A 57,279-nucleotide genomic window follows, 5' to 3' on the forward strand; every position below is an offset into this window, starting at 1 on the left:
CGCGCAAACGGAAAATACCACGATATATCTACGAAGTACTTCTATTTTCACATTTACGGCGGGGGCGCGGCGAAGTCTAACTGACAATCCTCCCATGAGCCGCGGGGCAGGGCGTCACCGCCATGCCCCTCCTGCCCGATCTTTCCCAGGCATGTTTGCCGCCGACGTAGCCGTCGGCGGTTAGAGCCAGCACTTCGGGGGCAACGCTGATCGACGCACTTCTTTCGGCCTCCGCGGCCGGCATCACCGAACTTCTCTCGCCCTACCCGCCGGGCTGGGGCGGGACTCTTTTGGTTGGACTGCTCCATTCGATCGAGATCGCGCTGGGCGCTACATGCCTCGGTCTCTTGATCGGCACCGGCGGTGCCTATGGCAAGCTCTATGGCGGTCCGGTGGTGCGCGATCTGCTGGCGGTCTACACCACCATCGTGCGCGCCGTGCCCGAACTGGTGCTGATCCTGCTGCTCTATTATGCCGGTACCGACCTGATCAATCAGGCGCTGACGGCCATGGGCTATCAGCGCGTCGACGTCAGCGGCCTCGCCGCCGGCATCGCCGTGCTCGGCTTTGTCCAGGGCGCCTATTCGACCGAGGTGATACGCGGCGCGATCCTGGCCATTCCGCAGGGCCAAATTGAAGCCGCTCGCGCCTATGGAATGTCTCCCGGCCTGCTTTTGCGGCGCATCACCTTGCCGGCAATGCTGCCCTTCGCCATACCGGGCCTCGCCAATCTCTGGCTGATCGCCACCAAGGACACCGCGCTGCTGGCGGTCGTCGGTTTCTACGAACTGGCGCTGGCAACGCGGCAGGCCGCGGGCGTCACAAAGGCCTATTTCACCTTCTTTTTCGCCGCGGGCGTGCTCTATCTGCTGTTGTCACTGTTCTCGAACCTCCTCATCGGCCGGGTCGAGGCCTGGTCGCGGCGTGGCATGCCTTCGCTGAAGGAGGCGCGCTGATGGCTAACGAGGCGGCCATCATCAACGTCGTCGCGCGAACGTCGCTGTGGCTGCAGCCGCACCGCATCGTGCTGATCCTGATCGCACTCGGCCTGGTTCTGTCGGCGGCCTTTTTCATGCGCTGGGACTGGCTGCCGCAATATTATGAAATGGGCTTGATTGGCATCTGGCGCTCGCTGTGGATCCTGGCTGTCACCTGTGTGCTGGGCTTCCTGCTCGCCGTGCCGCTCGGGCTGGCGCAGGCCACAGGCTCCTTCTGGTTCGCCGCGCCCGCCAAGGTGTTCTGCACGGTGATCCGGGGCACGCCGCTGCTGATCCAGCTGTGGCTGCTCTATTACGGCCTGGGTTCGCTGTTCCCGCAATATCCGTGGATCCGTGGATCCTGGATGTGGCCGTATCTGCGGCAAGCATGGCCCTATGGCGTGCTGGCGTTGACCTTGTCTTTCGCCGGTTACGAAGGTGAAGTGATGCGCGGCGCCTTTGCCGGCGTGCCGAAGGGGCAACTCGAAGCCGCCCGAGCCTTCGGCATGAGCCGCTGGAAGGCATTCCGGCGCATCTGGCTGCCACAAGCCATCTACCGTGCGCTGCCGACGCTGACCGGCGAGACCGTGCTGCAATTGAAGTCGACACCGCTGGTGGCGACGATCAGCGTCATCGACATCTTCGCCGTTTCGTCCAAGGTGCGGCAGGATACCTACCTCACCTACGAACCCTTGCTGCTGCTGGCGCTGATCTACATGACGATCACCGGTATTCTGGTCTTCGCCTTCAGCAAGATCGAAGCGCGCATCCCGAACAAGATCGGCTAGTGAGTTAGCGAATAGCGAATAGTAAGCACTCGATATTTCCGCTATTTCCGCTACTCGCTGTTCGCTATTCGCCCAGGAACTCATTGTGATGCAACTCAGTCTCGACCAGGCAAAAGGACTGTGCCGGATGGCGGCACTTGGCGCCGGCGCCAATGAGGAAGCGGCACAATCGCTCACCGCTTCGATCATCGCCGCCGAGTCGGAAGGGCTTTCCTCCGTCGGGTTTTCGCATTTCATCGATTACCTCGAGGCGCTGGAAGCCGGACGCATCGACGGCAACGCAGATCCGGTGATCACCCGGCCGGCGTTGGCGATCTACCTCTCCGATGCGCGCGGCGGGCTGGCGCATACCGGCTTCGACCGCACCATCGACGACCTCGCCAAGGCGGCAAGACTGTTCGGCGTCGCCATCTTCTCGCAGAAAAACGCCTATACGTGCGGCGCGCTCGGCTATTTCACCGGCCGGCTGGCAGCACAAGGGCTGGTGTCGTTCGCCGCCACCAATGGGCCGGCCGTGCTTGCTGGCTCGGGCTCCGTCAAGCCGGTCTACTGCACCAACCCGATGTCGTTCGCCGCGCCCGCTGCCGACGGCGCGCCGCTGGTCATCGACCAGTCGTCGAGCGCCACCGCTTTCGTCAATATCCGCAAGGCGGCCGAGGACGGCAAGACAATCCCCGAAGGCTGGGCGCTGGACGCCAGCGGCAACCCGACCACCGATCCTGCCGCCGCCATGAAGGGTGCCATGCTTGCCTTCGGCGGCCAGCGCGGCGCCAACATCGCGCTGATGGTCGAAGTGCTGGCGGCGGGCCTGTCAGGTGCCAACTGGTCGCTCGACGCGCCGTGGTTCAGCGGCGGACCGGACAGCCCCGGCACGGGGCTGTTCGTGCTTGCAGTCGAGCCCAAGCTGCTCGATCCGGATTTCGAGCAGCGGATGAAGGACCAGCTCGACCGGCTGCGGCGGCGCTTCGGCGTGCATGTGCCCGGCCGTGCCCGCGCCGAAGCCGCCGAGAAGGCGCAAGCGCGGGGCATCACCGCGTCCAAGGCCGTAGTGCAGCGCATCTCCGAATTCGCCGCCCGCTATTCTTCCTGAATAAACCGTTAGACATCAGATAGTTATCTCAGATCTGCCCGTCTGAGGCGCGGCGCGGCGCGATTTTCTTTGCGCGCCGCTGAACCTTTCCGCGCCCTGCTGCGACCCACCTTTGTCCAGGGCAAGGCGAGCTTGCCCGATCCACACCGAGGGAAGCAGCAAACCGAAAAGCGAAGCCTGTTTCACGCAAAGGATCATCCTTTGCGCCTCGGAAAACTCAACCCAAATCAAAAGGAAATTGTCATGACCAACACCAAGATCACCATGCTGACCGCCGTCCTTCTTCTTGGCTCGTTCATGGGCGCCACGCAGGCAGCCAGCCTGAAGGCCGCGCCGGTCAAGCCGTCCAGCCCTGGCGTCATCACCGCCCCGAACGGCGGCGCCACCGAGGATCATTACTGCAAGAACGGCCATGCAAAATTCGCCAACTGCAGCGCCGATTTTGTCGCGGCCTGCAAGAAGGTCGGCGGCACCATGTCGGATGTTCAGGGCTGGGGTGGGCGTACTTGCTTCACGCCCTCCTGATACCGTCTCAGGTCAGGCCGCTCCGTCGGCCCCTGACTTCGCATGGATGTCACCCGGAAAACCCCGCTTCGGCGGGGTTTTCTGCGTTTCGCCTGCGCAATGCTGAAACTTTCTTATTTAGGTCAACTTTTGTTTATTTGACTTCATCCGACCTGATCGGCCGTTTGCGCTGATTGAGCAAACAGAGGAGCCATAATGTCGGCAAGCACGGACAATCCCCGCAACAGCCTTGTCATCCCAGCCCTTGGCAGGTTTTGCGCAGCCTTGCACGATGGCGCGGAAACCGTTCTTCGAGTCGTTGCCGGTGCATTTCTCGCCATCCATGGCTCGCAGAAGATCACCAATCCTTTCGGCGCCGCCGAGATGGTCGAAGGCCTCGGCTTTTATCCGGGCGCCTTATGGTCGTTGCTTCTGGCCTGCACCGAATTCTTCGGCGGCATTTTCATCGCCATCGGGTTTTTGACGCGGCCGGCCGCCTTTGCCGGCCTGTTCGTGCTGCTGGTCACGGTCTGGTTCCACTGGGTGACCATGGACCAGGGTTTTTCGGGCGCTGAAAAGTCGCTGCTGTGGGCGGCGATCCTGCTGTTCTGCGTCATTCGCGGCGGCAACCGCCATTCGGTCGACGCCCGCATCGGCAAGGCGTTCTGACAAGGTTGGAATTGCTCTGAAAACAAGGGCGGCAGCGACGACGCGTCACCCTTTGCCTTTGGCGCGAAACCGATTATGAAACGGCTTCAGCCAAGCTTGCGAGCGCCGGAGCCAGCCATGACCGAAATCCTGCAGACCCCAAAGCTCGTCGTCGTCTTTGGCGGGTCAGGCTTTGTCGGCCGCCATGTCGTGCGCGCACTGGCCAAGCGCGGCTATCGCATCCGCGTCGCCTGCCGGCGGCCCGATCTTGCCGGCCATTTGCAGCCACTTGGCAATGTCGGCCAGATCCAACCAGTGCAGGCCAATGTGCGCGTGCGCTGGTCGGTCGACCGCGCTGTGCAGGGTGCCGACCATGTCGTCAATCTGGTCGCCGTCCTGCATGAGAGCGGCCGGCAGAAATTCTCCTCCGTGCACGAGTTCGGCGCCCGCGCCGTGGCCGAGGCAGCGCGCGCCGTCGGCGCCGGCCTTACCCATATTTCGGCACTTGGTGCCGATCTGAACTCCGGATCGAACTATGCGCGCACCAAGGCGCTCGGCGAAAAGGCGGTTCTGGAGACGATCAAGGACGCCGTGATCTTCCGGCCGTCGATCAATTTCGGGCCCGAGGACGCCTTCTTCAACCGCTTCGCCAACATGGCGCGCTATTCGCCGGTGCTGCCGCTAATCGGCGGCGGCCAGACCAAGTTCCAGCCAGTCTATGTCGGCGACGTTGCCGAAGCGGTGGCGCGCTCGGTCGACGGCAAGGTCGATGGCGGCCAGATCTACGAACTCGGCGGGCCCAAGGTGCTCACCTTCAAGGAGTGCATGGAAGAACTGCTCGACGTGATCGAGCGAAAGCGCCTGCTGGTGCCGGTGCCGTGGTGGGTGGCCAACATCCAGGCCTCGATCCTCGGCCTCTTGCCCAATCCGCTGCTGACCAAGGACCAGGTGATACAGCTGCGCGAGCACAACATCGTGTCGAATGAGGCCGCCAAGGCCAACCGGACACTCGCCGGGCTCGGCATCCAGCCGCAATCGATCGCGACGATCCTGCCCAGCTACCTCTGGCGCTTCCGCGCCGCCGGTCAGTTCCAGCAGCGCAAACCCGCAGCTTAATTTTCATTACCACAGCTTGAAGGTGTCACGCCTATCGAGGCGTGACCTGCATCGGCAAACCACCTTGTGGTTGCGTGGTCAGCTTCTGCACCGGCCAGGGTTTCGTTTCAGCGGTAGTGTCGAAGCGGAAGCGCGACAGGATGATGGCTAGCGCGATAATCGCCTCCTGCATGGCGAAGCTGGCGCCGATGCAGACGCGAGGGCCCGCGCCAAACGGCAGATACTGGAAGCGGTCGATCTTTTCGCGATTTCCCGGGTGGAAGCGCTCCGGCAGGAAGGCATCCGGCCTGTCCCACAGTTTCCGGTGGCGATGGACGACCCAAGGCATCACCAGCACGGCGGCGTGTTTCGGGATATAGAGATCCTTCCACATTTCCGGTTCGATCGGCTCACGGTTGATCGACGGCGCCGGCGGATAGAGCCGGAGTGCCTCGTCAAAGGCAGCGCGCGTCAGCGGCATGGCATCGAGCCACTTCGTCGGATCGGGCTCGCGCGCCAGCACCTGGTCGATCTCCTGCTCGACCCGGTTGCGCTCCCACGGGGATTCCGCAAGGCAATAGAGCGTCCAGCCAAGCGCGCGCGCCGTGGTTTCATGACCGGCGCCGATGAAGGTGATGATGTTGTCCTCGACCTCGGCCCGCGTCAGCCCTTCGGGGCCTTCGGCCTTGAGCAGCAGCGTCAGGAAATCCTGCGGCACGGCATCGGGATCACGCTTGAATTTCTCTTCGCGCATCTTGACCGTGTCGGTGACGATCTTGCGGAAATAGGCCATGGTCTTGCGGCCGCGGATGCGGGTCAGGCGAGGCAGCCAGTCGGGCGCGCGCAACAGGTCGAGCGGGTCGACGCGGCCCATGGTCTCGAACAGACGGTCGATCTCGTTGCCGAAACTGCCCGGCTCGCCTGATATCTCGCCGGAAAACAGCGTTTCGGCCAGGATGTCGTAAGTGAGCAGCGTCATGTCATGGGCAATGTCTGATATGCCGCCCTCTTCGTAGCGGGTGACGAACTCCCGCGTGCGCCTGAGCATCGGCTGGGCGAAGCCGAAGATGTGGCGCGGCGTGAACACCGGCGCCATCGCCTTGCGCGATCGTTTCCAGACCTCGCCCTCTGCGGTCAGCAGGCCATCGCGCAGGATCGGCCGCAGGATTTTCTGGCGCACAGTCGCCATCTTGTAATTCTTGGCGTTGTCGACCAGCACATGGCGGATCAGGCCGGGATCGTTGGCAACGATGAGATGTCCACCAACGCCACTCGCCGAAATCCAGGGCTGGTTGTAGGTATGCTCTCCCCACAGTTCGAGCGGGTTGCGGTAGACGATGCGGATCATCTCCAGCGTCGAGGGCGGCGTTGTGCGCGGCTTCGGCGCCGGGGGAACGAAGGGGGCGGGCTGGATGTCCATGGGCTGCTCCGCTGACACCTTAATGTAGTGGCTGGCGATCCGGGCGTCCATGTGACCGAACGGCAGGCACGAACCATGCGACCGGGGACGTGCGGCAGACAGCCCGTTCAGACAATTGTGACCGCCTCCTGGCGGTGTCGCCTTGTCCGCGGCCATGGCCTGCCGTAGGTCACGGTCACCAACAGATACTGCCAACGAAGGAGCCAGCCTTGAAGCACCAGTTGAACATCATCATCGGCAGCACGCGGCCAGGCCGCGCCGGACCGGTTTTCGCCGAGTGGCTGGAGAGGTTCGCGCGCGAGCATGGAAAATTCGAGCCGGTGCTGACCGACATCGCGGCGTTCAATCTGCCGGTGCTGGACGAGCCGCACCATCCAAGGCTTGGCAAATACCAGAACGACCATACCAAGGCCTGGTCCAAGGCAATCGATGCCGCCGATGCCTTCGTGTTCGTGGCGCCGGAATATAATTATTTCGTGGCGCCGGCGATCGTCAACGCGATCGACTATCTGCTGCGCGAATGGAAATACAAGCCCGCCGGCATTTTCAGCTATGGCGGCGTATCCGGCGGTTTGCGCGCGGCGCAGGCGCTCAAGCTACTGCTGACCTCGGTGGGCGTCATGCCGATCCCGGAAGGTGTCGCGCTGCCGATGTATCAGAAACTGCTCGACGAGAAAGGCGCTTTCAACGCCAGCGAGCAGGTGCAGGGTGGAGCCAAAACCATGCTCGACGAGTTGTCGCGCTGGAGCGAGGCGTTGAAGTCGATGCGGGCTGCCTGAACGCGCCGGCTTTCCACCAAAAGCCCGGCTTGCTCATGCCATAAAGAGGTGGAATGTTCGCGCAAATGAACGAGCCGGGGGGCAGTTCGACTTGCGCTTGCTATTTGCCTTGCTGCTGATGCTGATGACCACCGCCACCGCGGTGGCGGAACGGCGCGTGGCTCTGGTCATCGCCGATGACGACTACCGCCTGGTCCGACCACTCGCCAATCCGGTCCATGACGGCGAGGCGATGGGAGCGGCGTTGAAGAAGCTCGGCTTTGAGGTCGTTCTCGAAACGAATCGCGATCTGCGGCGCATGCGCCGCGCGCTCGACGATTTTCGCGAGGATGCCAAGGGCGCCGACGTTGCGCTGGTCTATTTCTCCGGCCACGGCGTCGAAATCTCCGGCGACAACCGGCTGCTGCCCATCGACGCCGACGCCTCCTCGCTCGAAGCGCTGGAGGAGACCAGCCTGCCGCTGGAAGAGGTGCGCGACACCGGAGCCGCCACTGCCAGGGTCGGCCTGATCATGCTCGACGCCTGCCGCAGCGATCCGTTTTCGGGCACGATGAGCGAAGGTCGAGGTGCGACATCGCTGGCAAAGGATGTCGCGGAGAAAGCCCGGCCGGGTCTCGGCCGGATTGGCCGCGCCGAAAACATCCTGTTCGCCTTTTCAGCCGCACCCGGTGAGACGGCTGCCGACGGCACCGGCCAGAATTCGCCGTTCACGACAGCGCTGACCAAATATCTCGGCACCGACGGGCTCGAGATCCGCTCGGTGCTGACGCTGGTGCAGCAGGAGGTCTATGACCTGTCACGTGGCAAACAGCTGCCCTATGTCGAGAGCGGCCTGCCAAAACTGTTCTTTGCCGCAGCGGCCAAGGAACAGCTGCCGGAGCGTGAACGCCTGCTGCTCGCCATGGCCGATGTGACGCCGGAGATGCGCGGCGAGGTCGAGCAGATCGCCAGCGATGCCGACATGCCACTGGCGCCGCTCTATGGCGCGCTGATCAGCTCCGACAGCAGCCATTTGTCGGCGGACAGCCTGAACGCCCGGCTGCACGAAGCGGCCGACGCCTTCGTCAAGGTCCGCAGCGAAATGAGGACGCTCGCCTCCGACGATCCGCAAGTGACGGAACTGCGCCGGCAGGCCGAGGAGCAGCTATCGCTCGGCGCCTTCGATGGCGCGCGCGCCATCCTCGCAAGGGCCGCCGACATCGACAATGTTTCGCGCAACGCCTTGAAGGCCAATTTCGTCAGCCGCACGCTGTCCGAGGCGGCGACGCGTTTTCTGTCCGGCGGTGCGGCACGCGCCGATCTCGACTACGCCACGGCCATCAAGGACTATGAATCGGTGCTGGCCCTTTACGGCGAGGCCGGACAGACCTCGCTGACGCTGGACGACGCCGACCGCCAGATCCGGACGCTGGACGACCTCGGCAAGCTCTACACCCTTATCGGCAACACCGATGCGGCAGGCCGCGCCTTTGCAGCGCTGGTATCCAATCTCGAGCTGCGTTCGGCCCAAGAAACCGATCCGAGCGTGAGGCGCGATTTCGCCGTCAGCCACATCAAGCTCGGCAACATCAGGCTGGTGCAGGGCGACCTGCCGGAGGCGCTCGAGAATTATCAGGCCGCCAGAACCATGCTCCGGGATTTGACCGCGGCCGAGCCCGATCATCTGCCATGGTTCGGTGACTTCGCCATGGCCGACGACAAGATCGGCAATGTGCTGGTGACGCAAGGCGATCTGGCTGGAGCCTCGCAGGTCTACCAGGAAAGTCTGTCGATCAAGAAGCAGCTTGCCGACAACGACCCCGAGCGCGCCGAGCTGCAGCGCGACCTGACCATCAGCTATGACGAGATCGGCGCTTTGGCGCGCACTGCCGGCCAGTTGGACAACGCCCAGGCGGCCTATGAAGAGAGCCTGAAGGTCCGATTGGCGCTGGCCGACAAGAAGCCGCAGGATGCCGAGCGGCAGCGCGATGTCTCGGTCAGCCATACGACGATCGGCGACCTCAAGCGCGAGCGGAGCGATGCGGTGGGCGCACTCGCGGCCTATCGGGCAAGCCAGGCGATCGTCGAACGATTGGTGGACCGCGACCCGGACAACAGCGAGCTGACGCGCGACCTGTCTGTCGGCAATGCCAAGATCGGCAATGCGCTGAGCGACCAGGAGAAATGGCCGGATGCGCTGTCGGCCTACAGGCAAGCTCTCGAACTGGCCCGCGTGCTGGCGGCCAACGACCCGAACAACACGGATTGGCAGCGCGACCTCTCCGTCAGCCTCGAAAAGGTCGCCGGCATTCTGGAAATACAAGGCGACCGGGCGGGCGCGCTCAAGGCCTACACCGACAGTTTCGTCATCGCCGACCGGCTGGCGAAGCTCGATCCTGCCAATGCCGACTGGCAGCGCGACCTGTCGATCACGCTGTCCGAAATCGGCACGCTCAAGGGCAAGCAGCGCGACTTCAAGGGCGCGCGGCAGGCCTTTCAGGATAGCCTCGACATCCGCCAGCAGCTTGCCCAGTCCGACCCGAACAATGCCACCTGGCAGCGCGACCTTGTGGTGGCCATGATCGATTACGCTCAGGTCGCCAAGAACCCCAAGGCCGTGCTTTCCCAAGCGCTCGACATGACGCTGGAACTTGATCGGACCGGGCGGCTGGCGCCGCGATACAAGTTCATGATCAAGTTTCTCAGGGACCGGCTGGCCAAAGCCAGATAAGGCCTGGCGAGAGCGTGTCATGGACAGCCGTCTCATTCCCCGGGGGATGCTTGCAAACCTTGGAAAAACCGCCTTTAGCGCCTATATCTAGTCCATATTAGAGGCGCGATTCGGGGCCGATTTTTCGCGCCGTGCGAGCGGCATCCAGACAACAGGTTTTCATGAGCGATCATATCGACAATACCACCGGCGCTGAAGCCGAATACGGCGCCGATTCCATCAAGGTTTTGAAGGGGTTGGATGCCGTGCGCAAACGCCCCGGCATGTATATCGGCGACACCGACGACGGTTCCGGCCTGCATCACATGGTCTATGAGGTGGTCGACAACGCCATCGACGAGGCGCTGGCCGGCCACGCCGACCTCGTCACCGTGACGCTCAACCCCGATGGTTCGGTCACCGTGATCGACAATGGCCGCGGCATTCCGACCGATATCCACACCGGAGAAGGCATTTCCGCGGCTGAAGTGATCATGACGCAGCTGCATGCCGGCGGCAAGTTCGACCAGAATTCCTACAAGGTGTCGGGCGGCCTGCATGGCGTCGGCGTCTCGGTGGTCAATGCGCTTTCGGCGTGGCTGAAGTTGAAAATCCGCCGCAATGGCCAGATCTTCGAGATGAGCTTCACACATGGCAATGCCGACGCGCCGCTGAAGGCCACCGGCAGCTATGAGCAGGACAAGCAGCCCGGTACCTATGAAGGGCGCAGCGGCAGCGAGATCAGCTTTTTCCCGTCGTCCGAGACCTTCACCATGGTCGAGTTCGATTTCGGCACGCTGGAACACCGGTTGCGCGAGCTCGCCTTCCTCAATTCCGGCGTGCGCATCGTGCTGACCGACGCCCGTCATGCCGACGTCGTGCGCCATGAGTTGCACTATGATGGCGGGCTGGAAGAATTCGTCAAATATCTCGATCGGGTCAAGAAACCGCTGATCGACAAGCCGATCGCCATCAAAGCCGAGCGCGACGGCATAACCGTCGAAGTGGCGATGTGGTGGAACGACAGCTACCACGAGAACGTGCTGGCCTTCACCAACAACATCCCGCAGCGCGATGGCGGCACCCATCTGGCCGGTTTTCGCGGCGCGCTGACGCGTCAAATCACGGGCTACGGCGAATCCTCTGGCCTGACCAAGAAGGAAAAGGTCTCGCTGATCGGTGACGATTGCCGCGAAGGCCTGACTGCGGTGCTGTCTGTCAAGGTTCCCGATCCGAAGTTCTCCTCGCAGACCAAGGACAAGCTGGTTTCGTCGGAGGTCCGCCCCGTCGTCGAAGGCTTGGTCAACGAAGCGCTCGGCACCTGGCTGGAGGAGCATCCGGCAGAGGGCAAGGTGGTCGTCGACAAGGTAATCCAGGCAGCTGCGGCGCGCGAAGCGGCGCGCAAGGCGCGCGACATCACCCGCAAGAGCTCGCTCGGCGTCACTTCCCTGCCCGGCAAGCTGGCCGACTGCCAGGAACGCGACCCGGCGAAATCCGAAATCTTCATCGTCGAGGGCGATTCCGCCGGCGGCTCGGCCAAGGGTGGGCGTTCGCGCCAAAACCAGGCGATCCTGCCCTTGCGCGGCAAGATCCTCAATGTCGAGCGGGCGCGCTTCGACCGCATGCTCGGTTCCGACATGATCGGCACGCTGATCACCGCGCTCGGCACCTCGATCGGCAAGGACGAGTTCAACGCCGACAAATTGCGCTACCACAAGATCATTCTGATGACCGACGCCGACGTCGACGGCGCCCACATCCGCACCTTGCTGCTCACCTTCTTCTTCCGGCAGATGCCGGAGTTGATCGAGCGCGGCCATCTCTACATCGCCCAGCCGCCGCTCTACAAAGTGACGCGCGGCAAGAGCTCGCAATACATCAAGGACGAGAGCGCCTTCGAGGAGTTCCTGATCGGTTCGGGGCTGGAAGAAGCGTCGCTTACGCTCGGCTCCGGCGAGGTTCGCACCGGGCAGGACCTGCGCGGGGCCATCGACGACGCGCTGGCCGTGCGCCAGCTGATCAACGGCCTGCACACCCGCTACAGCAGAGGCGTGGTCGAACAGGCCGCGATCGCCGGCGGGCTCAACCCGGACGTCTTCACCGATCTCGGCCGCGCCAACGCCATGGCCGAGCGGATCGCTAAACGCCTCGACATCATCGCCGAGGATACCGAGCGCGGCTGGACCGGCCGCATGTCGACCTCGAACGAAGGCGTCGGCGGCTATGTGTTCGAGCGCACGGTGCGCAGCGTCAAGGAATACGCGCATCTCGATCTTGCGCTGATCAATTCGGCCGATGCTCGCCAGCTCGACCGCTACGCACAGCGCCTCAGCGAGGTCTACGGGACGCCACCGGTGCTGCGCCGCAAGGATGTCTCCGAAACCATCTCGGGGCCGCTGGCGCTGCTCAACGCCGTCTTTGCGACCGGCCGCAAGGGCCTGACCATGCAGCGCTACAAGGGTCTGGGCGAAATGAACGCAGAACAGCTGTGGGAAACCACGCTCGACCCGAATGTGCGCTCGCTGCTGCAGGTCAAGGTCAATGACGCGACGGACGCGGATAGTCTGTTCTCGCGACTGATGGGCGACGAGGTCGAACCGAGGCGCGAATTCATCCAGGACAACGCGCTGTCGGTCGCCAATCTGGATATCTGAGCCCCGATCGGTTTCTACGCTTGCCGGCTCGCCGGCGCTTTCGCCTGGCTCGGCTCCAGTTTACGACCGAGGTCGACAGCGTCGCGCAGCACGGCAAGGTGCGAGCGCGGCCGAGCACCGGCGACCTCGACGCCGGTCGCTGTCAACGACCAGTACAGAGTGTGGGTGAAGATGCGGCCGCGGGAGCTGCGCAACTCGACCTGGATATTCTCCACGCCCGGGCCGAAATTCTCAGACATCGGCCCGGAGATCGGATCTCCCGTCAGCCAGCCATCGCCGCGGTCGAAGATGTTGGTCCACCGCGTCGCGGCAAACACCGCGCCATGATGCACGGCGCGCTGCGGTTTGCCTGAAGGGCTGCGTCCCTCCTGATAAAGCACAGTGCCTCCGGCCGACGCCCCTTCGGCGATTGGCGGGCATGTGGAGAACAGCCGTTCGGCAACGCCGCGCCGGAATTCGGCAAGATCATGCGTCACCAGAAATTCACTGTGGGTCAGCGGGCTGCCGAGCGTGATGAAATCGCTGATCTTCCATGGCAGCGGATGGTCGGCATCCGCGGTTCGGAGTTGCCGGTAGAGTTCCCATTGATCGCGTCGGAAGCCGGCGAGATCATCCAGCCTGTCGGGCCACGCCGAACCGTCGGCAACAAGCGTCGCCTTGTCGATGGCGCGGATCGCCTTCAGTTTCGTCTTGTCGCGGATGGCCTCCAGTTTTCGGGGCCTGAAATCGGCCCACAATATCTGCAGGAGATCATAGGCGATCATCGATCCAAGGCTGTGCGACACCAGCACGATCCGGTCGTAACTATCATCCATCATCAGACGTTTCAGCAGCCTCAGGCCCCGGTCGCGGATCAGCGCGCGCTTCTCCACCGTCGCTGCTTCGGCGCGCACATAGGCCGCGACATCGCCGAAATAGGGAAGGCCGAACCGATCCACCGCCCAGATGATCAACGAGGCCAGGATGGTGACGAGCAGGCCGGCGGCCAAGGAGATATACTGCTGCCAAACCGACGTCGCGAGCGCGAGCGCCGCGCACAGGACGACGATGACGGCAAGAAGCGTGACGAGGTAGAGCTTGCGGGCGTCGGGCGGAATGTCGGCGGGCTTGCGCCACAGCAGGTTTGTCACCCAGGCGGCAAGCCGGCCCCGCGTCGTGCCCTGCGTGATGTCGGCCCAGTAAAGCTCGTAGAAATCGGTGCGACGGCCATCGATATCGTAGGGCGTGGTGATGCGGCGAAGTTCGTATGAATTGGTCCGGCTGTCGGGTGTGATCCAGCTCTGGTTGATCTTCGCGCCGGCGGGGTCAGCCGGATCGGCGACATGGGCATAAAACGGCGCGCGGGCGGGGTCATGGCTCCAGACAGCCTGGACAAAGCCGCGCAGCGTATCCATCGGCCGCTGTTCGCCCATGCCGTGCACGATCACCACCGCCTGGCCAGGCTTGCGCGGCGCTTTTCCGGTGGGCGGCGATGCGAAGGGGTCGGGCACCAACGTCTCCGTTGACGACAATCCCGTCGACGGGACAGGAATTCATCATCGTAGCCCCGAACAGCCGACGCGCCAAGAAAAAGCCCGGCACGAGGCCGGGCGCTCCTTGGCTTATCTCAGTGCCGATCGCCGATCAGTGATCCATGGCCTTGACGATTTCCTCGGTCATCTTCTTGGCGTCGCCGAGCAGCATCATGGTGCCGTCCTTGTAGAACAGCGTGTTGTCGATGCCGGCATAGCCGGAACCGAGCGAGCGCTTGACGAACAGGCAGGTGCGCGCCTTGTCAACATCGAGGATCGGCATGCCGTAGATAGGGCTGCTCTTGTCGTCGCGCGCGGACGGGTTGGTGACGTCGTTGGCGCCGATGACATAGGCGACGTCGGCCTGCGCGAACTCTGAGTTGATGTCCTCGAGCTCGAACACTTCGTCGTAAGGCACGTTGGCTTCGGCGAGCAGCACGTTCATGTGGCCGGGCATGCGGCCCGCCACGGGATGAATGGCGTATTTCACGTCGACGCCGTTAGCTTTCAGCTTGTCGGCCATTTCGCGCAGCGCGTGCTGGGCCTGGGCGACCGCCATGCCGTAGCCGGGCACGATGATCACCTTCTGCGCGTTCATCATCAGGTAGGCGGCATCGTCGGCCGAGCCCTGCTTGACCGTGCGCTCGATGCCATCGTCCGCCGCTGCCGCGGTTTCACCGCCGAAGCCGCCGAGGATGACCGAGATGAAGCTTCGGTTCATGCCCTTGCACATGATGTAGGACAGGATCGCGCCGGACGAGCCGACCAGCGCGCCGGTGATGATCAGCGCCAGATTGCCGAGCGTGAAGCCGAGTGCGGCCGCCGCCCAACCCGAATACGAATTGAGCATCGACACGACCACCGGCATGTCGGCGCCGCCGATCGGAATGATGAGCAGGATACCGAGCACCAGCGACGCCGCGACGATCAGCCAGAACACCAGCTTCGATTCCGTAGTGACCAGAAGCACGATCAGCACGATCAGCGCGATGCCGAGGGCGGCGTTGATGAAGTGGCGGCCGCCGATCATGATCGGCTTGCCGGACATGCGGCCGTCGAGCTTGAGGAAGGCGATGACCGAGCCAGTGAAGGTGATGGCGCCGATGGCGACGCCAAGGCTCATCTCGATCAGGGCCTGGGCATGAATGTCGCCATCCGTGCCGATGCCGAAGCTTTCCGGGGCATAGATGGCGGCGGCAGCCACCATGACGGCGGCGAGGCCGACCAGCGAGTGGAAGGCGGCGACCAGCTGCGGCATCGAGGTCATGGCGATGCGGCGCGCGGTGACGGCGCCGACGCTGCCGCCAATGGCAAGACCGAGCACGATCAGGCCGAAGCGGCCCGCCGACGGGGTTGCCAGCGCCAATGTGGTGGCGATGGCGATGCCCATGCCGATCATGCCGTAGAGATTGCCCTGGCGGCTGGTGGTCGGGTGCGACAGCCCGCGCAGCGCCATGATGAACAGGACGCCGGAAACCAGATAGAGGAAGGACGCGAAGTTGGCGTTCATGGCGCTCTACTTGTCCTTCTTCTTGTACATGGCCAGCATGCGCTGGGTGACGAGGAAGCCGCCGAAGATGTTGACCGAGACCAGCATCAAGGCGACGAAGCCGAAGCCCGCGGCGATGCCGGAGGCCGCGATGCCGACGGCAAGCAATGCGCCGACGACGATGACCGAGGAGATGGCGTTGGTGACGGCCATCAGCGGCGTGTGCAAAGCGGGGGTCACCGACCAGACGACATAATAGCCGACGAAGATCGCCAGCACGAAGATGGCGAAACGGAAAACGAAGGGATCGATGGCGCCGCCGGACAAAGCGTGCGCGGCATCACCCGCCGCCTCGGCGCCGCCGGGCGCGGGCGCCATATTCTGCACCGCCAGCCGAACGGCGGCGGAGGCCTGGTCGAGCTGGTCGAGGGCTTTCTGCAGGGTCTGATCCATCACGCAATGCCTTTCGACTTCGACGAGGGCGACTTGGGTGTGGCCGGTTTCTTGGGAGCGGCCTTCTTCGGCTTGGCCGAAGCGTCGGCGACCATGGTTTTGGCCGGGATCGCAGCCGGCTCGACATGAGGCGGCTGGTCGGCCTTGACGAAAGCAGGGTGCACGATCTTGCCGCCATCGGTCAGCATCGTCGCCTTGACCAGATCGTCATCGCGATTGATGGCAAGCGTCTTCGTCGTCTTGTCGACCAGCGTCTCGAGGAAGGCGAACAGGTTCCTGGCGTAAAGCAGCGAGGCCGACGCCGCGATGCGGCCGGGTACATTGAGGTGACCGACGATCTTGACGTTGTTGGCCGTGGTGACGACCTGACCTGACACAGCGCCCTCGACGTTGCCGCCGCGCTCGACCGCCAGATCGACGAGCACCGAACCCGGCTTCATCGAGGCGACCATCGCCGCCGACACCAGCTTCGGCGCCGGCCGGCCGGGGATCAGCGCCGTGGTGATGACGATGTCCTGCTTGGCGATATGCTCGGCCGTGAGTGCCGCCTGCTTGGCCTGGTATTCCCTAGACATTTCCTTGGCGTAGCCGCCGGCCGTTTCGGCGGCCTTGAATTCCTCGTCCTCGACCGCGAGGAACTTTGCGCCGAGCGAGGCGACCTGTTCCTTGGCGGCGGGGCGAACGTCGGTGGCGGTGACGACCGCGCCAAGCCGGCGCGCGGTGGCGATCGCCTGCAGGCCGGCAACGCCGACACCCATGATGAAGACTTTCGCCGCCGGCACCGTGCCGGCCGCGGTCATCATCATCGGCAGCGCCCGGTCATATTCCGAAGCGCCGTCGATCACCGCCTGATAGCCGGCGAGATTGGCTTGGCTGGAGAGCACGTCCATCGACTGGGCGCGGGTGATGCGCGGCATGAATTCCATCGAAAAGGCAGTGACGCCGGCCTTGGCCAGGGCTGCTACAGCGGCATCATTGCCATAGGGATCCATGATGGCGATGACCGCAGTGCCCGGCTTGTAGCTTTTCAGCTCGGCATCCCCAGGCCGGCGCACTTTCAGCACCACATCGGCCTTGGCGATATCGGAAGCCTTGCCGATGGCGGCACCGGCTTTAGCGAATTCCTCGTCGGGGATGCGCGACCGCGTGCCGGCACCGGTCTCGACGACGATTTCGAAGCCCAGCGCCGCCAGCCGTTTCACGGTATCGGGCGAGGCCGCGACGCGCGGCTCATTGGCATCGAGTTCACGAGGGATGAAAACCGTCTGTCCCACCGCATGATCCTTTCGGCCGGAAGCTCGTTCCCGCAAGACGCCGGCCGGCCTCGCGGCGGCGCCGTGGACAAGGTGTCGGAAAATCTATCGGAGGATAAAGGCGCCGGCGGCCAGAATCAGAACGAACAGGATGGTCGCCGAGAAGAAGCCGCCCGCGAAGAAGCCGAAGGCCATCGCCAGAAGCAGGGCGCCGCAGAAAAGCGATCCGTATTTGGCCAGCATGAGGAAGCCCGCATAGGTGCGGTCATGCTCGGCATAGTCCATCTTCGCGCCCAGTTCGACAGGACCGGTCGGCGAGTGATCAGCCATAGGAATACCCCTTCGAAGACATCTTTCAGGCACATAGCGAAAAGCCGGGCCGAGAGCAATGGCGCTATTGCCGCATCGCAGCCGACAACTGCCTCAAAGGAAACTTGAAGCCGGCTGCCGACGTGACGCCGCGCTCGACACTGGGTCCGGCCGCCTGATGTGGAAAGATACTTCGAAAGCGTCGAGGCGGGCGCTTGCGCTGCCTCAACCGGCAAGATGCGGGAAAAGCCCAAGCAGTCCGACGACGATCAGATAGAGCGCGACGATGTAGTTCAACAGCCTTGGCATGACGAGGATCAGCACGCCGGCGATCAGCGAGATGAGCGGGGTGAGCGCAAGCGTGGAAATGGTCATGTCGGGTTCCTTCTGGCATATCTGTCGACATGGAGGCGCGGAACGTCAACGCGCCGCCATAATCAGAACGCCTATCCGGCCGGAAAGCTCCGGAGGCTCCGCAAAATACGGAAGCTCAGGCGGCGTCGCGATAATATTTCGCTGTTGGAACAATCGACAGGGGTGTCAGTCGGTTGATGGCCGGATTGGCAAACATCAGCCGCTGTTCCATCGGCGTCGACCTGAAGAATGGGAACCGTTCGAGGGTCAGTCGCATATTCTCGCCGGCGGGAATTTCGAACAGCGCGATCGGGGCAAGAACGCCCGGAAATACTTTCCCCTCAGTCCTTTGCACGGCATTGAAGTAGCGGGCATAAAAATTGGAATGCTCGATCTTGACCGGCGTAAGCACCGAGTTCTGGCCAAAGTAGCGCGAGGCCACCATGGCAAGCCTGAGTGTCAGGAAAGGCAGCACTCCGGGCGCCGGCGCACCGTCAGGATCGGCTGCGAAGCGGGTTCCGTCGATGAAGGTTTCTCCGCGGGCAAGTCGCTCGATCAGTATTTCCGGATAGGCATCGACGGAGGGCGAATCCGGGTGCTCGCTGGAAATATAATGGAAGCGGATCGTGCTGACCAATTCGCCATAGCAATAGACACCGAACCGGTAGGAATTGGGCAGATTGTCCCAGCGATCCTCGAACATCCCACTGGCGATTGGGCCGCACATGCCTGAGCGCAGATAGGATTTATAGCGAAGCCGGTAAATCGCCTCCAAATCCTCGCCCCCGGTAACGAGGCGATAATCGACATGCTCCAGCAGTTGCATAATCGATCGATTCAGCACCGAATCGCCGGCTGCGCTGACCGCGCCGGAGGCTTTCCTTGCAGCCCTTGCAGCATCCATCATCTGTCCTCGAAATTCCACCTACGGATAAGCTATTCGAGTGAAAATGAGACACAAGCTGAAATTTAGATGTTGTTGATTTACCTTGTGTTAACCTTAACAGGTGAGCGCCCACTTGAGAATGTCTTTTGGTGAGGAATGCGCTGCGAGAAGGATGTGGATCATTGCCTCCAAGACATCGCACCTCCATCAACACAGGTGCGTGAGCCAGGCCAACGCTTGGGCTGTCGATCACGGCGCTAACTGGCTGTCCGTTTGCCAGCGAGACGCAGGTCAGCGGCGAAAGGCCAAGTGACATTCGACATCGTCTCGATACCCGACGCACTGAGCGCGGCACCGAACAGGAAGCCTTGCACGAGATCGGGTTTGACCTGCATGGCCAGGATCTTGAGCTGCTCGAAGGTCTCTACGCCTTCGACGGTGACGGAAAGTCCCAGCGGCCGCGACAGGTTGACGATGCCCTTGAGCAACTCAAGCGAACGCGGGTTCTGGGTGACGTCGATCAGGAACGAGCGGTCGATTTTGATCTTGTCGAGCGGCAACTTATGCAGATAGCTCAGGCTCGAATAGCCGGTGCCGAAATCATCGAGCGCGATGCGCACGCCAATCTGCTTCAATTCCTCGATGTACTGGCGTGTCAGCGACTTGTCGTCGAGCAGCGCCGTTTCGGTGACCTCGATTTCCAGCCGGCCAGCGGCGAGGCCGGAATTCGCCAGCGCATCGCGAACCTTCTGGATGACATCGCGGCTGCGGAAATCCTTGGCGGAGAGATTGACCGAGACGCTGGTCTGGTCGGGCCATTTGGCGCATTCGGTACAGGCTGCCTGCAGCACGAAGGTGCTGATCTCGGAAATGATGCCCATTTCCTCGGCCAGCGGAATGAAGATGCTGGGCGAAATCGGCCCGAGATCGGGATGGTCCCAGCGGCACAGCGCCTCGCAACTCGCGATGCGCATCGTGTTCATTGCCACGATCGGCTGGTAGACCACTCGCAATTCCTTGCTTTCCACCGCGCTGCGCAGATCCGCCTTCATCAACTGACGGTTGCGGAACGCGGCGTCCATTGCCGCCTCGAACAGCCGCCAGCCGTTCTTGCCGAACTCCTTGGCCTTGTAGAGCGCCAGGTCCGCTTTAACGATCATGGCATCGGCATCGGTATCCTTGACATGCGACAGCACCGCGCCGCCACTGGTCTGGATGCGCAGCCCGTGACCGGCGACGTCGACTTCTCCTTGCAGGCCGGCGAAAATCTCGTCGAGCTGGCTGGTCAGATGGCTCTCATCCTCGACGCGGTCGAAGAAGATCATGAACTCGTCGCCGCCAAAACGGCTGACCGTGATGCCTTGCCCGGCAATGGCGGCAAGCCGCTCGGCAACGGCATAGATCAACCCGTCACCGATCGGATGGCCAAGCGTGTCGTTGACGCTCTTGAAATCGTCGAGGTCGAGCACCGCCAGGCCGCAGAGCCGGTCGCGATCGCCGGACGCCATGGCCTCGCCGACCAGTTCGTGGAAATAGGCACGGTTGGGCAGGCCGGTAAGATTGTCAAAGCGCGCCATGAAACGGATCTTGTCTTCCGCCTCGACGCGGGCGGTGACGTCCTCGAAGGTGATGACGCCCAGTTCCTGGCTGCCTTCGCGTGCCGAAAATTCATAGTGCTGGCCGTTGGCGAGGGAAACGAGCACCTTGCGGTCGCGGCCCTCGCGCAGGGCGCGAGTCAGCTGAGCCTCGATATAGCGGCAATCCTTTGGCGCCAGCATGCCGCCGGCGACACCTCGCATCAACAGACCATGGATCGACCGACCAAGCAGCGCATCCCCGGACTTGAGCGACATCAGATGGGCAGCTTCGGCATTGGCCACCGCCACGCGGCCGTTGGGGCCGAGCATGACGAGGCCGTGCGACATCGTGTTGAGTGCGCGATCGAATCTGAGCGCGAGCTTCCTCGCTTCCTTGTGGCCGATGACCGCCGAGAAAAGCACGTCGCGAACGTGGTCGGCGCTGTTGATCGTGACGAAAGTCAACGGAATGATCATCAACCCGAGGACAACCGAGGGGACATCCATGCGCAGCAACAGTGCAAGTGCTGCAGGACCAATGAAGGTCACGGAAAAAATCCGCACCATGAGCGGAGATCCGTAGTTCCGGCCAACAACCGTCACCAACGTTGCGATGGCCAGCGACGTCGCGGCAAGTTCGGCAAAGGGGTCGGGATAAACATAGATAGATATGAAGCACAGCGCGCCCAGCCCGAGGCCCTGCAGGCTGCCCTTGAGGATGTAGTTGCGCTCCCACCGCTGCGCCTCCTGGACGTCGGCTATCACACCGCCCGCCTTCCGGAAGCGGCGAATGCCGAAATAGCGGAAAAGGCAGATAGACAGCAGGGCAAAAGAGAAAGCCAAGAACAACGGATTGTGCGTGCGCAAATAGATCATGAATCCGAGGATCCAGTAGCACACGCCGCCAATCACCAGCATGTGAGCGTTGTCGAACAACGACCGCACAAACTGGATATAAACATCCGCTGGGATGTTTTCGGTTTTTGTTCTGCCCATATCGTCGGCCCAACGCTAGGCCTCGTCATCCCACATCCGCCTTAAGAAAGGCTTAGAACAGTGGTTTTGGCTCGGCTGCGAAGGAGCGCAAAAGCAGGACAGACCAGGAAATCAAGCTTCAGGTAAACAAGGCCTTCATTCGGCGGCCTGAAGTGCCGGCCCCGCCGGTGCGTTTGCAAGGCGCTGGAGCAACCGGGAGCGCTCGCCGGCTGCCTTTTCGGCGCTGGCCTGCCTGACATGGCCATAGCCGCGAATGAGGGCCGGCACCGAGGCAAGGGCAACCGCCGCATCGGCCTTACCCGGCGCCAGCGATTTGACGATTAGCTCCAGATCCGCCTCGTACTGTGCCAGAAGCTGTCGCTCCATGCGCCGCTCGGCGGTGTAGCCGAACAGGTCGAAGGCCGTGCCGCGCAGGCCCTTCATCGCCGCCAGCACGCGAAAACCCTTCATCATCCAGGGGCCAAAGCTCGATTTCCTCGGTTTGCCGTCGTTGCCGCGGCGGCCCATGATCGGCGGTGCGAGATGGAATTCGAGTTTGTCGTAGCTCTGGAATTGCTTGCCCAATTCGGCGGCAAACGAGCCATCGGTGTAGAGCCGCGCCACCTCGTACTCGTCCTTGATCGCCATCAGCTTGAACAGGTTCTTCGCGGCGGCTTCCGACACCGCGGTCGAACCAGGCACGGCCTTCGCTTCGGCGGCGCGCAAAACGGCCAGTCTTTCGGAGTAGCGCTTGCCATAGGCGGCGTTCTGATAGGCGGTCAGGAAGGCGGCGCGGCGGCCAATGATGTCGTCCAGCGTCTCGGCAACCGTCCCAGGCTGACCGGGCTTTCCAGCGACGGTTGGGCCCGGCTGGGCGACAAGGCCGCGCACGAAGTCCGGTTGATGGGCGGCACGACGGCCCCAGCGGAAGGCGGCAATGTTCATCGCCACGGCTTCGCCATTGAGCTCGATCGCCTTCTCGACCGCTTCGGCGGACAGCGGCAAGCCGCCGTGCTGGAAGGCAAAGCCCAGCATGAACATGTTGGCGCCGAGCGAGTTGCCGAACAGTGCCGTGGCTGTGCGGGTGGCGTCGAAGAAATGCGCCTTGTCGTCCCCGGCAGCGGTGCGGATCGCTTTCTTCAGCCGCTCTATCGGCAACGAGAAATCAGCCGAACGGGCAAATTCACCGGGCATGATCTCGGCGGTGTTTGCGAGGAAGATAGTGTGGTCCTCGCGCACCGCGGTCAGCACCTTCTTGGCGCCCGACACGACGAGATCGCAGCCAAGCACGAGATCGGCCTTACCGGCCGAGACGCGGATGGCATGGATGTCGTCCGGAGTGCGGGCAATGCGGACATGCGTGAACACCGAACCGCCCTTCTGGGCGAGGCCGGCCATGTCGATCATCCCGCAGCCCTTGTCCTCGAGATGGGCGGCCATGCCGAGCACCGCACCGACCGTGACGACGCCGGTGCCGCCGACACCGTCGATGATCGCCGCCCAGCCCTGTTCGCCAAGCGGGAATTCGGCGGGCGTCGGTACGCCGTCGAGCGGGTTGGCCTTGCCGGCAAGGCCTTCGGCCTTGCGGATCTTGGCGCCGTGCACGGTGACGAAGGACGGGCAGAAGCCGTTGACGCAGGAGAAATCCTTGTTGCAGCTCGACTGGTCGATCCTGCGCTTGCGGCCGAATTCCGTCTCGACCGGCTGGATTGAGACGCAGTTCGACTGCACGCCGCAATCGCCGCAACCTTCACAGACCAGTTCGTTGATGAAGACGCGCTTGTCGGGATCGGGAAAGGTGCCGCGCTTGCGGCGGCGGCGTTTTTCGGCGGCGCAGGTCTGGTCGTAGAGCAGCACCGAGACGCCCTTGACGTCCCGCAGTTCGCGCTGGACCAGATCGAGGTCATCGCGGTGATGGATGGTGGCGCCGGCCGGGAATTCGACCTTCCCGGCATATTTGTCGGGCTCATCGGTGACGACGGCGATGCGGGCGACGCCCTCGGCCCGCACCTGCCTGGCGATCATGTCGACGGTCAGGCCACCTTCGTGCGGCTGGCCGCCGGTCATGGCGACGGCATCGTTGTAGAGGATCTTGTAGGTGATGTTGGCGTCGGTCGACAGCGCGAAGCGGATCGCCAGCGTGCCGGAATGATTGTAGGTGCCGTCGCCGAGATTCTGGAAGATGTGCTCGCGCTTGGAGAACGGCGCCTGGCCGACCCATTGCGCGCCCTCGCCGCCCATCGCCGTGAACCCGAGCGTGTTGCGGTCCATCCACAGCGCCATGAAGTGGCAACCGATGCCGGCTGCAGCGATCGAGCCGTCCGGCACCTTGGTGGACGAATTGTGCGGGCAACCGGAACAGAAGAATGGCGTGCGCGAGCCGATGTCGGTGGCGTCGGCGAGCATTGCCTGGAACTGGCGCAGCTTGGCCACTCGGGCCGAGATTTCCTCGGACGGACCGATGGTCCTGACGATCCTCTCGCCAAGCGCGATGGCGATCTCGTTGGGGTCGAGCGCGCCCTTGGCCGGGAACAGCCAGTCGCCGCGCTCGTCCTTCTTGCCGATAATGACCGGCTGCGTGGCGGTACCGTAAAGGCTCTCGCGCAGCTGCACCTCAATCAGCGAGCGCTTCTCCTCGACGACGATGATGGTGTCGAGACCGCGGGCGAAGTCGGCGATATGATGCAGGTCGAGCGGCCAAGGGCAGCCGACCTTGAACAGCCGCACGCCGATGCGGTTGGCGGCCGCCTCGTCGATGCCGATGTCCTCAAGCGCCTGGCGAACGTCGAGATAGCTCTTGCCCAGCGTGATGATGCCAATCTTCGGGTTGCGGCCGCCCGAATAGACGATGCGGTTCAGCCCGTTGGCATGGATGAAGGCGGAAGCCGCGGCACGCTTATGCTCATGCAGCCGCTCCTCCTGGCCGAGCATGTCGATCTCGTGGCGGATGTTGAGACCACCGGGCGGCATGTCGAAATCCGGCACGACGATGTTCAGCCGCTCGAGCGAGGCATCGACCGAGGCTGTCGATTCGATGTTGTCCTTGACGCATTTGATCGCCGCCCAGGTGCCGGCAAAGCGCGACATGGCAAAGCCGTAGAGCCCGTAATCGATGATCTCCTGGACGCCGGCCGGGTTGAGGATCGGAACCATCGTGTCGACGAACAGGAATTCGGTGGCATGCGCGTTGGTCGACGATTCGGCCATATGGTCGTCGCCCATCAAGGCGAGCACCCCGCCATGTTTCGACGATCCGGCGAGATTGGCATGGCGGAACACATCGCCGGAGCGATCGACGCCCGGCCCCTTGCCGTACCAGACCGAAAAGACGCCGTCATGGGTGCCCTCGCCCAGCAGTTCCGTCTGCTGCGCGCCCCAGCAAGCGGTGGCGGCCAGCTCCTCGTTGAGGCCTGGCTGGAAGACGATGTCGGCCTGGGCGAGCTGCTTCTTGGCCTTCCACAGCTGCATGTCGAGGCCGCCGAGCGGCGAACCGCGATAGCCGGAGACAAAGCCGGCCGTATTTAGGCTGGCGCGGCGGTCACGCTCGCGCTGCATCAGAAGCATGCGGATGACCGCCTGCGCGCCGGACAGGAAGATGCGCTCCTTTGCGAGATCGAACTTGTCGTCGAGCGCGACGTCATGCAGCGTCATCAGGAATTTCCTCTGCGGAGGCCGCACGGGGGCAGGCAGCCAACGTCGGGGTCGGATGACGCATCCTTTCTTCCCTTGCAAGGCAGGTCAAACAAAATCGCAGGTGCCAGGCAACGCGCGACGAACAGTCCCTGGCCATCTTGAATCCGGCACGAAACCGATCCGCGGGCGTTTCCGGCGCACGAAAATTTCAGCAGCGATCAGGGCTGGAAGCGACGCGTCAGCTGCCCTTCGAGCAATCCGGCTTCGGCTCGCCCGGCAGCTTGCCGTCGGGATGGCCGGCGAGATCGGGATTGGCGGTATAGAGCTGGTCGATGACCAAAGGCCGGTCGGGCAGCACTGACTGGTCTTCGGTCGACATCAACGTGGTGTCGATCTTCTGCAGGACCGCGCCGTCGGTCCCCTTGATGCTGATGGCAATCGCATAGGGCTTGTTCTTGACGACGCAGGTCAGCGCCGGGCTCTCCAGGGTCACCTTGTTAAGCTTCGGCCACACTTTCTGCTCAACCACCAATGGCGCGCCGCCGGCGGGATCCTGGAAACTGGCGACCGCCATCTGACCCTCTGCCATCGGCTTCAGCGGCCGCAGCGTCACCACATAGGTCGCCCTGGCGAAGCGGTAGTTGAAGACGAATATCTTGCCGGAAATCTCGAACAGCTTGCCTTGGTCATCGCCGGTATCGCGGCAGGCGCCGAGCGCGACGGCGGCAACGAGTACCGCGCCGACAATGATCGAACGGGAAAACGCTCTAAGCATCCTTGACCTCATTGGCTGCCATGCGGCGGCGACGATAGTGACGACTTGCCTTCTGCCTGTTGCCGCACACCGCCATGTCGCACCAGAGCCGGCTGGAATTGCGGCTCCTGTCGACGAACAGCCAGGTGCAATTGGGACAGATCCTGAGCCTTGCGGCGGTATCGTCGCGCAGCAGCGAGAGCGCCGAAACCGCCAGCGCCGTCTCGAAGGCGAGCGGCGTCACCGGATCGCCGAACGGCCTTCCCGGCGCACCGATCTCGGTCGTGCTGTCGGCCAGGCCATCGGCGCAGGCTCTGAGGAATCCCGGTAGATCGGAGGCAGCAACCGAGCCCTTCGACACCGCACCGCGAAACAGCCGGTCCGTCGCCTCGCGGATCGACAGCACGACAGGTGCAATCGTCTCCGGTAACGGTGCTGCCAGCGGCCTGCCACCAAGCTCGGCTGCGCGAAAGCGGCTCGCCGCATCGGCGAAGCGGGCAATCTCGGCCGGATCATCGAAGCGGTCGAAGGACCTCTGCGGATCGCCGCGCAGCACGACGGTGTTCGCCGTGTCGAGCGCAAGCAGGCCGCCGGTGAAGCGGTGCGGAGTCCAGGATACCGTCATGCCGGAAATCTAACCGATAAATCGCATTTGACAAGTTAGATTCAGCGATGCAACTTCTCTATTAGGCGCGGTCTCCGCAGCCTTGTTTTGAGCATGTCGTTGTCCCAAAACCGCTTCGCACTTTTGGGCGACATGCCTCGAGGTTTTTGCATGCTCTACTTTTTCCAACAGGTGCTGAACGGACTGCATTCGGGCGCGCTCTATGCGCTGCTCGCCTTCGGCTATGTGCTGACCAACGGCATCCTGCACCGCACCAACCTCGCCTATGGTGCGCTGTTCGCCTTTTGCGGCCAGATGATGATCCTCACCGCGGCCTTCGGCTATCAGGTGCTGTGGCTGACACTGCTTGCGGCGGTGGCGCTCGGCGTCGTCACGGCATTCCTCTATGCCGCGCTGCTCAGCCACGTCTTGTCGCGCAGCGTCTTCGAACCGTTGGCCGACCGTACACCCAACGCGATCGTGGTGACGACGCTGGGCATATTACTGGTCCTGTCGGAAGCAAGCCGCATCGCCGCTGATACACACGACCTATGGCTGCCGCCTATGCTGGCGCAGCCCATCGTTTTCGCGCAGGGCGCGACCTTCAAGGCGACGCTGACACTCATCCAGCTCATCGATTGCGCGGTGGTGCTGGCGGCAATCGCGCTTGCCAGTTGGGCATTTGCCCGTTCGAGCTTCGGCCGGCGCTGGCGCGCCGTCTCCGACGATCCCAGGGCAGCGGCGATGTGCGGCGTCGACGTGCGCGCGGTGTTCCGGCGTGCGGTACTGTTCGGCGGTTTCTGCGCCGCTCTGGCCGGCGTCATGGCCGGCCTCTATTACGGCAATGTCAGCTTCGGCTCCGGCCTCGTCTACGGACTGAAAATCCTGTTCGTGACGGCGGTCGGCGGCTATCTCTCGCCGCCGCGGGCGGCTCTGGGCGCGGCGGCTTTCGGCATGGCCGAATCGCTGTGGGCCGGCTACTTCCCGGTCGAATGGCGCGATGCGTGGATGTATCTCTTCCTGGTCGCGATCCTAGTGCTGATCGGCGCCGGCCGCGACACCGGCAAGATCGCCTGAACCGCATCAGACTTTGGTTGCATGACGCGGGGGCAGAGAGCCAGTATCCGCCCAGCTCTTCGGTGCAATGATATTTTGCCGCCGCTATCCTTGTTGACCCGTCAGTCCACGCGCGGCATACCGTTGGACCACGCGGCGTGACGGACAAGAAGGGGAAGCCGGCACGCCTCCGGTACAAGGGAGGAATGCATGGCAGAGCTGCTCGCTCTATCCAGAACCATTGATCGCGCGAACGAATTCATCGGCAAATGGGTGTCGTGGCTGATCCTGCTGGCGATCCTGGTGAGCGCCGCCAATGCCATCATCCGCAAGGTGTTCGACATATCCTCGAACGCCTGGCTCGAACTGCAGTGGTATCTGTTCGGCGCCGCCTTCATGCTGGCCGCCGCGTATACGCTGAGGCAGAACGAACATATCCGCATCGACATCGTCTACGGCCTGTTCACGCGCCGTGTGCAGCACTGGATCGACCTGCTTGGTCATATCCTCTTCCTGATGCCGTTCGTGACGCTGATGGTGATCTATTTCGTTCCCTATGTGTCACTCTCGTTTCGCAGCGGCGAGATGTCCAACAATTCCGGCGGGCTGATCATCTGGCCGGCCAAAGCCATCCTGCTGGTCGGCTTCTTCCTGCTCGCGCTCCAGGGCATATCCGAGATCATCAAGAAGATGGCCATCATGCGCGGCGACATGGACGATCCCAATCCATTCATATCGGTGCATGAGCAGGCCGAGCTCGAAGCCAAGGCACTGGCTGACGAGGTGCGCTCGTGATGGAGTTCATCGCCCAGAACATGGCGCCCATCATGTTCGCTTCGCTGATCATCTTCCTGCTGATCGGCTACCCCGTCGCCTTTTCGCTGGCCGCGAACGGCTTGATGTTCTTCTTCATAGGCGTGCTCCTCTCGCCCTATTCCGGTGGCTCGATCAACCTCGCCTGGCCGCTTTTGCACGCACTGCCGGACAATTTCTACGGCAGCCGGGTAATGTCGAACGACACGTTGCTGGCCATTCCGTTCTTCACCTTCATGGGCATTGTGCTTGAACGATCGGGCATGGCAGAGGATCTGCTCGACACGATCGGCCAGCTCTTCGGGCCGATCCGCGGCGGCCTCGCCTATGCGGTGATCTTTGTCGGCGCACTTTTGGCGGCGACCACTGGCGTGGTAGCCGCTTCCGTCATCGCCATGGGCCTGATCTCGCTGCCGATCATGCTGCGTTACGGCTATGACCGGCGCGTGGCGGCCGGCGTCATCGCGGCGTCTGGCACGCTCGCCCAGATCATCCCGCCCTCGCTGGTGCTGATCGTGCTTGCCGACCAGCTCGGCCGCTCGGTCGGCGACATGTATGCCGGCGCGCTGATCCCGGGCCTCGTGCTCACCGGGCTGTATATGTCCTACATCCTGATCATGTCCTTCATCCGGCCGAATTCGATGCCGGCGCTGCCGCTCGAGGCCCGCAAGCTCGGCCATGGCGTGATGTCCTTGCTGGTGGCGTTGGCGGTCACATCAGCGGTTTCCTATGCGGCGTATCGTTATCTCGCGCCGGCGCATGGCGACAATGCCGACATTCTCGGCGCCACTGCCGGGGTGCTCTTCATCTACATTGTGGCCATTGCCGACAAAGGCCTGAACTTCAACATGATGTCGAGGCTCGCGCAGCAGGTGATCATCGTGCTGATCCCGCCGCTGGCGCTGATCTTCCTGGTGCTGGGTACCATCTTCCTCGGCATCGCCACCCCGACGGAGGGCGGCGCCATGGGCTCCGTCGGCGCCTTGATCATGGCGGCGGCAAAGGGCCGGCTGTCGCTGGACGTGGTCAAGCAGGCGCTGACCTCGACGACGCGGCTGTCGTCCTTCGTGCTGTTCATCCTGATCGGCGCGCGAGTGTTCTCGCTGACCTTCTACGGCGTCAACGGCCACATCTGGGTCGAACACCTGCTGACATCGCTGCCGGGCGGCGAGGTCGGCTTCCTGATCGGCGTCAATATGCTCGTCTTCTTCCTCGCCTTCTTCCTCGATTTCTTCGAGCTCGCCTTCATCATCGTGCCGCTGCTGGCGCCGGCCGCCGACAAGCTCGGGATCGACCTGATCTGGTTCGGCGTGCTTCTGGGCGTCAACATGCAGACCAGTTTCATGCATCCGCCTTTCGGCTTCGCGCTGTTCTATTTGCGCTCGGTCGCCGCCCGAGTGCCCTATCTCGACCGCCTCACCGGCAAGCAGATCGCGCCGGTGACCACCGGGCAGATATATTGGGGCGCGGTGCCCTTCGTCTGCATACAGGTGATCATGATCGGGCTGACCATCACTTTCCCGCAAATGGTGATGCATTACAAAGGCACCGTTGTGGATCCCGGCACGATCGACTACAAGGTACCGGAGGCCCCCAGCCTGTCGCCGCTCGGTACACAGCCGGGTGGTACGGCACCGGCCGCTCCCGCTGCCCCCGATCTGTCGCAACCGCCGAGCTTCGGCGAGGCGCCGCCGGCCCAACCGGCAGCACCGCAGCCGGATCTGTCGCAACCGCCAAGCTTCAACTGAGACCGCCATGGCGACTGTGATGAAGGCGGTTCGGCTGGAGGCGGTGGGTAGCATCGCGCTGCGCGAAGTCGACAAGCCTGACATCGGGCCGGACGACCTTCTGGTGCGCATCGAAGCCTGCGGCGTCTGCGGTACCGACCGGCATCTGTTTCACGGCGAATTTCCGTGCACGCCGCCGGTGACGCCCGGCCATGAATTCTCCGGCATCGTCGAGGCGATCGGCAAATCCGTATCCGGCTTTGCCGTCGGCGATCGCGTCACCGGCGACCCCAACATCGCCTGTGGGCGTTGTGCGCATTGTCATGCCGGGCGGGTCAACCTGTGCAGCAATCTGCGGGCCATCGGCATCCATCGCGACGGCGGCTTTGCCGAATATCTTGCCTTGCCGCAGAAGCAGGCTTTTGTCCTGCCCGCGGGCCTGGATCCCATGCACGGTGCGTTCTGCGAGCCGCTCGGCTGTTGCCTGCATGGCGTGGACCTTGCCGCGATCAGACCAGGCAGCTCGGCGGTCGTGCTTGGCGGCGGCGTGATCGGCCTGCTCACGGTGCAGCTAGCAAGACTGGCGGGAGCCACGACCGTCATCCTGTCGACCAGGCAAGCCTCGCGGCGCGCGCTCGCCGAAGATCTCGGCGCCACAGCGACGGTCGATCCGAGCGCTACGGATGTCATCGATGCCATCGCCGGGCCAGCGGGCCTCGTGCCAGGTGGCGTCGACGTCGTCTTCGAATGCGCGGGCGTGCGAGAGACCGTCGAGCAGTCAATGCGCATGGCCCGCGCCGGTGGTACCGTCGTCATCGTCGGCGTGACACCGCAAGGCATGAAAGCGGAGTTCGAGCCCTTCGACCTGTTGTTCCGGGAACTGAAGGTGCTCGGTTCCTTCCTCAATCCCTACACTCATCGCCGCGCCGCCGAACTCATCGCTTCCGGTACGATCGAGATCGACAGGCTGATCTCCAGGCAGGTGGCGCTCGAGGACGCGGCTGCGGTGATTGCCAATCCGCAAGCGCCCGGCGAGGTCAAGGTGCTGGTGGTGCCCCGCCGAAGCTGAGTGGCTACCCGCCCCAGATTGTTAGTTACAAGCGTCTGCGCCGCCCCTCGCCCTGCCGGGCACTTCTCCCCGTACGGGGAGAAGGATGCTTTCATCGCCGATTTCGCCAATGACCCGCGTTGCAGTGGCGCGGCGGCCGCTGCCAGTTCTCCCCGTCACCATACGGGGAGAAGGTGCCGGCAGGCGGATGAGGGGCGGCGCAGACTTTAGCCGGCGCAAGCCCGAGGTCTCTCAGATGGCGCTACAGCTTGCCGTTGCGCTGCTGGACCATCATGAAGGTGTCGTAATTGTATTCGGCCACCTGCGCCCAGAGATAATGCTCCTTGCGGAAGCCCTTGATCGATTCCCAGATCTTCTTGAACGGGGCGTTGGAGGCTTCCATTTCGGCATAGACCTCGTTGGCCTTTTCGAAACAGGCGACCATGATCTCCTGGCTGAACGGGCGCAGTTTCGCGCCGCCGGCCACCAGCCGCTTCACCGCCGCAGGGTTCAGATAATCGTACTTCTGCAGCATGTTGGCGTCGGCGGCTTGTGCCGCGGTGCGCAACAGCGATTTGTAAGTCGGCGAAAGCTCGTCGTATTTCGCCTTGTTGAACATCAGGTGGACGGTCGGGCCACCTTCCCACCAGCCGGGATAGTAGTAGTAGGGCGCGACCTTGTAGAAGCCGAGCTTCTCGTCGTCATAGGGGCCGACCCATTCGGCGGCGTCGATGGTGCCTTTTTCCAGCGCCGGATAGATATCGCCGCCGGCGATCTGCTGCGGCACGACGCCGAGCTTCTGCACCACCTTGCCGGCAAAACCGCCGATGCGCATCTTGAGGCCGGAAAGGTCGGCCACCGTGTTGATTTCTTTGCGGAACCAGCCGCCCATCTGCACGCCGGTGTTGCCGCCCGGCAGGCCGAAAAGGCCCTGCGTGGCGAGAAACTCGTTGAACAGGTCGATGCCGCCGCCATGATAGTGCCAGGCATTCATACCGCGTGCGTTGAGCGAGAAGGGAACCGCCGCACCGAGCGCCCATGTCGGGTCCTTGCCCCAGTAATAATATGCCACCGTGTGGCAGGCTTCGACCGTGCCGGCCGTGGTGGCGTCGGCGGCCTGCAGGCCTGGCACGAGTTCACCTGCGGCGAAGACCTGGATCTGGAAGTTGCCGTCGGTGGCCTCCGACAGCATCTTCGAGAACACCTCGGCGCCGCCATAAATGGTGTCGAGCGACTTCGGGAAGGACGATGCCAGCCGCCACGTCACCTTGGGATTGGACTGGGCTATTGCAGGCGCCGCCAGCGTGGCCGCTGCCGCTGCGGCACCGACGCCGGTGACACCGGCCTTGCGAATGAATGAACGACGATCCATGAAGTTCCTCCCTTTTGGATCAACAGACCGACGTTCGGGGATATCCTCGATTCCCATATCGGTTCGCTCGAAACAATACACAGGCAAGAAGTCGAGTCCAGCATGCCAGCCCGATTTGACGGCGAAGCCCAGCTGCCCTGCAACTATAGTCTAACGGGCCGTTCCGTGGCCCATGCGACATGCTGAAACTTGTCATGGAAAAATATCCAGGGATCGCCTATTTTAGAGGCAGTACATCCCTTGCCCAGCTGGAAAACAGAGCCAAAAATGCATCAGCCGCTCGTCGCCATATCGACCGACGTCCGTCAGTTCGACAACTACACCTGGCATGCCGCCCCACAGCAATATCTGGAAGCGGCGATCACCGGCGCCGGCGTGTTCCCGCTGCTGGTGCCGTCGTTCGGCGACCGGCTCGACTTCGACGAACTTCTGTCGTCGGTCGACGGCGTCATGGTCACCGGCTCGAAATCCAATGTGCATCCCTCGCTTTATGGCGGCGATGCCAGCGAAGCCAACGGCCCCTATGATCCGGCGCGCGACGCCACGACGCTGCCGCTGATCCGCCGGGCGATCGAGCGCGGCGTGCCACTGCTCGCCATCTGCCGCGGCATCCAGGAGATGAACGTGGCGCTGGGCGGCACGCTGGGCACCGAGATTCAGGAGCGCGAGGGTTCGCTCGACCACCGCGCGCCGGTGAGCGACAAGCAGGACGAACGCTTCGCCATCCACCAGACGATTTCGATCAAGCCAGGCAGCTGCCTGGCCGGCGTGTTCGGTGCCGGCGACATCAAGGTCAATTCGTTGCACCGCCAGGCGATTGACCGGCTCGGCCCGAAGCTGCAGATCGAGGCGGTCGCCAACGACGGCACGGTCGAGGCGGTTTCGGTGCGCGACTCGCGCGCCTTCGCCGTCGGCGTGCAATGGCATCCGGAATATTGGGTCAAGTCGGACAGCAACTCAGTGAAGATTTTCCGCGCCTTCGGCGATGCCGTGCGGTTGCATGCGGCGGCGAAAGCCGGAGCGCGAGCCGCAGCGGAATAATCAGTCGCCGGATTCCGAACCACCGGCGGCCGCCAGTGACAGAAGTGGCGCCGCCTGGGCATAGGATTCATAGCCGTCGCCGTCCGCAACAGCGAAGGTGACGATCGGATCGATGCCATTGGCGCTGAAGGCAACCGAGCCGTCGTTTTGCTCACGCCAGAACTTCGCCTGTTCTATACCCGGCAGGAGACGACGGCATTTCGGAGCAACGGTGAGCAGGGACAGGCCGTCCGAAATTTCGGCCCCGCGGCTGACTGCACAGGCCGCCTCATCGCCATTGGCGACCAGCCTGTAGCTGTTGGAAGGCGCGACCTCGTCGGCGGCACTTTCACTGCTGCCGCCATGAAACAACTGAACGCCGCCAAACAGCGCTGCGGCAGCGATCAATGCGGAAAGTGCTTTCATCATTCTTCATCCACGTACACGGACAGGTTGAACAATGATTCCAAAGGGTTAAGCTGACGTTAATAAATGTGGCGGCCACCGATCAGTTTCTAGCCCTCACATTCGCCGTCTCCGGCACCGGTGTCAGCGGCCGGCGCTCGGTGAACCAGGACACCAGATTGTCGACGCACAGATCCGCCATGGCGCGGCGCGTGTGGTCCGAAGCCGAACCGACATGAGGCAACAACGAGGTGTTGGGCGCGTCGAGCAACGCCTTGGGCACGTTCGGTTCGTCGGCAAAGACATCGAGGCCGGCAGCGGCGATGGTGCCGGTGGCAAGTGCTGCCGCAAGCGCCGTCTCATCGACAGTGCTGCCGCGGCCGATGTTGACGAAGACCCCGTTGGCGCCGAGCGCCGACAGGACTTCGGCATTGACCGCCTTCTCCGTCGAGGCGCCGCCTGGCGCAACCGAAATCAGGGTATCGACGGCTTCGGCAAGCCCTTTCAGCGTCGGGTGATACTGATAGGAAAGGCCTTCGACATGGCGCCGATTGTGGTAGGCGACCGGCAAGCCAAAGGCTTCCAGACGTCGGGCGATGGCCTGCCCGATGCGGCCCATGCCAAAGATACCGACCTTTCGCCCGCGCAAGGTCAGCCGGCTCAAAGGATAGTTGCCCTTGCGCAGCCAGTTGCCGTCACGCAGCCAGGTTTCGGCACGCGGCAGGTCGCGGATGGTGTTGATCAGCAGCCCGATGGCGGTGTCGGCGACCTCCTCGGTCAACACGTCAGGCGTGTTGGTGACCATGATGTTCTTCGCCGCCGCATGGCCTACATCGACCGAATCATAGCCGACGCCGAAGGAAGCGATGAGTTCGAGATTGGGCAGCGCATCCATCATTGCCGCGTTGATGCCGGCAAATGAAGCGATGCCACGCACGTTGCTGCGCATCTCGTCGGTGACCAGGGACGGATCGGCGCGTTCGATCGGGACACGCCTGAATGTGTGATCGATGCGGTCGATCGCATGATCGTTGAAATCGCCCGGCACCAGAATGGCGACGGTCTGTAACTGTTCGGCCTTAGTCATGCACGCTCCACCGGCTTGCCGGTCGACTGACGCACATGCAGTTCCGGCTTGATCAATTCCTGCGAGGGCCGCACCGTCTGCCCGTTGAGCTTGTCGAGCAGCGCGCTGGCGGCGCGGCGGCCAACCTCGCGCTGTCCGTTCCAGACGGTGGTCAACGCCGGCGTCGCGATCGCCGCCTCTTCGAGATCGTCATAGCCGGTGACGGAGATGTCGACGCCAGGCACCAGGCCGGCTCGGGCAATGCCGTTCATGAGGCCGATGGCGACAAGGTCGTTCCAGCAGCAGGCAGCCGTCGGTCTGTCCTTCAGCGCCAGGAACTGCCCGGCGGCCTCGAAACCGGCCTGCTTGGTGCGCGGGCCGGCGATGCGCCAGGATGGCCTGACTTCCAGCCCGGCCGCGTCCATGGCGTTGACATAGCCTTGGTAGCGGTCGCGGCCGGTCGAGGTCTGGTCGGTGCCGCCGATCATGGCGATACGCTTGTGGCCGAGCGAGATCAGATGATTGGTGGCGAGGCCTGTCCCATAAGAGTCGTCGCCGCGAAAGACCGGCACGTCGGCGCCCTCGACGGTGCGCGCGATCAGCACCGCCGGCAGGCCGTTCTCCTCGGCCATGACAATGTCGGAAGCCGGTGTGCCGATGGCCGGCGACATGATGACGCCGTCGGCGCCGAGCTGCAAAAGCGTGTCGATGAACGTGCGCTGCTTTTCGAGCTGATCGTAGTGGTTGGACAAGATGAAGGTCTGCCGGCTGCGGTCAAGCTCGCTTTCGATCGAGCGCAGGATCTCGGCGAAGAACGGGTTCATGATGTCGTGGACGACGACACCGACGATACCCGAACGCGAGGTGCGCAGGCTGGCGGCGCGGCGGTTGTAGATATAGCCGATGGCGCGGGCGTGTTCCTTGATGCGGTCGCGGGTGGTCCCGGCGACCAGAGGGCTATCGCGCAGCGCCAGCGAGACCGTGGCCGTGGACACGCCGAGCGCATCCGCGATCGTCGAAAGCTTGATTTTTTGTGCCAGCGCCTTGCGCTCCCCGAACGACCTGAATGCGAACCTAAACTGTTTAAAGGCCGCGTTATGCCACCGATCGGGGGCAAATCAAAGTTTTTTTGCCAGCGCTTCAGCCTCGACATCCGAGGCCGCGCGGCTCTGCAGCCGAAGCCGGTGCTCGCGGTGGACGATGTAGAGGCCGCTGGCGACGATGATGGCGGCGCCGACCAGTGTCCAGCGGTCGGGAAACTGTTTGAAGACGACCCAGCCGGAAATGATCATCCATACCATCTGCGAATAGGGATAGGGCGCCAACGCCGTGGTCGTCGCCAGCCGGTAGGCCTGGACCAGCAGCCAGTGGCCGACGCCGCCGAACACGCCGAGCATGAGCAGCACGAACCAGTGCCAGCCGTCATGCGGCAGCGAAAACGAAAACGGCAGCAAGGGCAACAGCAGCAGCGCCGGTGCCAGCGCCGAGAACAGGATCAGGCTCTCCGACGTCTCGGTCGCCGACATACGGCGGGTCATGATGACGTAGAAGCAGTTCGACAGCATCGAGCCGAGCGCGAAGAGATGTCCGATGCCGAAAACCCCGACGCCTGGCCGCGTGATGATGAGAACCCCGGCAAAGGCCGCCAGGATCGCCAGCCAGCGGCGCCAGCCCGCCCACTCGCCAAGCAGCGGACCGGCCATTGCCGTGATCACCATCGGCCCGAAGAAATAGATCGAGGTGGTCTCGGCCAGCTGCAGGGATCTGAGCGCGAGGACGTTGAATATGGTCGATCCGAACAGGAACAGGCCGCGCAGGACATGTGCCGGCAGATTGACCGGGCGAAATCGCGTTGGTTGGCGCCAACCGCGCAGCAGCATGCCGACCAGCACGACATGCACGGCAAAGCGCACCCAGGCGACGATCAGCACCGAAACACCGGCGAGGACGAGATATTTGCTGCTGGTGTCGAGGAAGGTGAAGAAGACATAGGTGGAAAGCATGCACAGGATCGCCACCGGCGGCGTCGCGCTTTCTAGATGTCTTTGGGGAGCACTCACTTGCAGGCCGGGTGGGAGCTGGGCTGAACCCCACCTTTGCGGGAATTGCCGGCTCCCGGCAAGTCCATTGTCGGCTGTCGCGACACGAAAGCCGACTGGCACAACAAGAGCCGCCGGCAGGCGTAATGTCTGAAGGACTAGGCGTGCATACGGGCGCCCTTGGTGATCTTGTCGACCAGTTTCCTGTCGGCGCGAAGCGCGATCCCGACCACCTTGGCGTCCTCAGGCGCGAATTCGGCAAAGACGGCACGGTTGGCCGCGTCAAAGCCGGTCGAAAACATCTCCTCGACATAGAGCGAGGTGGTCACGCCGCGCTCCAGCGTGCGCCGGTGGATCGTGCCCAGCGTCGCCTGGTCGGCGGACAAAACGATGACCGGCTGGATCGACAGCGGATTGTAGAGATTGCCGGCGCGATCGCGATAGGGTTCGCCGATGATGTCCGGAAACTGCGCGACGATGCCGCTGGTCAGAAAGGCGGTGACGTTGAGTTTCTGCCAGACCGGCAGATCTTCCCGCAGTACGATTGCAAATTTCATATCGAACATGAGACATTGACCATTCGAAGTTGCACCTCAATGCGAGGCTGAAGGAGACGATGTCGCACGATCTAGACAGCCAGGCCTTTAGGGGTCTTGGACGTTTGTGCGCGGATGCGGCGGAAAATTGCATCATCTCGGCCTCCGACCCCGCCGGCATGGAGCGGATCGAGGCGCGCTTCCATGGCAGCGCCTTCGACCTGCATCGCCACGACACCTATGCGATCGGGGTGACGCTGCACGGGGTGCAGACGTTTCGCTATCTCGGTGTGGCGCGCCACAGCCTGCCCGGCCAGATCATCGTGCTGCATCCCGACGAGTTGCATGACGGCGGTGCCGGTACCGAGGACGGCCTGCGCTACCGGATGCTCTATCTGGAGCCGTCACTGATGCTTGACTGCCTTGGCGGCGCGTCGCTGCCGTTTGTCGGGGATGGCGTGGTGACGGACGCCACGTTCTGCGCAACGCTGCTTTCGGCGCTGGGGCCGTTGGAGCAGGAACTCGACGAGTTATTCGTCGACGACTTCCTGACGCAACTGATGCAAAGCCTGACACGGCATGCCGGCCAACCGGCGAAGCCGATGACCAAGACGGCGTGGCGGGCAGCTATGCTGACGCGTGACTATCTGACGGAAAACCTAGCCCGTCCCGTACGCTCGGGCGAACTGGAAGCGGTCACCGGGCTCGACCGATATGCCCTGTCACGGCATTTCCGCGCCGCCTTCTCGACCAGCCCGCATCGCTTCCTGGTGATGCGCCGGCTTCAGAGCGCGCGGCGGATGATCGCCGCCGGCGAGCCACTGGCGCAGATCGCGGTCGAAGCCGGCTTCAGCGACCAGAGCCATTTTATCAGGCAGTTCAAGAAGGCGTTCGGCATGACGCCGGGGCGTTGGTCGTCGCTGATCCATGGATCCGCCGCAACGGCGGCCTGATCGCCTGCCGCCCGATGCGTCGATCAGTCGTCCGTCTCGGCGTCGTCGTCGATCAACGCCAGATCTTCGTTCGAGAGGTTGGCCTCGATGCGGGCGAGCAGCTTGAACAGTGCCTTCTGGTCCTTCTTGTCGAGGCCTTTCAGCGCCTGCTTTTCGGTCTTCTTCACCGATTTCTCGATGGCGTGAATGATGTCGCGACCGGTGTCGGTGAGGAAGATATGCGCCTGGCGGGCATCGGCCTCCGAGGCGCGCTTCTCCAGGAACCCCTGGGCCTGCAGCCGGTTGATGGTCTTGGTGATGGTTGGCGGGCGCACGCCGAGGCGTCCGGCCAGATTGCCAGGTGTCTGGCCGTCTTCACGGTCGAGCGACAGCATGATCTGATCCTGGCCGGCATAGAAGCCGTGCGCCAGAAGCCTTGCCGCCAGCGCGGTTCTTGCCAGCCTCGCCGCCGAATGCAGCCGGCTCATTGTCGCAGTCTTGTCCGCCTTGGCCATGGTCATCCCTCTTCGGCCGTACCGGTGCGGGCAGCATAGAGACAGCCGGCCGGTTGGCAATCGACGATCAAAAAGATTCCGGTCTTCAAACAGCTTTGCCGGCAAGCATTGTGGTGTCCGCCGTGGCTAATGCCAGATGTTTATTTCAGTTAGATGACAAACGAGTTTTCACGGCCGCAGTTTTGGCCGTGGGCAGGGCGCGTGAGGGAATGCCGCTCAGCCGGGCTTCACCGCGACGATCATCAGCGCCTGATAGGCTTCCTCCACCTCGCGCAGTGCGGCCTGCGATTGCGGTCCGGCCCGCCTGGCGATGCCGTCCCTGGCATTCGAGGTGTCGCGCTTGCCGGGCCGGTCATTGTAGGGCGCGACCGTGGTGAATATCTGCTCGCTCAGACCATCGGGGAAAAACAACTGGCCGGTCATCACCGAACTGTCGTCGGGGAAAACCTTGAAATGGATATGGGTGGTGCGGCCGCGATACCAGCCGGGATAGATGGTGGCGAAGGAAACGATGCCGCTTGCATCGGTCTTCTGCCAGCCGCGCAGGAAGGTCTGGCCCGACGTGTCGACGTCCCTGCCGTCACCTTGCCCCGGATAGCCGGAATAGGCACCTTGCGCGTCGCAATGCCAGATGTCGACGCGAGCGCCGGCAAGCGGGCGGCAGGTCGCGTCGACGACCTGCAACCGGACAGCAAGGGCTATGCCCTTCCTGTCTTCGGTGACATCGGCACGTTCGAGTTTCGGATCGAAATAGTACGGCCCCTCGGTCACTTCAGGCGTAATAGTGCACACGCCCGCGCCGGTTTCGAACAGGGCCAGTCCGGCATAGGGCGAGGCTTGGGTCGCCGACGACTGGGCCATTGCGGCGGCAGGCAGGAAGGCACCACCGCCGGCGGTGACCGCGATCAAACCGAGCGCCTGGCGCCGGCTGAACGATGAGGAGGATGGCTTGCCGGACATATCATGCCTCTCGAATTGGCCTCCCGCGTCCTGATCCAGGTGGTCATAGCGGCTCTCGCCAGTCAAAATTCGGTAATGTCGGCAAGCCGGTTTGGCCCATCGGTTTGCCCCGTGCAAAAGTCCGGCGCACATCCTATATGGAGCCGACAATCCCTTTTTCGAGAGCCGGCCCTTTTTCGAGGGCCGTATCTTTCGAGGCCCAGATAGTTCGAGGCAAGCCATGAGCGACGCACAGACGCAGATCCCCGTAACCGTTCTTACCGGCTATCTCGGCGCCGGCAAGACGACGCTGCTCAACCGCATCCTGTCGGAAAACCACGGCAAGCGCTATGCCGTCATCGTCAATGAGTTCGGCGAAATCGGCATCGACAATGACCTGATCGTGGAATCCGACGAGGAAATCTACGAGATGAACAATGGCTGCGTCTGCTGCACGGTGCGCGGTGACCTGATCCGTGTCGTCGAGGGCCTGATGCGCCGGCCCGGCCGCTTCGATGCCATCGTGGTCGAGACCACCGGGCTCGCCGATCCGGTGCCGGTGGCGCAGACCTTCTTCATGGACGACGACGTGCGCTCCAAGACCAGGCTGGACGCGGTGGTGGCGCTGGTCGACGCCAAGCACCTGCCGCTGCGGCTCAAGGACTCCAGGGAAGCCGAGGACCAGATTGCTTTCGCTGATGTCGTCGTGCTCAACAAGACCGACCTCGTCACTCCGGAAGAACTCGCCAAGGTCGAGGCGACGATCCGAGCCATCAATCCGGCCGCGAAGATCCATCGCACGACGAGAGCTGGCGTCGCCCTGTCCGAAGTGCTCGACCGCGGCGCCTTCGACCTGTCCAGGGCGCTGGAAAACGATCCGCATTTCCTCGAGGCGCATGACGATCACGATCATCATGACCACGATCACGACCATGACGGCCACGATCACCATGATCATGACGGACACGACCACCACCATCACGCGCATGCTTCCGACATCCATGACGTGACGGTGCAGTCGGTGTCGCTGCGCGGCGGCGAGATGGACCCGAAGAAATTCTTCCCGTGGATCGAGAAGATCACGCAGATGGAAGGCCCCAACATCCTGCGGCTGAAGGGTATCATCGCGCTCAAGGGCGATGATGAGCGCTATGTCATCCAAGGTGTGCACATGATCATCGAGGGCGACCACCAACGCGCCTGGAAGGACGGCGAAAAGCACGAGAGCCGGCTGGTGTTCATCGGCCGCGAACTGGATGCCGAGCGGCTGAAGAAGAGTTTTGACGCCTGCCAGGCGTAATGGTTGTTTGGCAGGGAGGAAGTGATGCCTAGATCCGCCGATTGCAAAACTGAGCATGAAACCCAGGCCGCGATCGACGCGGCCGAGGCAGTGACGGTATCTGCTGCCGATTTCGCGCGTATCCTCGATCTGCTCGAGCGCCCGCCCAAGCCCAACGCCAAGCTACGCAAAGCGATAGCGATGTTGCCGAACACGCTGTGATGTTTCCCTCTTGGTGTGGAAGCCGATCGCAGAACAGCGCGGTCGGGTAACCTTCGATTCCACCCTTACGGTTGCCACCATGGTTGCCGGAGCGGGAAACGTCGAGTAAGCCGCCTCTGCAATCTCGTCCAGCCGAACAAAGATAACCCATGCCCACAGTCGCCCCGCTTGATCTCGAAGGCCATTGCATCGCCGCCGTCTTCCTTGGCGATGTGCCGCATTTCGCGATGGCCGACGGCGCCGTCCATCGGCTTGACCATGGCCACAAGACAATCCAGGCCAATGACGGACTGCTCGCCGCCTTCCATGATGCGGCCAACGATCGGCTGATCACCGGCGGCGAGGATGGCAAGGTGTTTGCCGTGAAAACGGGCGGCGAGGCCACCGAACTGACCAGTGCCGGAAAGAAATGGATCACCAGCGTCGCCGCAGGGCCGCAGGGCGCGATCGCCTATGCGACGGGCAAGACCGCCTTCGTGCGCTTTGCCGATGGCAAGACCAGGGAGTTCGTCCATCCGCGTTCGGTCGAGGGGCTGGCCTTCTCGCCCAAGGGCATGCGCTTCGGCGTTGCCCGTTACAATGGCGCGACGCTGCATTTCCCGGCCGCCGAGGGAAAGCCGGTGGAGCTCGAATGGGCCGGCGCCCACACCGGCATCACCTTCTCGCCCGATGGCGCCTTCCTGGTCACCACCATGCAGGAAAACGCATTGCACGGCTGGAAGCTCGCAGACGGCAAGCATATGCGCATGAGCGGTTATCCCGGCAAGGTCAAAAGCCTGTCGTGGAGCGTGAAGGGCAAGTGGCTGGCGAGTTCCGGCGCGCCGGCGGCGATCGTCTGGCCGTTTTCAGGCAAGGATGGCCCGATGGGCAAGGCCCCGCTGGAGCTCGGCACGCGCGGCAACGCCATGGTGACTGCTGTCGCCTGCCACCCGAGCCAGGATGTCGTCGCCGTCGGCTATGATGACGGCATGGTGATGGCGGTGCGGTTCGCCGACGCCAAGGAAGTGCTGTTGCGGCGACCGGGCAAGGGCGCCATCACCTCGATGATGTGGGATAAGGAAGAGCGCCGTGTCGCCTTCGGCAGTGCCGCCGGAGATTGCGGCGTCATCGACATCACGGCGTAAGGCGTGTTGATATTCAGGTGATGCCGGCCTGACCTGAATCTGAACGCACCTTAGTTCAGGACTTATTCGGCCCCGCAGGAGACCTTGCCGGTCAGTTCGACCGGCTTGCCGTCCTTGTCCACGTCGGCGGGATTGTCATAGACGGCAAGCGTGTACTGGCCGTTATAGACGCCTTCGTCGCTGGTCTTGGTCAGGATCGTCAGTTCGACATAGTTGTAGGTATCCGCGAGCTGATGCTCCCGGTAGATGTTCAGCCGCAACTCCTTGCCGTCCAGCCAGTACTGGGTGAGGTTGGAATCCTCGAACACCGTCTTGCGCAGATGATCGTCAACCGGCCTTGCCTTGATTTCGAGATCGCCGCGAAAGTTGAAGGTCGGGCCGCCCATGCCTCTGGTGACGCCGGCGCCGACGTCGAATGCCACAGCCGCATCGTCAACGTTGCACCAGATGCCGCCTGAGGCGAAAGCCGCGCTGGCCGACGACAGAAGCGTTGCCATACAGATGATCATCCGCATTTTTGCTCCCCTACCTTAGTTCCCGCTCATATTGGCGCTGACTTCGGCGGCACGGTCAAGCGACGCTGCCAAAGGCTGAGCCAATGCAGGACAGACGCGCGGCCAATTGCGGATGCGGACATTCATTGGCTAAGAGGGACAGACCAGAGGGATTTTCATGCTCCGCGACACTTCCAAGACGGCCATCGGCGGCATCGGCCGCGACCGCATTGCCGAACTGCGCGAGACCGAAGGCGCTGCCTTCCGCAAGGCGCGGCCCAAGTCGCAAGCCAAGGTCGGCAACGGCCTGCCCGGCTTCTTCGGCGGCGTGCCGATGCACTGGATGAATGACTGGCCGACGCCGTTTCCGATCCTGGTCGACAGCGCCAGGGGCGCGACCATCACCGACATCGACGGCATCAGGCTCGATGATTTCTGCCTTGGTGATACCGGCTCGATGTTCGGCCATTCGCCGCCGCCGGTGGCGCGCGCTATCCGCCGCCAGGCCGGGCGCGGCCTGACCTATATGCTGCCCTCCGAAGACGCGGTCGCCATCGGGCCGCTGCTGCAGCAGCGTTTCGGCCTGCCGTTCTGGCAGATCGCGACGACCGCGACCGATGCCAACCGCTTTGCGCTGCGGGTGGCCCGTGCCGTCACTGGCCGTGAGAAAATCCTTGTCTTCAACGGCTGCTATCACGGCTCGGTCGACGAGACGATGGTGCGGCTTGTCAACGGCAAGCCCGTCAACCGGCCGGGGCTGGCGGGCGAATTCCGTGATTTGACCCGTACGGCCAAGGTTATCGAGTTCAACGATGTCTCAGCACTCGAAACCGCACTCAGGGACAAGGATGTGGCCTGCGTCATCACCGAGCCGGTGCTGACCAATTCCTGCATGGTGCTGGCCGATCCGGGCTACCATGACGCGCTGCGCAGACTGACGCGCCAGGCCGGCACGCTGCTTCTGATCGACGAGACGCATACGATCTCGACCGGCCCAGGCGGCTACACGAGGAAGTATGGTCTCGACCCGGACTTCTTCGTGCTGGGCAAGCCGATCGCCGGCGGCGTGCCGGCAAGTGTGTGGGGCATGAGCGACGACGTCGCCTCACGCTACATGGATTACAACAGGACCAAGGAGCCGGGCTATTCCGGCATGGGCACGACTCTCTCGGCCAACCCCCTGCAGTTCGCGGCGATGCGCGCCACGCTCGAAGAGGTGATGACGCAGGAAAATTATGACCGCATGGACCATCTGGCGCGGCGGCTCGATGTCGGGCTGACCGGCGTGATCGAGCGCCATCGCCTGCCCTGGCACGTTTCCCGCGTCGGCGCGCGTGTCGAGTTCATTTGCGCGCCCGGTCCGCTGCGCAATGGCGCCGAGGCGGAGATCGCGCATGCACCCGAACTGGAGGCCGCCATCCATGTCGCGCTGGTCAATCGTGGCGTGCTGATCGCACCCTTCCACAACATGATGCTGATCTCGCCGGCGACGTCGGGTGCCCAGGTCAACCGGCTGATCGCCGCCTTCGGCGCGGTTGCGGCAAAGCTTGCGGCATGAGACAAGCGGCGATGGACCACCCCAATGCCATGATGACCTCACCTTCGGGCTCGACGCCCACCGAGGCGCAAGCCTTTCTCGATGCCCATCCCGAGGTCGAAGCCTTCGATATCGTGCTGACCGACGCCAATGGCGTCGGCCGCGGCAAGATCGTGCGCCGGCATGAGCTGAAAAGCATCTTTGAGAGCGGCCGCCATATGCCGATCTCGATCCTCGGCCTCGACATCACCGGCGAGGATGTACATGAGACCGGGCTGATCTGGACCACCGGCGACGGCGACCTCAGGGCATGGCCGATTCCCGGCACGCTGGTGCCGCTCTACGGCACGAACCCACCGCGCGGCCAGTTGCTGATGGCGATGTATATGCTCGACGGCCGGCCGATGTCCTCCGACCCACGGCTGGCGCTGGCCCGGCAGGTCGACATATTGGCGGCCAAGGGTCTCTATCCGGCGGGCGCCTTCGAGCTTGAATTTTTTCTCCTTGCCAATGAGCGCGATGCTGACGGCAAGGTGCAGCCGGCGCGCGCAGTGCTCGACGGCCGTGTCTCGGGCAAGACCGAGGTCTATTCCGTCGATCATCTACACGGCATGGAGCCGCTGTTTTCCGACATCTATGCGGCCGCCAAGGCGCAAGGAATCCCGGCCGAGACGGTGATTTCCGAATATGCGCCGGGCCAATACGAACTGACGCTGAACTACCGCAAGGACGTGATGCGGGCGGCCGACGACCTGGTCATGCTGAAGCGGCTGGTGCGGGCGCAGGCGCGCCGGCATGGCGTCACCGCCTGTTTCATGGCCAAGCCGATCGAGAAATATGCCGGCTCCGGCATGCATTTCCACGTCTCGCTGCAGGACAAGGCCGGCCGGAACGTCTTTGCCGAATCCGGCGGCGAGAGCTGGTCGCTGCCGTTGCTGCAGGGGCTCGGCGGCCTGATCCAGACGATGGCGGAATCGATGCTGGTGTTTGCGCCGCACGCCAATTCATGGCGGCGCTTCGTCTCGCAATCCTACGCGCCGGTGGCGCCGACCTGGGGCGTGAACAATCGTTCGGTGGCGCTGCGCGTGCCGGCGGGCGACACAAAAAACCGGCGCATCGAGCACCGGCCATCCGGCGTCGACGCCAATCCCTATCTGATCGCGGCAACGGTGCTGGCCGGCATCGTCAAGGGTCTCGACGAAGGTCTCGATCCTGGTCCGGAAACGACAGGCAACGGCTACGAGGCGGCAGTCACGCGCACGACGATGCCCGTCGACTGGCGCGCCGCGATCGAAGCCGCGCGAGCATCCAGCTTCCTGAAGGGAGCGCTCGGCGAAGACCTGCACCGGACCTTCGTGGCGATCAAGCAGTCCGAATATCTGCGTGTGGCACGAACGGTCGGCGAACTGGATTACCACCTCTATCTGCACGAGGTGTAAGGAAAGGAACCATCGTCGATCTCGTTCATTTCAATATCGAAATGGACGAGGCAAGATGATGGCGACCACAGGTCTTCAGCGCGAAGCGAAGATGCCGGCCCGGCGCGTTTCTATAGCACGTGCGGAGCCGACAGCGGACGAGGCCAAAGCCAGCTCGATCACGGAATTGCGCGAAGCAGCGAAGAGCTGCCGCCGCTGCCCGCTCTGGCGTGACGCGACGCAGACCGTGTTCGGCGAAGGACCGGATGATGCCCAGGTGGTCTTCGTCGGCGAACAGCCGGGTGATCAGGAGGATCTCGCCGGCAAGCCTTTTGTCGGGCCCGCAGGCAGGGTGTTCGACGCCATCCTTGATGATGCTGGGGTCGATCGTCAGAAAGTTTACGTCACCAATGCCGTCAAGCACTTCAAATTCGAACCGCGCGGCAAGCGGCGCATCCATTCCAAGCCGAACGCCGGCGAGATTCAGGCCTGCCGCTGGTGGATCGACCAGGAGTTCGACCTGATCAAGCCGAACATCGCCGTGGCACTCGGCGCGACAGCGGCGACGTCGCTGCTGGGAAAGGCTGTTCCCGTAATGAAGATGCGCGGCCAGGTGATCGAGCGCGAGGACGGTTTGCGCGTCTTTGTCACCATCCATCCCTCCTTGATCCTGCGCATTCGCGAGCCTGCGGACAAGCAAGCCGAACGAGACCGGTTCCTGGACGATATGAGAAAGGTGAAGCGGCTGATGGCTGCCTGAGATCACCTGGTGCTGGGATTATCCGACGAGGATTGCCCTGAGATCGTTGACATTCGTGCCGGTCGGACCCGGCACGAAAAGATCGCCAACCGCGTTGAAGGCCGTCCAGGCATTGTTGCCGGCCAGCATAGCCTTGGCATCGACCCCGGCTGCCCGCATGCGCGACACGGTCGAACCGTCGGCAAAGGCGCCGGCATTGTCTTCCGAACCGTCGATACCGTCGGTGTCGGCGGCCAGCGCGTGGATGCCTTCGACGCCGTTGATGCCGATGGCAAAGGCGAGCAGGAATTCCGAGTTGCGGCCGCCCTTGCCCCTGGCACGAAGTGTCACAGTGGTTTCACCGCCGGACAGGATCAGCACCGGCTTCGAAAATGGGCGGTTGCGCGTCGCCACTTCGCGGGCGATGGCCGCATGCACGCCGCCGACCTCGCGCGCTTCGCCCTCGATCGCGTCGGAGAGAATGACGGCCTCGATGCCCTGTCGTTTCGCCTCCGCAGCCGCTGCTTCGAGCGACACGCCGGCCGAGGCGATCAGATGCACCTTATTGCGCGAAAAGCGTTCATCCCCAGGGCTTGGCGCATCGGCGGACGGCGAATTGATGTGCGCCATCACCGCGACCGGTAGTTTCATGCCATAGGCTGATATCGAGGCCAGTGCGTCGCCGCGGCTGCCGGTATCCGGCACTGTCGGGCCGGAGGCGACCAGCGCCGGATTGTCGCCGGGAATGTCGGAAACGACCAGCGACACCACCCTGGCCGGCCAAGCGGCCGCTGCCAGCCTGCCGCCCTTGATGGTGGAAAGGTGCTTGCGGATGGTGTTCATCGCCGCGATGGGCGCGCCCGAGGCGAGCAACGCCTCGTTGACGGCGATCTCGTCGGCCAGCGTCAGGCTGCCGGCCGGAGACGGCAGCAGCGCCGAGCCACCACCCGAAATCAGCGCGACGACCAGATCGTCCGCTGTCAGTCCCTGGACCTTGGCGAGCAGGCGGCGCGAGGCTTCAAGCCCGGCGGCGTCCGGCACCGGATGCGCCGCCTCGATGATCTCGATGCGCTCGCAGGTCGCGCCGTAACCATAGCGGGTGACGACCAGCCCTTCGATCGGGCCTTCCCAGACCTTCTCGAACGCCGCCGCCATCTGCGCTGAGCCTTTTCCGGCGCCAATGACGATGGTGCGGCCCTTGGGCTTGGCCGGCAAATGATCCCGGATGGTTCGTTCCGGATCGGCGGCGGCGACGGCGGCGTTGAAAATCGAAGTGAGGAACGATTTGGGGTCGAGCACGGTCATTCGGCTTCCCGAGGCAATGCCAGCCCGCGCTTGTCGACGCCCAAATGATCGCACAGCGCATCGACCACCACGCCGTGATCCTGGCGCTCCGGCAGTCCGGAGACGGCTATTACGCCGATGACGCCGGCGCCCTTGACGGTCACCGGAAAACCACCGCCGGCCAGCACATAGTCCGAAATGTCGAGGCCCTCACCGATCTTGAAGGTGCGGTCAGGGCGCTGCTGTTCCAGCACCATGCGGTAGGTGCTTTTCAGGAATCGCCTGACGACATTGATCTTGCGACGCGCCCAATCGGGATTGGACGCGTTCGAGCCGGGCATTGCGGCATAGAACAGCGGCCGGTCGAAGGTCCTGATCTCGACGATAACAGGCAGGTTCTCGGCCAAAGCCCGGTTGCGGATGGCCGAGCCGATCTTGAACGCAACGGCCTCATCAAAAGCGGCGAAGACAAGAGTCTCTTCCTGTCTCTTGATCAGAGCGATGTCGTCAGCAACGGCCATTTTCTCTCTCCGAAAATCGTCACACGTCGTTTGTACGACAAGCTCCGCCCGGTCAAGCGCGCGTCGCGGCAGCCCCTCATCCGGTCGGATGAGGGGGTCTTACCCCGCGATCATGTCGCTCTTGGCGGGCCGCCCAGCGACATAAACCTCGCGGACAGTGCGGTCATCGCCCAGCGTCTGCAAGAGAAACAATTCCTGCGCCAGCGTCTCGACCGTTTCCATCCTGAGCCGCATCGCCGGCGTCGCCCTGGCATCCAGCACGACGATGTCGGCGTCGGTGCCTTCATCCAGCGTGCCTATCTTATCCGCCACAGACAGCGCCTCGGCATTGCCGCGCGTCAGCTGCCAGAAGGACTGGAACGGGTTCAACTTCTCGCCGTTCAGCGCGATCACCTTATAGCCCTCGTCCATGGTGCGCAGCATCGAATAGTTGGTGCCGCCGCCGACGTCGGTGGCGGCGGCGATGCGGATCGGCTTGTCGCGGCGGCGAAAGCGCTGATAATCGAACAGGCCGGAGCCAAGGAACAGGTTCGAGGTCGGACAGAACACCGCCACCGAGCCCGAGTCCGAAAGCGCATCCGCTTCGCGTTCCGACAAATGGATGCAATGGCCGAACAGGCTCTTTTTCCCCAACAGCCCATAATGCTCGTAGACGTCGGTGTAGTCGCGCGACCAGGGATAGAGTTCTTTCGTGAAAGCGATCTCGGCATGATTTTCCGACAGATGCGTCTGCATGTGCAGGTCGGGGTATTCGCGGCACAACGTGCCGGCCATTTCCATCTGCTCTGGCGACGAGGTGATGGCGAAGCGTGGGGTGATGGCATAAAGCTGCCGCCCCTTTCCGTGCCACTCGGCGATCAGCGCCTTTGTGTCGTCGTAGCCGGATTGCGGCGTGTCGAGGACGCCGTCGGGGGCGTTGCGGTCCATCATCACCTTGCCGGCGATGTTGAGCATGTTGCGGTCATGCGACTCCGCAAAGAAGGCTTCGACCGAAGCCTTGTGCACCGAGCAGTAGACGGCGACCGTCGTGGTGCCATGGCGCACCACCTCGTCCAGGAACAGCCGCGCGATGCGGCGGCCATGCTGGGCATTGGCGAACTTCGTCTCTTCCGGAAAAGTGTAGGTGTTCAGCCAGTCGAGCAGTTCGGCGCCATAGGAGGCAATGATCTGCATCTGTGGGAAATGCGCATGCGCATCGATGAAGCCCGGCAGCAGCAGATGCGGCCGGTGGTCGATTCTTTTCGCCGCTTCGCCTGCCTGCTTTTCAACCTCGGCATAGGCACCAGAGGCAACGATCCTGCCGTCGCGGATCAGCAAGCCGCCATCGTCCTCGTAGCGCCAGGCCGAGTGGTCGTCGATGGTTTGCGGCCAGCGCACGAAGGACAGAGTGCGGCCGCGCAGAAGTGTCGAAATCATGCTATTTCCCTGCGCCTTCGAACCAGGCCACCAGCAGCGCCCGTTCCTTGTCGGTGATCTGCGAGACGTTGGCGGGCGGCATGGCGTGGCTGCGGCCGGCCTGCAGATAGATCTCGCGGGCGTGGTTGGCGATATCCGCATCCGTGTCGAGCATCACGCCCTTAGGCGCATGGTAGATGCCCTCATAGACCGGCTCCGCCGCATGGCACATCGAGCAGCGGCCGAGCACGGTGTCGCGCACGGCCGGGAAATGCGCTGAAGCGACATAGATTTGCGCCGCCGCCGATTCCCGGGGTCCGCCGGTCAGCACCTTCGGTGCGGTCGACAGCCAGATGATGATGATGAACAAGACGAGGGCACCCAGCCAGGTCCAATGCGGGTTGCCCTTGCGCGCGTGGACGCTGTTGAAATAGTGCCGGATCAAGACGCCGATGATGAACACCAGCGAGGCGATGACCCAGTTGAACTCAGTGCCGAACGCCAGGGGATAATGGTTCGACAGCATCAGAAACAGCACCGGCAGCGTCAAATAGTTGTTGTGCAGGGAGCGCTGCTTGGCGATCTTGCCGTATTTCGGGTCGGGCTTGCGCCCGGCGATGAGGTCGGCGACGACGATCTTCTGGTTGGGGATGATTACCATGAAGACATTGGCCGACATGATCGTCGCGGTGATGGCACCCAGATGCAGGAAGGCGGCACGCCCGGTGAACAAATGGGTCAGCCCCCAGGCGATGAACACCAGCACGCAGTAAAGCACCAACATCAGCCCGGTGTCGCTCTTGCCAAGCGGTGAGCGGCACAGCAGATCATAGACCACCCAGCCGACGCCGATCGTTGCCAGCGATAGCAAGATGCCGACCGGCACCGACATGGGCAGCACGTTGGGATCGATCAGGAACAGATCGGCTCCGGCGTAATAGACGACGCACAGCATGGCGAAGCCGGACAGCCAGGTGGCGTAGGATTCCCATTTGAACCAGGTCAGGTGTTCCGGCATTTCGGCCGGCGCCACCAGATATTTCTGGATGTGGTAGAAACCGCCGCCATGCACCTGCCATTCCTCGCCGAAGGCGCCGACAGGCATGCCCGGGCGCTGGCGCAGGCCGAGATCGAGCGCGACGAAGTAGAAGGACGAGCCGATCCAGGCGATGCCGGTGATGACATGCAGCCAGCGCACGGCGAAGCTCAGCCAGTCCCAGAAAATCGCGAAATCCATCATTGAAGTCGTCCCTGCCGATTGGGTGACTTTACGGGCTGGAGCGCAAACGGAAAGGGGCGAGGTGCACGATGACTTTCAAAAAAAAATGGAAAATACTAGGCTTATCGCTGCAAACCGGCGAAGGTGCTCCGCATGGCCTATCTCGACAACATCTCCGTCTTCGTCCGCGTCGTCGAGCTCGGCAACCTGTCGGCGGCCGGGCGCGACATGCGCATTTCGCCGGCGGTCGCCTCCAACCGCATCAAGGAGCTGGAGAAGCACCTGGGCGTGCGGCTGTTCAACCGCACCACGCGGCAGTTGATGCCGACCGAGCATGGTACGGTTTTTTACGGGGGCGCCAAGCAGGTGCTGGAGGCAATCACCGAGGCGGAAGCCGCCGTATCGGCGCTTTCCGGCCAGCCACGCGGCACCATCCGCGTCACTGCACCCTTGGGCCTCGGGCGCCGGCTGGTGGCTTCGGGCATTCCGGATTTTCACGACAAGTATCCTGATATCGAGGTGCGGCTCAGGCTCTCGGACCACAATGTCGATATCATGAAGGAAGGCATAGACGTCGCCTTCCGGCTCGGCATCATTGAGGATTCTAGCCTGCGCATGCGTGGCATCATGGAATGCGAGCGTGTGCTGGTGGCGGCGCCGAAATATCTGGAGGCGCGCGGCGAACCGGTGGAGCCGCAGGAGTTGATCGGCAAGAAGCACGATTGCCTGATGCTGCGCTATTCCGGCGCGCGCGAATATGTATGGACGCTGCAGACCCCCACAGGCCCGCAGAAATTCGAAGTGCACGGGCCCTACGACACCGATGACGGCGACGTGCTGACCGGCTGGGCGCTATCTGGACGCGGCATCATCAACAAGCCGCGCTTCGAGGTCGAGCCGTTCATCCGCGACCGGCGACTGAAGGTGATCCTGGCCAACACGCCGCCGACGCCGGTGCAGTTCGCCGCCGTCTATCCGCACAAGAAGCTGCAGGATCCAAAAGTGCGACTGCTGCTCGACTTCATGGCCGAGCGCTGCCAGCGGCTGATCAACGATCTGCTTGCGGGGAAGTGAGGGTTGCCTGTGGCACCGGTCGATCCTTGACGCCGACGTTCGAGATTGGCCGAAAGCCTCCCAACCTCGTCATCCCTGGGCGGAGCAGGAGCGAAGCTCCGTCGCGGAGACCCTGGGATCCATGCCGCGATCTTCGCCGAATGGCGCAGCGGAACAGAATTCTGCACCGCTGGTACCGCTCGGAGGTCGCGGCATGGATCCTATGGTCTACGCCGCGTCGCTTCGCTCCTTGCTCCGCCATAGGATGACGAAGCGGAGAGCGTTTCGGCTAATCATCAAGGTATGCGATCCGCCACCGCAAGCAGATACGACCCGTCTAAACTACCGCACTCGGGAGCTCGCTGGCCGGCAAGTGACCGGTAGTTGGCCCAGCGCCGGCGGTTGCCATCCCTGCCAGCGCCGAACATAGTTCCGGCTCTGTTTGGTCTTTCAGGAACCATCGATGGACAATGGCGCCACAATGCACCTTGCCGTTTCGCTATTTCCGGGGATCGCCGATGCATCGTCCGGTGCCGATCCGGGATTCACCCGTCTGGCGCAGTTCGCGCAAAAGGCAGAAGCAGCCGAGCTGGACATGGTGGTGCTCGCCGATACCGCGCCTGCTTCGGGCGACGATGCGGCAAACGGGCAGATGCCCTTCGAAGCAACGACGTTGCTGGCTGCACTGGCGACGGTCACCAGCAGGATCGGCCTCGTTGCCGCTGCCTCGACAATTGCCCACCAACCCTACAATCTGGCGCGCCGTTTTGCCTCGCTCGACATCATCAGCCATGGCCGAGCCGGCTGGAACGCGACCATGACGCAGGCGCCACGCGAGGCGGCCAATTTCAGCCGGCCCGAAGGATTTTCCGGCGACGATTTTCGCCGTCGCACGCAGGAATATATCGGCATCGTTCAGGGCCTGTGGCAGGGCTGGGATGCAGATGCGCTGCTATTCGACCAAACCGGAGGCCGCTTCCACGACCCCGAAAAGATGCACCTGCTCGACCACAAGGGCGAGTTCTTCTCCGTGCGCGGACCGTTGAATGTCGCGCGCTCGCCGCAGGACACGCCGGTGCTTGTCTTGTCGGATCTGTCGGAACCCGACTTGGATGCCGCCGCCCGCACCGCCGATGTCATCCTGCTGGACGACGGACCGATCAATGGCACGAAAGCACGTTATGTGGATCTGAAGCGCCGCGTTGTCGCCTGCGGACGCGACCCTGATGCTGTGAGGCTTCTGACGAATATCTCACTCGTTACCGATGGTACCGCCAGGCGGACCCTCATCGACAGCATGGAAAAAGGATTCCAGGCGAAAAGCTGCGACGGGTTCAACATCCGGATGCCGGCACAACTGTCAGCACTCGACGATTTCGTCGATCTGGTTTTGCCGGAGCTGCGACGGCGCGGCCTGTTTCGAGAGAGCTATCGCGGCGCCACCTTGCGCTCGCATCTCGGACTTGCCGGCGGAGGCGACCAATGACCGCCCGCCAGATGAAGCTCGGCGCCTTTCTGTGGGCGACAGGTCATCACATCGCCGCCTGGCGCCATCCAAAAGCGCATGTCACGGCGGGCGTCGACATCGACCATTACATCCAGCTGGCGCGCACTGCGGAAGCGGCGAAATTCGACATGATCTTCTGCGAGGATGCTGCCGGTCTGCGCGAAGCCAATGTCGGCATCGCCAGCCAGACGTCGCGCTCGATCGGTTTCGAGCCTATCAGCCTGCTGTCGGCGCTCGCCGTCCAGACCAGCCGCATCGGCCTCGTTTCGACGGCGTCGACAAGCTACAACGAGCCTTACGGGCTGGCGCGGACCTTCCTGTCGCTCGACCATCTGAGCGGCGGTCGGGCCGGCTGGAACCTGGTCACCTCGGCCAGTCCCATCGAGGCCGCCAATTTCGGCTCGACGGGCCTCAAGCCCCATGCGGACCGCTATGAGAGGGCGCGTGAATTCGCCGAGGTCGTTGCTGGGCTTTGGCACGGCAAGCTCGATGGGGCTTCCGGTCATGACGGCCAGAGCTTTTCGGTACGGGATCCGCTCGACCTGCCGCGTTCGCCGCAGGGCGCGCCGGTGCTGGTTCAGGCTGGCGCTTCGGATGTCGGCCGCGACCTCGCCGCCCGCACCGCCGATGTGGTGTTCACGGCGGCGCAGACTTTCGAGGAGGCCAAGGCCTTCTACGATGATCTCAAGGGGCGTCTGGCGGCCTATGGGCGTGAGCCGGACGATATCAAGATCGTGCCGGGCGTCGCGCCGGTGGTGGCGGAAACCGAGGCGGAGGCCCGTGAAAAATACGAGGAATTGCAAGAGCTGATCCCTGACGATGTCGGCGTTGCGCTGCTGTCCAGTTATCTCAGCATCTCCGACCTATGGCGCTATCCGATCGACGGGCCGCTGCCGGAATTGCCGGAGAGCGAGGGGATGAAAAGCCGGCAGGCGCTGGTCGTCGAGCAGTCGCGCCGCGACGGCCTCTCCATCCGCCAGCTTGCCCGGCATTTTGCCGGCGCGCGCGGCCATTGGCGCATAGTCGGCACAGCGGCACAGGTCGCCGACGAGCTGCAGGCGCGGTTCGAGGGCGGTGCGGCCGACGGCTTCAACGTCATGCCCTCATACTTCCCCGGCGAACTTGATGCTTTTGCCACGCTGGTCGTGCCGGAACTGCAGCGGCGCGGCCTGTTCCGCAAGGACTATGAAGGCCGAACGCTACGCGACCATCTGGGCTTGAAACGACCTGCATGAGATGCGTCGAGCAAATAGGTTTTCGGGCAATTGAAACTGAGTATCTGTCCGGAAAACTTAGCCGGCTATCGCCTTCTCGTGCGGGACTTGTTGACCAGCATTCGGCGCTGCGGTGTGCATGACCAGCGCTGTCATGATCTCGGCCGCCGCAAGCGCCGCAATGACTTGGGGGCGCTTGTCCTTGACGGCGTCGCCGCCGATCGGCGAGACGAGGTGGGCAAACTCGGCTTCGCTGCCGTCCGCCGATTTCAGGAACCAGTTCTTGAATGTCGCTTTCTTGGTCTTCGACCCGATCATGCCGACATAGGCGGCGTCGCCGCGTTTCAGCGCTTCGGCCACGATCAGGAAATCCAGCGCGTGGTCGTGAGTGAGGATGGCGAAGGCAGTGCCGGCCGGAGCATCGCGCACCATCGCTTCCGGCATAGCTGTCAGCCGGGTCTCGACGGTTTCCGGCATGCCTTCCAGCGCCTCGGCCCGCGTCTCGATGACGACGCCGTGCACGGGGAGAAGCGCTATCGTCGAGGCCAGTGCCTGGCCGACATGGCCGCCGCCGAAGATATAGACATGCGGCAGCTGTGCCTCCTCGGCTTCCGCAGCCGCAACCAGCTCGGCAGCGAGCGCGGCATCGACAAGCCGGATCAGCACTTCGACACGCCCGCCGCAGCATTGGCCGATTTCAGGGCCGAGCGGGACGTCGAGAGTGGCGCGAATATCCCTCCCCCTTTAGGGGAGGGTGGCGGCGAAGCCGTCGGGTGGGGTCGCCGCGGCAGTGCTCGACGTTTTAGGTCGCGCGCTGCCTCTGCCGACCCCCTCTGGCCGCTTCGCGGCCATCTCCCCCCTTGAGGGGGAGAAAAGCATCTGCTGGGCCTTGTCGATCGCCATGTATTCGAGCTGACCGCCGCCGATCGTGCCCAGGATTGCCGATTGCGAGACGAGCATGAGGGCGCCCTTCTCACGTGGCGTCGACCCTTTCGTGCCGGCGACCTCGACCAAAGCGATGCGGCCTTGACCAGCAAGGAAGTCTTTGAGGCTTTGCACTTTCGAATTCATCATTCGTGTTCCCGTGCGGGAAACATAGGGTTTTTCGGCCTGAATTGCACGCATTGCCGACCCTGGCGCCAGAATCAGGCCTTCGCCTCGGTCTTCAGCCGCTCGATCGCCATCAGAACCCGCTCCGGCGTTGCCGGCGCGTCGAGACGGGGACAGATCCTGTTGTCGGCGACGCTCGCCACCGCATCCGACAGGGCGTGCAGCACCGACATGCCGAGCGGGAACGGCGGCTCGCCGACCGCCTTGGAGCGGTGGATGGTCGGCTCACCCGCTTCCGGCCAGTCGGCCAGGGTGACGTTGAAAATCTTCGGCCGATCGGAGGCGAGCGGAATCTTGTAGGTCGACGGCGCATGGGTGCGCAGCCGGCCTTTGTCGTCCCACCACAGTTCTTCCGTCGTCAGCCAGCCCATGCCCTGGATGAAGCCGCCCTCGATCTGGCCGATGTCGATGGCCCGGTTCAGCGACCGGCCACAATCATGCAGAATGTCGGTGCGCTCGACCATGTATTCACCGGTCAGCGTGTCGACCGAGACCTCCGAGCACGAGGCGCCATAGGCGAAATAGTAAAACGGGCGGCCCTCGCCCTTGTCGCGGTTCCAGTGGATTTTCGGCGTCTTGTAGAACCCCGCCGCCGAAAGCTGGATGCGCGCCATATAGGCCTGCTTGACGAGGTCGGCGAAGGCGATCTCCTGGTTGCCGACGCGCACCCGGTTGGGCAGGAACAGCACCTGGTCGCGCGGTACCTGATATTTTTCGGCGGCGAAATCGGTCAGCCTATCCTTGATCTGGCGAGCACCATTCCGCGCCGCCATGCCGTTGAGGTCGGAACCGGACGACGCCGCCGTGGCCGAGGTGTTCGGTACCTTGCCGGTCGTCGTCGCGGTGATCTTCACCTGGTCGAGGTCGATCTGGAACTCTTCCGCCACCACTTGCGCCACTTTGACGTAGAGGCCCTGCCCCATCTCGGTGCCGCCATGGTTCAGATGCACCGAACCATCGGTGTAGACATGCACCAACGCGCCAGCCTGATTGTAGTGCGTGGCAGTGAAGGAAATGCCGAACTTGACCGGCGTCAACGCCAGGCCACGCTTGATGAAACGGCTGTTGGCGTTGAAGGCCGATATTTCGCGCCGCCGCCGCGCATAGCTGGCGCTCTCCTCCAGTTCGGCGACGATGCGCTGGATGATGTTGTCCTCGACCGTCTGGTGGTAGGGCGTGACGTTGCGGTCTGATGTGCCGTAGAAATTCTTCTTGCGGATTTCGAGCGGGTCCTTGCCGACGGCAAAGGCGAC

General features: G+C 63.2%; 49 protein-coding genes and 2 pseudogenes (1 of these 51 only partly in view). 24 read left to right on the forward strand and 27 right to left on the reverse strand.

The window, feature by feature from the left end; genetic code table 11:
• Window positions 1-242: 242 nt before the first annotated feature.
• The 6 genes from NKJ06_RS10670 to NKJ06_RS10695 all read left to right on the forward strand — a co-directional run bounded on the left by NKJ06_RS10670 (window position 243) and on the right by NKJ06_RS10695 (window position 5,123).
• Window positions 243-956, forward strand: a complete 714-nt coding sequence (locus NKJ06_RS10670) for an ABC transporter permease (RefSeq protein ID WP_352628365.1) — start codon at window positions 243-245, stop codon at window positions 954-956.
• Window positions 956-1,765, forward strand: a complete 810-nt coding sequence (locus NKJ06_RS10675) for an ABC transporter permease (RefSeq protein WP_352628217.1) — start codon at window positions 956-958, stop codon at window positions 1,763-1,765. The genes NKJ06_RS10670 and NKJ06_RS10675 overlap by 1 nt, the downstream gene beginning before the upstream one ends.
• An 88-nt stretch (window positions 1,766-1,853) precedes the next feature.
• Complete coding sequence (locus tag NKJ06_RS10680) at window positions 1,854-2,855, forward strand: Ldh family oxidoreductase (RefSeq protein ID WP_352628218.1); 1,002 nt, start codon at window positions 1,854-1,856, stop codon at window positions 2,853-2,855.
• 69 nt (window positions 2,856-2,924) lie between these two features.
• On the forward strand, window positions 2,925-3,380 hold the full coding sequence (locus tag NKJ06_RS10685) for a hypothetical protein (RefSeq protein ID WP_352628220.1): 456 nt from the start codon (window positions 2,925-2,927) through the stop codon (window positions 3,378-3,380).
• Between the two features lie 195 nt (window positions 3,381-3,575).
• The gene (locus NKJ06_RS10690; RefSeq protein WP_352628221.1) at window positions 3,576-4,028 is read left to right on the forward strand and encodes a DoxX family protein; all 453 of its coding nucleotides are present in this window, start codon (window positions 3,576-3,578) and stop codon (window positions 4,026-4,028) included.
• Between the two features lie 117 nt (window positions 4,029-4,145).
• Window positions 4,146-5,123 carry a complex I NDUFA9 subunit family protein gene (locus NKJ06_RS10695; protein ID WP_352628222.1) on the forward strand — a complete coding sequence of 326 codons (978 nt, stop codon included), beginning with the start codon at window positions 4,146-4,148 and terminating at the stop codon, window positions 5,121-5,123.
• 31 nt (window positions 5,124-5,154) lie between these two features.
• Here NKJ06_RS10695 and NKJ06_RS10700 read toward each other — a convergent pair whose 3' ends face one another.
• On the reverse strand, window positions 5,155-6,522 hold the full coding sequence (locus NKJ06_RS10700; protein ID WP_352628223.1) for a cytochrome P450: 1,368 nt from the start codon (window positions 6,520-6,522) through the stop codon (window positions 5,155-5,157).
• Between the two features lie 209 nt (window positions 6,523-6,731).
• Between NKJ06_RS10700 and NKJ06_RS10705 the strand changes: the two genes are divergently transcribed.
• From NKJ06_RS10705 to gyrB, 3 genes are all read left to right on the forward strand, one after another.
• Complete coding sequence (locus NKJ06_RS10705) at window positions 6,732-7,301, forward strand: NADPH-dependent FMN reductase (protein ID WP_352628224.1); 570 nt, start codon at window positions 6,732-6,734, stop codon at window positions 7,299-7,301.
• Between the two features lie 91 nt (window positions 7,302-7,392).
• Window positions 7,393-10,011, forward strand: a complete 2,619-nt coding sequence (locus tag NKJ06_RS10710; protein WP_352809758.1) for a caspase family protein — start codon at window positions 7,393-7,395, stop codon at window positions 10,009-10,011.
• Window positions 10,012-10,172: 161 nt separating this feature from the next.
• On the forward strand, window positions 10,173-12,644 hold the full coding sequence (gyrB, locus tag NKJ06_RS10715; protein ID WP_352628226.1) for a DNA topoisomerase (ATP-hydrolyzing) subunit B: 2,472 nt from the start codon (window positions 10,173-10,175) through the stop codon (window positions 12,642-12,644).
• A gap of 14 nt (window positions 12,645-12,658) precedes the next feature.
• Here the strand turns inward: gyrB and NKJ06_RS10720 are convergent, their stop codons facing one another.
• The 11 genes from NKJ06_RS10720 to NKJ06_RS10770 all read right to left on the reverse strand — a co-directional run bounded on the left by NKJ06_RS10720 (window position 12,659) and on the right by NKJ06_RS10770 (window position 26,463).
• Window positions 12,659-14,134, reverse strand: coding sequence for a hypothetical protein (locus NKJ06_RS10720; RefSeq protein WP_352628227.1), 1,476 nt, complete (start codon window positions 14,132-14,134; stop codon window positions 12,659-12,661).
• A 133-nt stretch (window positions 14,135-14,267) separates the two neighbouring features.
• Window positions 14,268-15,665, reverse strand: coding sequence for an NAD(P)(+) transhydrogenase (Re/Si-specific) subunit beta (locus NKJ06_RS10725; RefSeq protein WP_352628228.1), 1,398 nt, complete (start codon window positions 15,663-15,665; stop codon window positions 14,268-14,270).
• Between the two features lie 6 nt (window positions 15,666-15,671).
• A complete protein-coding gene (locus tag NKJ06_RS10730) occupies window positions 15,672-16,097 on the reverse strand; it encodes a proton-translocating transhydrogenase family protein (RefSeq protein ID WP_502905605.1) in 426 nt (141 codons plus the stop codon).
• Complete coding sequence (locus NKJ06_RS10735; protein ID WP_352628230.1) at window positions 16,097-17,371, reverse strand: Re/Si-specific NAD(P)(+) transhydrogenase subunit alpha; 1,275 nt, start codon at window positions 17,369-17,371, stop codon at window positions 16,097-16,099. The genes NKJ06_RS10730 and NKJ06_RS10735 overlap by 1 nt, the downstream gene beginning before the upstream one ends.
• Window positions 17,372-17,455: 84 nt before the next feature.
• On the reverse strand, window positions 17,456-17,680 hold the full coding sequence (locus NKJ06_RS10740; protein WP_352628231.1) for an aa3-type cytochrome c oxidase subunit IV: 225 nt from the start codon (window positions 17,678-17,680) through the stop codon (window positions 17,456-17,458).
• A 204-nt stretch (window positions 17,681-17,884) separates the two neighbouring features.
• Complete coding sequence (locus NKJ06_RS10745) at window positions 17,885-18,034, reverse strand: DUF3096 domain-containing protein (RefSeq protein ID WP_013528205.1); 150 nt, start codon at window positions 18,032-18,034, stop codon at window positions 17,885-17,887.
• Between the two features lie 115 nt (window positions 18,035-18,149).
• The gene (locus NKJ06_RS10750; protein WP_352628232.1) at window positions 18,150-18,920 is read right to left on the reverse strand and encodes an N-acyl amino acid synthase FeeM domain-containing protein; all 771 of its coding nucleotides are present in this window, start codon (window positions 18,918-18,920) and stop codon (window positions 18,150-18,152) included.
• Between the two features lie 236 nt (window positions 18,921-19,156).
• Entirely contained in the window at window positions 19,157-21,472 is a 2,316-nt protein-coding gene (locus NKJ06_RS10755; protein ID WP_352628233.1) for a putative bifunctional diguanylate cyclase/phosphodiesterase, read from the reverse strand.
• A 135-nt stretch (window positions 21,473-21,607) separates the two neighbouring features.
• The gene (locus tag NKJ06_RS10760; RefSeq protein ID WP_352628235.1) at window positions 21,608-25,102 is read right to left on the reverse strand and encodes an indolepyruvate ferredoxin oxidoreductase family protein; all 3,495 of its coding nucleotides are present in this window, start codon (window positions 25,100-25,102) and stop codon (window positions 21,608-21,610) included.
• A gap of 220 nt (window positions 25,103-25,322) precedes the next feature.
• On the reverse strand, window positions 25,323-25,859 hold the full coding sequence (locus tag NKJ06_RS10765) for a hypothetical protein (protein WP_352809762.1): 537 nt from the start codon (window positions 25,857-25,859) through the stop codon (window positions 25,323-25,325).
• A complete protein-coding gene (locus NKJ06_RS10770) occupies window positions 25,852-26,463 on the reverse strand; it encodes a CGNR zinc finger domain-containing protein (protein ID WP_352628237.1) in 612 nt (203 codons plus the stop codon). The genes NKJ06_RS10765 and NKJ06_RS10770 overlap by 8 nt, the downstream gene beginning before the upstream one ends.
• A gap of 150 nt (window positions 26,464-26,613) precedes the next feature.
• Here NKJ06_RS10770 and NKJ06_RS10775 point away from each other — a divergent pair, with 150 nt between their 5' ends.
• The 4 genes from NKJ06_RS10775 (at window position 26,614) to NKJ06_RS10790 (ending at window position 31,107) form a co-directional block, all read left to right on the forward strand.
• The gene (locus tag NKJ06_RS10775) at window positions 26,614-27,519 is read left to right on the forward strand and encodes a branched-chain amino acid ABC transporter permease (RefSeq protein ID WP_352628238.1); all 906 of its coding nucleotides are present in this window, start codon (window positions 26,614-26,616) and stop codon (window positions 27,517-27,519) included.
• A 189-nt stretch (window positions 27,520-27,708) separates the two neighbouring features.
• Complete coding sequence (locus NKJ06_RS10780; protein ID WP_352628239.1) at window positions 27,709-28,293, forward strand: TRAP transporter small permease subunit; 585 nt, start codon at window positions 27,709-27,711, stop codon at window positions 28,291-28,293.
• A complete protein-coding gene (locus NKJ06_RS10785; protein ID WP_502905606.1) occupies window positions 28,293-30,059 on the forward strand; it encodes a TRAP transporter large permease in 1,767 nt (588 codons plus the stop codon). Before NKJ06_RS10780 ends, NKJ06_RS10785 begins: the two co-directional genes overlap by 1 nt.
• A gap of 19 nt (window positions 30,060-30,078) precedes the next feature.
• Window positions 30,079-31,107 (forward strand): zinc-dependent alcohol dehydrogenase family protein, encoded by a 1,029-nt coding sequence (locus NKJ06_RS10790; RefSeq protein WP_352628367.1) that lies wholly within the window; start codon window positions 30,079-30,081, stop codon window positions 31,105-31,107.
• Window positions 31,108-31,348: 241 nt separating this feature from the next.
• On the opposite strand, the gene NKJ06_RS10795 is transcribed toward NKJ06_RS10790, so the two are convergent.
• Entirely contained in the window at window positions 31,349-32,458 is a 1,110-nt protein-coding gene (locus tag NKJ06_RS10795; protein ID WP_352628241.1) for a TRAP transporter substrate-binding protein, read from the reverse strand.
• Window positions 32,459-32,725: 267 nt separating this feature from the next.
• Here NKJ06_RS10795 and NKJ06_RS10800 point away from each other — a divergent pair, with 267 nt between their 5' ends.
• Entirely contained in the window at window positions 32,726-33,499 is a 774-nt protein-coding gene (locus NKJ06_RS10800; protein WP_352628242.1) for a gamma-glutamyl-gamma-aminobutyrate hydrolase family protein, read from the forward strand.
• Here NKJ06_RS10800 and NKJ06_RS10805 read toward each other — a convergent pair whose 3' ends face one another.
• From NKJ06_RS10805 to NKJ06_RS10825, 5 genes are all read right to left on the reverse strand, one after another.
• Window positions 33,500-33,904 carry a hypothetical protein gene (locus NKJ06_RS10805; RefSeq protein WP_352628369.1) on the reverse strand — a complete coding sequence of 135 codons (405 nt, stop codon included), beginning with the start codon at window positions 33,902-33,904 and terminating at the stop codon, window positions 33,500-33,502. It lies immediately after the preceding gene.
• 82 nt (window positions 33,905-33,986) lie between these two features.
• Window positions 33,987-34,970 carry a 2-hydroxyacid dehydrogenase gene (locus tag NKJ06_RS10810; protein ID WP_352628243.1) on the reverse strand — a complete coding sequence of 328 codons (984 nt, stop codon included), beginning with the start codon at window positions 34,968-34,970 and terminating at the stop codon, window positions 33,987-33,989.
• Window positions 34,967-35,989 carry a LacI family DNA-binding transcriptional regulator gene (locus NKJ06_RS10815; protein ID WP_292180338.1) on the reverse strand — a complete coding sequence of 341 codons (1,023 nt, stop codon included), beginning with the start codon at window positions 35,987-35,989 and terminating at the stop codon, window positions 34,967-34,969. The genes NKJ06_RS10810 and NKJ06_RS10815 overlap by 4 nt, the downstream gene beginning before the upstream one ends.
• 78 nt (window positions 35,990-36,067) lie before the next feature.
• Window positions 36,068-36,952 (reverse strand): DMT family transporter, encoded by an 885-nt coding sequence (locus NKJ06_RS10820; RefSeq protein WP_352809763.1) that lies wholly within the window; start codon window positions 36,950-36,952, stop codon window positions 36,068-36,070.
• 194 nt (window positions 36,953-37,146) lie between these two features.
• Window positions 37,147-37,554: a DUF2000 family protein gene (locus NKJ06_RS10825; protein WP_352809764.1), complete on the reverse strand. Its 408-nt coding sequence runs from the start codon at window positions 37,552-37,554 to the stop codon at window positions 37,147-37,149.
• Window positions 37,555-37,604: 50 nt separating this feature from the next.
• Here NKJ06_RS10825 and NKJ06_RS10830 point away from each other — a divergent pair, with 50 nt between their 5' ends.
• On the forward strand, window positions 37,605-38,477 hold the full coding sequence (locus NKJ06_RS10830; RefSeq protein ID WP_352809765.1) for an AraC family transcriptional regulator: 873 nt from the start codon (window positions 37,605-37,607) through the stop codon (window positions 38,475-38,477).
• 23 nt (window positions 38,478-38,500) lie between these two features.
• On the opposite strand, the gene NKJ06_RS10835 is transcribed toward NKJ06_RS10830, so the two are convergent.
• Together NKJ06_RS10835 and NKJ06_RS10840 are read right to left on the reverse strand one after the other, a co-directional pair.
• Window positions 38,501-38,971, reverse strand: coding sequence for a MarR family winged helix-turn-helix transcriptional regulator (locus NKJ06_RS10835; protein WP_352809766.1), 471 nt, complete (start codon window positions 38,969-38,971; stop codon window positions 38,501-38,503).
• Between the two features lie 216 nt (window positions 38,972-39,187).
• Window positions 39,188-39,931 (reverse strand): intradiol ring-cleavage dioxygenase, encoded by a 744-nt coding sequence (locus tag NKJ06_RS10840; protein WP_352809768.1) that lies wholly within the window; start codon window positions 39,929-39,931, stop codon window positions 39,188-39,190.
• 220 nt (window positions 39,932-40,151) lie between these two features.
• Here NKJ06_RS10840 and NKJ06_RS10845 point away from each other — a divergent pair, with 220 nt between their 5' ends.
• From NKJ06_RS10845 to NKJ06_RS10855, 3 genes and pseudogenes are all read left to right on the forward strand, one after another.
• Window positions 40,152-41,210, forward strand: a complete 1,059-nt coding sequence (locus NKJ06_RS10845) for a CobW family GTP-binding protein (protein WP_352809769.1) — start codon at window positions 40,152-40,154, stop codon at window positions 41,208-41,210.
• Between the two features lie 57 nt (window positions 41,211-41,267).
• Window positions 41,268-41,411 (forward strand): annotated as a pseudogene (locus NKJ06_RS10850) (type II toxin -antitoxin system TacA 1-like antitoxin); the annotation flags it as partial.
• Between the two features lie 149 nt (window positions 41,412-41,560).
• Complete coding sequence (locus NKJ06_RS10855) at window positions 41,561-42,535, forward strand: WD40 repeat domain-containing protein (RefSeq protein ID WP_352809770.1); 975 nt, start codon at window positions 41,561-41,563, stop codon at window positions 42,533-42,535.
• A gap of 62 nt (window positions 42,536-42,597) precedes the next feature.
• On the opposite strand, the gene NKJ06_RS10860 is transcribed toward NKJ06_RS10855, so the two are convergent.
• Window positions 42,598-43,050, reverse strand: coding sequence for a hypothetical protein (locus tag NKJ06_RS10860; RefSeq protein ID WP_352809771.1), 453 nt, complete (start codon window positions 43,048-43,050; stop codon window positions 42,598-42,600).
• Window positions 43,051-43,207: 157 nt separating this feature from the next.
• On the opposite strand from NKJ06_RS10860, the gene NKJ06_RS10865 reads away from it, so the two are divergent.
• The 3 genes from NKJ06_RS10865 to NKJ06_RS10875 are packed head-to-tail and all read left to right on the forward strand — an operon-like array spanning window position 43,208 to window position 46,744.
• On the forward strand, window positions 43,208-44,587 hold the full coding sequence (locus NKJ06_RS10865; protein ID WP_352809772.1) for an aspartate aminotransferase family protein: 1,380 nt from the start codon (window positions 43,208-43,210) through the stop codon (window positions 44,585-44,587).
• A gap of 32 nt (window positions 44,588-44,619) precedes the next feature.
• Window positions 44,620-46,005, forward strand: coding sequence for a glutamine synthetase family protein (locus NKJ06_RS10870; protein WP_502905607.1), 1,386 nt, complete (start codon window positions 44,620-44,622; stop codon window positions 46,003-46,005).
• Window positions 46,006-46,063: 58 nt separating this feature from the next.
• Window positions 46,064-46,744, forward strand: a complete 681-nt coding sequence (locus NKJ06_RS10875; RefSeq protein WP_502905608.1) for a UdgX family uracil-DNA binding protein — start codon at window positions 46,064-46,066, stop codon at window positions 46,742-46,744.
• Window positions 46,745-46,762: 18 nt separating this feature from the next.
• Here NKJ06_RS10875 and NKJ06_RS10880 read toward each other — a convergent pair whose 3' ends face one another.
• The 4 genes from NKJ06_RS10880 to NKJ06_RS10895 form a co-directional block, all read right to left on the reverse strand.
• On the reverse strand, window positions 46,763-48,028 hold the full coding sequence (locus NKJ06_RS10880) for a glycerate kinase type-2 family protein (RefSeq protein ID WP_352628253.1): 1,266 nt from the start codon (window positions 48,026-48,028) through the stop codon (window positions 46,763-46,765).
• Window positions 48,025-48,528, reverse strand: a complete 504-nt coding sequence (locus NKJ06_RS10885) for a heme-degrading domain-containing protein (protein ID WP_352628254.1) — start codon at window positions 48,526-48,528, stop codon at window positions 48,025-48,027. The genes NKJ06_RS10880 and NKJ06_RS10885 overlap by 4 nt, the downstream gene beginning before the upstream one ends.
• A gap of 99 nt (window positions 48,529-48,627) precedes the next feature.
• Window positions 48,628-49,944: a guanine deaminase gene (guaD, locus tag NKJ06_RS10890; protein ID WP_352628255.1), complete on the reverse strand. Its 1,317-nt coding sequence runs from the start codon at window positions 49,942-49,944 to the stop codon at window positions 48,628-48,630.
• A gap of 1 nt (window position 49,945) precedes the next feature.
• Complete coding sequence (locus tag NKJ06_RS10895; RefSeq protein ID WP_352628256.1) at window positions 49,946-51,163, reverse strand: urate hydroxylase PuuD; 1,218 nt, start codon at window positions 51,161-51,163, stop codon at window positions 49,946-49,948.
• A 132-nt stretch (window positions 51,164-51,295) separates the two neighbouring features.
• Between NKJ06_RS10895 and NKJ06_RS10900 the strand changes: the two genes are divergently transcribed.
• The 3 genes from NKJ06_RS10900 (at window position 51,296) to NKJ06_RS10910 (ending at window position 54,937) form a co-directional block, all read left to right on the forward strand.
• A complete protein-coding gene (locus NKJ06_RS10900) occupies window positions 51,296-52,216 on the forward strand; it encodes a LysR family transcriptional regulator (RefSeq protein WP_352628257.1) in 921 nt (306 codons plus the stop codon).
• A gap of 442 nt (window positions 52,217-52,658) precedes the next feature.
• Window positions 52,659-53,681: an LLM class flavin-dependent oxidoreductase gene (locus NKJ06_RS10905; RefSeq protein ID WP_352628258.1), complete on the forward strand. Its 1,023-nt coding sequence runs from the start codon at window positions 52,659-52,661 to the stop codon at window positions 53,679-53,681.
• The gene (locus tag NKJ06_RS10910; protein WP_352628259.1) at window positions 53,678-54,937 is read left to right on the forward strand and encodes an LLM class flavin-dependent oxidoreductase; all 1,260 of its coding nucleotides are present in this window, start codon (window positions 53,678-53,680) and stop codon (window positions 54,935-54,937) included. The genes NKJ06_RS10905 and NKJ06_RS10910 overlap by 4 nt, the downstream gene beginning before the upstream one ends.
• Before the next feature lie 57 nt (window positions 54,938-54,994).
• Here NKJ06_RS10910 and xdhC read toward each other — a convergent pair.
• Both xdhC and xdhB read right to left on the reverse strand, forming a co-directional pair.
• A pseudogene (gene xdhC, locus NKJ06_RS10915) lies at window positions 54,995-55,987 on the reverse strand (xanthine dehydrogenase accessory protein XdhC).
• Window positions 55,988-56,061: 74 nt separating this feature from the next.
• Window positions 56,062-57,279: the 3' portion of a xanthine dehydrogenase molybdopterin binding subunit gene (gene xdhB / locus NKJ06_RS10920; protein WP_352628377.1), read on the reverse strand. The gene runs 1,128 nt beyond the window's last position; 1,218 of the gene's 2,346 nt are visible here — the last part of the coding sequence; the start codon falls outside the window, past its right edge; it ends in the stop codon at window positions 56,062-56,064.

This window comes from Mesorhizobium sp. M0293 (assembly GCF_040321735.1).
Lineage (GTDB): Bacteria > Pseudomonadota > Alphaproteobacteria > Rhizobiales > Rhizobiaceae > Mesorhizobium.

Bases quoted from the DNA above. Each gene is read 5' to 3' on its own strand.
- NKJ06_RS10830 (WP_352809765.1), top strand. From the start codon at position 37,605: ATGTCGCACGATCTAGACAGCCAGGCCTTTAGGGGTCTTGGACGTTTG.
- NKJ06_RS10895 (WP_352628256.1), bottom strand. From the start codon at position 51,163: ATGATGGATTTCGCGATTTTCTGGGACTGGCTGAGCTTCGCCGTGCGC.
- NKJ06_RS10905 (WP_352628258.1), top strand. From the start codon at position 52,659: ATGGACAATGGCGCCACAATGCACCTTGCCGTTTCGCTATTTCCGGGG.
- NKJ06_RS10740 (WP_352628231.1), bottom strand. From the start codon at position 17,680: ATGGCTGATCACTCGCCGACCGGTCCTGTCGAACTGGGCGCGAAGATG.
- NKJ06_RS10810 (WP_352628243.1), bottom strand. From the start codon at position 34,970: ATGACTAAGGCCGAACAGTTACAGACCGTCGCCATTCTGGTGCCGGGC.
- NKJ06_RS10880 (WP_352628253.1), bottom strand. From the start codon at position 48,028: ATGACCGTGCTCGACCCCAAATCGTTCCTCACTTCGATTTTCAACGCC.
- NKJ06_RS10910 (WP_352628259.1), top strand. From the start codon at position 53,678: ATGACCGCCCGCCAGATGAAGCTCGGCGCCTTTCTGTGGGCGACAGGT.
- NKJ06_RS10760 (WP_352628235.1), bottom strand. From the start codon at position 25,102: ATGACGCTGCATGACGTCGCGCTCGACGACAAGTTCGATCTCGCAAAG.
- NKJ06_RS10885 (WP_352628254.1), bottom strand. From the start codon at position 48,528: ATGGCCGTTGCTGACGACATCGCTCTGATCAAGAGACAGGAAGAGACT.
- NKJ06_RS10750 (WP_352628232.1), bottom strand. From the start codon at position 18,920: ATGATGGATGCTGCAAGGGCTGCAAGGAAAGCCTCCGGCGCGGTCAGC.
- NKJ06_RS10745 (WP_013528205.1), bottom strand. From the start codon at position 18,034: ATGACCATTTCCACGCTTGCGCTCACCCCGCTCATCTCGCTGATCGCC.
- NKJ06_RS10790 (WP_352628367.1), top strand. From the start codon at position 30,079: ATGAAGGCGGTTCGGCTGGAGGCGGTGGGTAGCATCGCGCTGCGCGAA.
- NKJ06_RS10800 (WP_352628242.1), top strand. From the start codon at position 32,726: ATGCATCAGCCGCTCGTCGCCATATCGACCGACGTCCGTCAGTTCGAC.
- NKJ06_RS10825 (WP_352809764.1), bottom strand. From the start codon at position 37,554: ATGTTCGATATGAAATTTGCAATCGTACTGCGGGAAGATCTGCCGGTC.
- NKJ06_RS10785 (WP_502905606.1), top strand. From the start codon at position 28,293: ATGGAGTTCATCGCCCAGAACATGGCGCCCATCATGTTCGCTTCGCTG.
- NKJ06_RS10875 (WP_502905608.1), top strand. From the start codon at position 46,064: ATGGCGACCACAGGTCTTCAGCGCGAAGCGAAGATGCCGGCCCGGCGC.
- NKJ06_RS10860 (WP_352809771.1), bottom strand. From the start codon at position 43,050: ATGCGGATGATCATCTGTATGGCAACGCTTCTGTCGTCGGCCAGCGCG.
- NKJ06_RS10865 (WP_352809772.1), top strand. From the start codon at position 43,208: ATGCTCCGCGACACTTCCAAGACGGCCATCGGCGGCATCGGCCGCGAC.
- NKJ06_RS10730 (WP_502905605.1), bottom strand. From the start codon at position 16,097: ATGGATCAGACCCTGCAGAAAGCCCTCGACCAGCTCGACCAGGCCTCC.
- NKJ06_RS10805 (WP_352628369.1), bottom strand. From the start codon at position 33,904: ATGAAAGCACTTTCCGCATTGATCGCTGCCGCAGCGCTGTTTGGCGGC.
- NKJ06_RS10755 (WP_352628233.1), bottom strand. From the start codon at position 21,472: ATGGGCAGAACAAAAACCGAAAACATCCCAGCGGATGTTTATATCCAG.
- NKJ06_RS10855 (WP_352809770.1), top strand. From the start codon at position 41,561: ATGCCCACAGTCGCCCCGCTTGATCTCGAAGGCCATTGCATCGCCGCC.
- NKJ06_RS10870 (WP_502905607.1), top strand. From the start codon at position 44,620: ATGACCTCACCTTCGGGCTCGACGCCCACCGAGGCGCAAGCCTTTCTC.
- gyrB (WP_352628226.1), top strand. From the start codon at position 10,173: ATGAGCGATCATATCGACAATACCACCGGCGCTGAAGCCGAATACGGC.
- NKJ06_RS10780 (WP_352628239.1), top strand. From the start codon at position 27,709: ATGGCAGAGCTGCTCGCTCTATCCAGAACCATTGATCGCGCGAACGAA.
- NKJ06_RS10675 (WP_352628217.1), top strand. From the start codon at position 956: ATGGCTAACGAGGCGGCCATCATCAACGTCGTCGCGCGAACGTCGCTG.
- NKJ06_RS10795 (WP_352628241.1), bottom strand. From the start codon at position 32,458: ATGGATCGTCGTTCATTCATTCGCAAGGCCGGTGTCACCGGCGTCGGT.
- NKJ06_RS10690 (WP_352628221.1), top strand. From the start codon at position 3,576: ATGTCGGCAAGCACGGACAATCCCCGCAACAGCCTTGTCATCCCAGCC.
- NKJ06_RS10835 (WP_352809766.1), bottom strand. From the start codon at position 38,971: ATGGCCAAGGCGGACAAGACTGCGACAATGAGCCGGCTGCATTCGGCG.
- NKJ06_RS10840 (WP_352809768.1), bottom strand. From the start codon at position 39,931: ATGTCCGGCAAGCCATCCTCCTCATCGTTCAGCCGGCGCCAGGCGCTC.
- guaD (WP_352628255.1), bottom strand. From the start codon at position 49,944: ATGATTTCGACACTTCTGCGCGGCCGCACTCTGTCCTTCGTGCGCTGG.
- NKJ06_RS10845 (WP_352809769.1), top strand. From the start codon at position 40,152: ATGAGCGACGCACAGACGCAGATCCCCGTAACCGTTCTTACCGGCTAT.
- NKJ06_RS10680 (WP_352628218.1), top strand. From the start codon at position 1,854: ATGCAACTCAGTCTCGACCAGGCAAAAGGACTGTGCCGGATGGCGGCA.
- NKJ06_RS10900 (WP_352628257.1), top strand. From the start codon at position 51,296: ATGGCCTATCTCGACAACATCTCCGTCTTCGTCCGCGTCGTCGAGCTC.
- NKJ06_RS10770 (WP_352628237.1), bottom strand. From the start codon at position 26,463: ATGACGGTATCCTGGACTCCGCACCGCTTCACCGGCGGCCTGCTTGCG.
- NKJ06_RS10775 (WP_352628238.1), top strand. From the start codon at position 26,614: ATGCTCTACTTTTTCCAACAGGTGCTGAACGGACTGCATTCGGGCGCG.
- NKJ06_RS10765 (WP_352809762.1), bottom strand. From the start codon at position 25,859: ATGCTTAGAGCGTTTTCCCGTTCGATCATTGTCGGCGCGGTACTCGTT.
- NKJ06_RS10700 (WP_352628223.1), bottom strand. From the start codon at position 6,522: ATGGACATCCAGCCCGCCCCCTTCGTTCCCCCGGCGCCGAAGCCGCGC.
- NKJ06_RS10820 (WP_352809763.1), bottom strand. From the start codon at position 36,952: ATGCTTTCCACCTATGTCTTCTTCACCTTCCTCGACACCAGCAGCAAA.
- NKJ06_RS10725 (WP_352628228.1), bottom strand. From the start codon at position 15,665: ATGAACGCCAACTTCGCGTCCTTCCTCTATCTGGTTTCCGGCGTCCTG.
- NKJ06_RS10695 (WP_352628222.1), top strand. From the start codon at position 4,146: ATGACCGAAATCCTGCAGACCCCAAAGCTCGTCGTCGTCTTTGGCGGG.